Origin of the sequence: Microbispora sp. NPDC088329 (assembly GCF_040685655.1) — a bacterium.
GTDB lineage: Bacteria > Actinomycetota > Actinomycetes > Streptosporangiales > Streptosporangiaceae > Microbispora.
The window spans coordinates 335,635-389,366 of record NZ_JBFBIP010000003.1 but is presented as its reverse complement, the minus strand read 5'-3'; the positions used below and the strand labels follow the sequence as shown (position 1 = coordinate 389,366).

At 71.6% G+C, this 53,732-nt stretch carries 58 protein-coding genes and 3 pseudogenes (2 of these 61 only partly in view); 31 read left to right on the top strand and 30 right to left on the bottom strand.

Going from position 1 to position 53,732, the window contains the following annotated elements:
- On the top strand, positions 1-720 hold the 3' portion of the coding sequence (locus AB0O28_RS09185; protein WP_363637996.1) for an ATP-binding protein. 33 nt of this gene lie to the left of the window's left edge; 720 of the gene's 753 nt are visible here — the last part of the coding sequence; its start codon lies off the left edge, out of view; the stop codon is at positions 718-720.
- Positions 721-751: 31 nt separating this feature from the next.
- On the opposite strand, the gene AB0O28_RS09180 is transcribed toward AB0O28_RS09185, so the two are convergent.
- Positions 752-1,201, bottom strand: coding sequence for a universal stress protein (locus AB0O28_RS09180; protein WP_363637994.1), 450 nt, complete (start codon positions 1,199-1,201; stop codon positions 752-754).
- 91 nt (positions 1,202-1,292) lie between these two features.
- Between AB0O28_RS09180 and AB0O28_RS09175 the strand changes: the two genes are divergently transcribed.
- The 4 genes from AB0O28_RS09175 (at position 1,293) to AB0O28_RS09160 (ending at position 4,211) form a co-directional block, all read left to right on the top strand.
- Positions 1,293-1,598 (top strand): hypothetical protein, encoded by a 306-nt coding sequence (locus AB0O28_RS09175; RefSeq protein WP_363637992.1) that lies wholly within the window; start codon positions 1,293-1,295, stop codon positions 1,596-1,598.
- A 102-nt stretch (positions 1,599-1,700) separates the two neighbouring features.
- Positions 1,701-2,636 (top strand): ABC transporter ATP-binding protein, encoded by a 936-nt coding sequence (locus tag AB0O28_RS09170; RefSeq protein ID WP_363637990.1) that lies wholly within the window; start codon positions 1,701-1,703, stop codon positions 2,634-2,636.
- A gap of 1 nt (position 2,637) precedes the next feature.
- Positions 2,638-3,411 (top strand): ABC transporter permease, encoded by a 774-nt coding sequence (locus tag AB0O28_RS09165; protein ID WP_363637988.1) that lies wholly within the window; start codon positions 2,638-2,640, stop codon positions 3,409-3,411.
- On the top strand, positions 3,411-4,211 hold the full coding sequence (locus AB0O28_RS09160) for an ABC transporter permease (protein ID WP_363637986.1): 801 nt from the start codon (positions 3,411-3,413) through the stop codon (positions 4,209-4,211). Before AB0O28_RS09165 ends, AB0O28_RS09160 begins: the two co-directional genes overlap by 1 nt.
- Positions 4,212-4,292: 81 nt before the next feature.
- Here AB0O28_RS09160 and AB0O28_RS09155 read toward each other — a convergent pair whose 3' ends face one another.
- Positions 4,293-4,841: a GNAT family N-acetyltransferase gene (locus AB0O28_RS09155; RefSeq protein ID WP_363637984.1), complete on the bottom strand. Its 549-nt coding sequence runs from the start codon at positions 4,839-4,841 to the stop codon at positions 4,293-4,295.
- 150 nt (positions 4,842-4,991) lie between these two features.
- On the opposite strand from AB0O28_RS09155, the gene AB0O28_RS09150 reads away from it, so the two are divergent.
- Positions 4,992-5,975, top strand: coding sequence for a YafY family protein (locus AB0O28_RS09150; RefSeq protein WP_363637982.1), 984 nt, complete (start codon positions 4,992-4,994; stop codon positions 5,973-5,975).
- Here AB0O28_RS09150 and AB0O28_RS09145 read toward each other — a convergent pair.
- Positions 5,966-6,880 carry an SDR family oxidoreductase gene (locus AB0O28_RS09145; RefSeq protein ID WP_363637980.1) on the bottom strand — a complete coding sequence of 305 codons (915 nt, stop codon included), beginning with the start codon at positions 6,878-6,880 and terminating at the stop codon, positions 5,966-5,968. The genes AB0O28_RS09150 and AB0O28_RS09145 overlap by 10 nt on opposite strands.
- Positions 6,881-7,088: 208 nt before the next feature.
- Here AB0O28_RS09145 and AB0O28_RS09140 point away from each other — a divergent pair, with 208 nt between their 5' ends.
- Genes AB0O28_RS09140 through AB0O28_RS09130 form a run of 3 tightly spaced genes read left to right on the top strand, consistent with a single transcriptional unit; the run spans position 7,089 to position 9,329 of the window.
- Entirely contained in the window at positions 7,089-8,018 is a 930-nt protein-coding gene (locus tag AB0O28_RS09140) for an alpha/beta fold hydrolase (protein ID WP_363637978.1), read from the top strand.
- A 33-nt stretch (positions 8,019-8,051) separates the two neighbouring features.
- The gene (locus tag AB0O28_RS09135; protein ID WP_363637976.1) at positions 8,052-8,507 is read left to right on the top strand and encodes a transcriptional regulator; all 456 of its coding nucleotides are present in this window, start codon (positions 8,052-8,054) and stop codon (positions 8,505-8,507) included.
- A 9-nt stretch (positions 8,508-8,516) separates the two neighbouring features.
- Entirely contained in the window at positions 8,517-9,329 is an 813-nt protein-coding gene (locus AB0O28_RS09130) for a class I SAM-dependent methyltransferase (RefSeq protein ID WP_363637974.1), read from the top strand.
- Between the two features lie 117 nt (positions 9,330-9,446).
- On the opposite strand, the gene AB0O28_RS09125 is transcribed toward AB0O28_RS09130, so the two are convergent.
- From AB0O28_RS09125 to AB0O28_RS09115, 3 genes are all read right to left on the bottom strand, one after another.
- Positions 9,447-10,604, bottom strand: coding sequence for a winged helix DNA-binding domain-containing protein (locus AB0O28_RS09125; protein WP_363637972.1), 1,158 nt, complete (start codon positions 10,602-10,604; stop codon positions 9,447-9,449).
- A 4-nt stretch (positions 10,605-10,608) separates the two neighbouring features.
- On the bottom strand, positions 10,609-11,640 hold the full coding sequence (locus AB0O28_RS09120; RefSeq protein WP_363637970.1) for an aldo/keto reductase: 1,032 nt from the start codon (positions 11,638-11,640) through the stop codon (positions 10,609-10,611).
- Positions 11,641-11,809: 169 nt separating this feature from the next.
- A complete protein-coding gene (locus AB0O28_RS09115; protein ID WP_363637968.1) occupies positions 11,810-12,232 on the bottom strand; it encodes a VOC family protein in 423 nt (140 codons plus the stop codon).
- A gap of 273 nt (positions 12,233-12,505) precedes the next feature.
- Between AB0O28_RS09115 and AB0O28_RS09110 the strand changes: the two genes are divergently transcribed.
- Positions 12,506-13,546, top strand: a complete 1,041-nt coding sequence (locus AB0O28_RS09110) for a WYL domain-containing protein (RefSeq protein WP_363637966.1) — start codon at positions 12,506-12,508, stop codon at positions 13,544-13,546.
- Between the two features lie 106 nt (positions 13,547-13,652).
- Here the strand turns inward: AB0O28_RS09110 and AB0O28_RS09105 are convergent, their stop codons facing one another.
- On the bottom strand, positions 13,653-14,402 hold the full coding sequence (locus AB0O28_RS09105; RefSeq protein ID WP_363637964.1) for a TetR/AcrR family transcriptional regulator: 750 nt from the start codon (positions 14,400-14,402) through the stop codon (positions 13,653-13,655).
- Between the two features lie 105 nt (positions 14,403-14,507).
- Between AB0O28_RS09105 and AB0O28_RS09100 the strand changes: the two genes are divergently transcribed.
- A complete protein-coding gene (locus tag AB0O28_RS09100; protein WP_363637962.1) occupies positions 14,508-16,193 on the top strand; it encodes an ATP-binding cassette domain-containing protein in 1,686 nt (561 codons plus the stop codon).
- Between the two features lie 46 nt (positions 16,194-16,239).
- On the opposite strand, the gene AB0O28_RS09095 is transcribed toward AB0O28_RS09100, so the two are convergent.
- Complete coding sequence (locus tag AB0O28_RS09095) at positions 16,240-16,485, bottom strand: VOC family protein (protein WP_363637960.1); 246 nt, start codon at positions 16,483-16,485, stop codon at positions 16,240-16,242.
- A gap of 20 nt (positions 16,486-16,505) precedes the next feature.
- On the opposite strand from AB0O28_RS09095, the gene AB0O28_RS09090 reads away from it, so the two are divergent.
- The 3 genes from AB0O28_RS09090 (at position 16,506) to AB0O28_RS09080 (ending at position 18,563) form a co-directional block, all read left to right on the top strand.
- A complete protein-coding gene (locus AB0O28_RS09090) occupies positions 16,506-17,000 on the top strand; it encodes a GNAT family N-acetyltransferase (RefSeq protein ID WP_363637958.1) in 495 nt (164 codons plus the stop codon).
- Positions 17,001-17,329: 329 nt separating this feature from the next.
- Complete coding sequence (locus tag AB0O28_RS09085; RefSeq protein WP_363637956.1) at positions 17,330-17,848, top strand: CGNR zinc finger domain-containing protein; 519 nt, start codon at positions 17,330-17,332, stop codon at positions 17,846-17,848.
- Positions 17,849-17,855: 7 nt separating this feature from the next.
- Positions 17,856-18,563: a helix-turn-helix transcriptional regulator gene (locus tag AB0O28_RS09080; RefSeq protein WP_363637954.1), complete on the top strand. Its 708-nt coding sequence runs from the start codon at positions 17,856-17,858 to the stop codon at positions 18,561-18,563.
- Positions 18,564-18,613: 50 nt separating this feature from the next.
- Here AB0O28_RS09080 and AB0O28_RS09075 read toward each other — a convergent pair whose 3' ends face one another.
- Together AB0O28_RS09075 and AB0O28_RS09070 are read right to left on the bottom strand one after the other, a co-directional pair.
- Positions 18,614-19,219 (bottom strand): YdeI/OmpD-associated family protein, encoded by a 606-nt coding sequence (locus AB0O28_RS09075; RefSeq protein ID WP_363637952.1) that lies wholly within the window; start codon positions 19,217-19,219, stop codon positions 18,614-18,616.
- A gap of 36 nt (positions 19,220-19,255) precedes the next feature.
- Entirely contained in the window at positions 19,256-19,705 is a 450-nt protein-coding gene (locus tag AB0O28_RS09070) for a carboxymuconolactone decarboxylase family protein (protein WP_363637950.1), read from the bottom strand.
- 175 nt (positions 19,706-19,880) lie between these two features.
- Here AB0O28_RS09070 and AB0O28_RS09065 point away from each other — a divergent pair, with 175 nt between their 5' ends.
- Positions 19,881-20,831, top strand: coding sequence for a YafY family protein (locus AB0O28_RS09065; protein ID WP_363637948.1), 951 nt, complete (start codon positions 19,881-19,883; stop codon positions 20,829-20,831).
- Between the two features lie 161 nt (positions 20,832-20,992).
- Here the strand turns inward: AB0O28_RS09065 and AB0O28_RS09060 are convergent, their stop codons facing one another.
- The 5 genes from AB0O28_RS09060 to AB0O28_RS09040 form a co-directional block, all read right to left on the bottom strand.
- Complete coding sequence (locus AB0O28_RS09060; protein WP_363637946.1) at positions 20,993-21,391, bottom strand: VOC family protein; 399 nt, start codon at positions 21,389-21,391, stop codon at positions 20,993-20,995.
- A gap of 108 nt (positions 21,392-21,499) precedes the next feature.
- Positions 21,500-22,483 carry a DUF952 domain-containing protein gene (locus AB0O28_RS09055; RefSeq protein WP_363637944.1) on the bottom strand — a complete coding sequence of 328 codons (984 nt, stop codon included), beginning with the start codon at positions 22,481-22,483 and terminating at the stop codon, positions 21,500-21,502.
- 130 nt (positions 22,484-22,613) lie between these two features.
- Positions 22,614-23,312 carry a TioE family transcriptional regulator gene (locus AB0O28_RS09050; RefSeq protein ID WP_363637942.1) on the bottom strand — a complete coding sequence of 233 codons (699 nt, stop codon included), beginning with the start codon at positions 23,310-23,312 and terminating at the stop codon, positions 22,614-22,616.
- 193 nt (positions 23,313-23,505) lie between these two features.
- Positions 23,506-24,168 carry an alpha/beta hydrolase gene (locus tag AB0O28_RS09045; protein WP_363637940.1) on the bottom strand — a complete coding sequence of 221 codons (663 nt, stop codon included), beginning with the start codon at positions 24,166-24,168 and terminating at the stop codon, positions 23,506-23,508.
- A complete protein-coding gene (locus AB0O28_RS09040) occupies positions 24,153-25,019 on the bottom strand; it encodes an alpha/beta fold hydrolase (RefSeq protein ID WP_363637938.1) in 867 nt (288 codons plus the stop codon). The genes AB0O28_RS09045 and AB0O28_RS09040 overlap by 16 nt, the downstream gene beginning before the upstream one ends.
- 103 nt (positions 25,020-25,122) lie before the next feature.
- Between AB0O28_RS09040 and AB0O28_RS09035 the strand changes: the two are divergent.
- A pseudogene (locus tag AB0O28_RS09035) lies at positions 25,123-25,593 on the top strand (histidine kinase); the annotation flags it as partial.
- A pseudogene (locus AB0O28_RS09030) lies at positions 25,582-26,180 on the top strand (response regulator transcription factor). The pseudogenes AB0O28_RS09035 and AB0O28_RS09030, both read left to right, overlap by 12 nt.
- A gap of 96 nt (positions 26,181-26,276) precedes the next feature.
- On the opposite strand, the gene AB0O28_RS09025 reads toward AB0O28_RS09030, so the two are convergent.
- Together AB0O28_RS09025 and AB0O28_RS09020 are read right to left on the bottom strand one after the other, a co-directional pair.
- Complete coding sequence (locus tag AB0O28_RS09025) at positions 26,277-26,600, bottom strand: multidrug efflux SMR transporter (protein ID WP_363637936.1); 324 nt, start codon at positions 26,598-26,600, stop codon at positions 26,277-26,279.
- A gap of 128 nt (positions 26,601-26,728) precedes the next feature.
- Positions 26,729-27,319: a TetR/AcrR family transcriptional regulator gene (locus tag AB0O28_RS09020; RefSeq protein WP_363637934.1), complete on the bottom strand. Its 591-nt coding sequence runs from the start codon at positions 27,317-27,319 to the stop codon at positions 26,729-26,731.
- A gap of 78 nt (positions 27,320-27,397) precedes the next feature.
- On the opposite strand from AB0O28_RS09020, the gene AB0O28_RS09015 reads away from it, so the two are divergent.
- On the top strand, positions 27,398-28,405 hold the full coding sequence (locus AB0O28_RS09015; protein ID WP_363637932.1) for a hypothetical protein: 1,008 nt from the start codon (positions 27,398-27,400) through the stop codon (positions 28,403-28,405).
- A 147-nt stretch (positions 28,406-28,552) separates the two neighbouring features.
- On the opposite strand, the gene AB0O28_RS09010 is transcribed toward AB0O28_RS09015, so the two are convergent.
- The 3 genes from AB0O28_RS09010 to AB0O28_RS09000 form a co-directional block, all read right to left on the bottom strand.
- The gene (locus AB0O28_RS09010) at positions 28,553-28,987 is read right to left on the bottom strand and encodes a CU044_5270 family protein (protein WP_363638402.1); all 435 of its coding nucleotides are present in this window, start codon (positions 28,985-28,987) and stop codon (positions 28,553-28,555) included.
- 201 nt (positions 28,988-29,188) lie between these two features.
- On the bottom strand, positions 29,189-29,641 hold the full coding sequence (locus AB0O28_RS09005) for an RNA polymerase sigma factor (RefSeq protein WP_363637930.1): 453 nt from the start codon (positions 29,639-29,641) through the stop codon (positions 29,189-29,191).
- A 246-nt stretch (positions 29,642-29,887) separates the two neighbouring features.
- The gene (locus tag AB0O28_RS09000) at positions 29,888-31,084 is read right to left on the bottom strand and encodes a cytochrome P450 (RefSeq protein ID WP_363638400.1); all 1,197 of its coding nucleotides are present in this window, start codon (positions 31,082-31,084) and stop codon (positions 29,888-29,890) included.
- Between the two features lie 104 nt (positions 31,085-31,188).
- On the opposite strand from AB0O28_RS09000, the gene AB0O28_RS08995 reads away from it, so the two are divergent.
- From AB0O28_RS08995 to AB0O28_RS08985, 3 genes are all read left to right on the top strand, one after another.
- Positions 31,189-32,328 carry a helix-turn-helix domain-containing protein gene (locus AB0O28_RS08995; protein WP_363637928.1) on the top strand — a complete coding sequence of 380 codons (1,140 nt, stop codon included), beginning with the start codon at positions 31,189-31,191 and terminating at the stop codon, positions 32,326-32,328.
- 97 nt (positions 32,329-32,425) lie between these two features.
- A complete protein-coding gene (locus tag AB0O28_RS08990; RefSeq protein WP_363637926.1) occupies positions 32,426-33,547 on the top strand; it encodes a radical SAM protein in 1,122 nt (373 codons plus the stop codon).
- A gap of 142 nt (positions 33,548-33,689) precedes the next feature.
- Positions 33,690-33,956 (top strand): hypothetical protein, encoded by a 267-nt coding sequence (locus AB0O28_RS08985; protein ID WP_363637924.1) that lies wholly within the window; start codon positions 33,690-33,692, stop codon positions 33,954-33,956.
- A 23-nt stretch (positions 33,957-33,979) separates the two neighbouring features.
- On the opposite strand, the pseudogene AB0O28_RS08980 reads toward AB0O28_RS08985, so the two are convergent.
- Positions 33,980-34,935, bottom strand: a pseudogene (locus tag AB0O28_RS08980) (YafY family protein).
- 62 nt (positions 34,936-34,997) lie between these two features.
- On the opposite strand from AB0O28_RS08980, the gene AB0O28_RS08975 reads away from it, so the two are divergent.
- Positions 34,998-36,146, top strand: a complete 1,149-nt coding sequence (locus AB0O28_RS08975; RefSeq protein ID WP_363637922.1) for an epoxide hydrolase family protein — start codon at positions 34,998-35,000, stop codon at positions 36,144-36,146.
- Positions 36,147-36,217: 71 nt separating this feature from the next.
- Here the strand turns inward: AB0O28_RS08975 and AB0O28_RS08970 are convergent, their stop codons facing one another.
- Entirely contained in the window at positions 36,218-37,096 is an 879-nt protein-coding gene (locus AB0O28_RS08970; protein ID WP_363637920.1) for a sigma-70 family RNA polymerase sigma factor, read from the bottom strand.
- 82 nt (positions 37,097-37,178) lie between these two features.
- Here AB0O28_RS08970 and AB0O28_RS08965 point away from each other — a divergent pair, with 82 nt between their 5' ends.
- Both AB0O28_RS08965 and AB0O28_RS08960 read left to right on the top strand, forming a co-directional pair.
- Positions 37,179-37,628: a carboxymuconolactone decarboxylase family protein gene (locus AB0O28_RS08965; protein WP_363637918.1), complete on the top strand. Its 450-nt coding sequence runs from the start codon at positions 37,179-37,181 to the stop codon at positions 37,626-37,628.
- Between the two features lie 117 nt (positions 37,629-37,745).
- The gene (locus AB0O28_RS08960; protein WP_363637916.1) at positions 37,746-38,507 is read left to right on the top strand and encodes a phytanoyl-CoA dioxygenase family protein; all 762 of its coding nucleotides are present in this window, start codon (positions 37,746-37,748) and stop codon (positions 38,505-38,507) included.
- 27 nt (positions 38,508-38,534) lie between these two features.
- On the opposite strand, the gene AB0O28_RS08955 is transcribed toward AB0O28_RS08960, so the two are convergent.
- A complete protein-coding gene (locus AB0O28_RS08955; RefSeq protein ID WP_363637914.1) occupies positions 38,535-39,344 on the bottom strand; it encodes a metalloregulator ArsR/SmtB family transcription factor in 810 nt (269 codons plus the stop codon).
- A gap of 87 nt (positions 39,345-39,431) precedes the next feature.
- On the opposite strand from AB0O28_RS08955, the gene AB0O28_RS08950 reads away from it, so the two are divergent.
- The 4 genes from AB0O28_RS08950 (at position 39,432) to AB0O28_RS08935 (ending at position 43,131) form a co-directional block, all read left to right on the top strand.
- Complete coding sequence (locus AB0O28_RS08950) at positions 39,432-40,565, top strand: histidine kinase (RefSeq protein ID WP_363637912.1); 1,134 nt, start codon at positions 39,432-39,434, stop codon at positions 40,563-40,565.
- Positions 40,562-41,221, top strand: a complete 660-nt coding sequence (locus tag AB0O28_RS08945; protein ID WP_363637910.1) for a response regulator transcription factor — start codon at positions 40,562-40,564, stop codon at positions 41,219-41,221. The genes AB0O28_RS08950 and AB0O28_RS08945 overlap by 4 nt, the downstream gene beginning before the upstream one ends.
- Positions 41,222-41,329: 108 nt before the next feature.
- Positions 41,330-42,775: an alpha/beta fold hydrolase gene (locus AB0O28_RS08940; protein WP_363637908.1), complete on the top strand. Its 1,446-nt coding sequence runs from the start codon at positions 41,330-41,332 to the stop codon at positions 42,773-42,775.
- Positions 42,776-42,951: 176 nt separating this feature from the next.
- Entirely contained in the window at positions 42,952-43,131 is a 180-nt protein-coding gene (locus AB0O28_RS08935; protein WP_363637906.1) for a hypothetical protein, read from the top strand.
- Between the two features lie 15 nt (positions 43,132-43,146).
- Here the strand turns inward: AB0O28_RS08935 and AB0O28_RS08930 are convergent, their stop codons facing one another.
- From AB0O28_RS08930 to AB0O28_RS08910, 5 genes are all read right to left on the bottom strand, one after another.
- On the bottom strand, positions 43,147-44,064 hold the full coding sequence (locus AB0O28_RS08930; RefSeq protein WP_363637904.1) for a TIGR03620 family F420-dependent LLM class oxidoreductase: 918 nt from the start codon (positions 44,062-44,064) through the stop codon (positions 43,147-43,149).
- Between the two features lie 103 nt (positions 44,065-44,167).
- Complete coding sequence (locus AB0O28_RS08925) at positions 44,168-44,500, bottom strand: metalloregulator ArsR/SmtB family transcription factor (protein ID WP_363637902.1); 333 nt, start codon at positions 44,498-44,500, stop codon at positions 44,168-44,170.
- 58 nt (positions 44,501-44,558) lie between these two features.
- The gene (locus tag AB0O28_RS08920; protein ID WP_363637900.1) at positions 44,559-45,761 is read right to left on the bottom strand and encodes an Ig-like domain-containing protein; all 1,203 of its coding nucleotides are present in this window, start codon (positions 45,759-45,761) and stop codon (positions 44,559-44,561) included.
- Positions 45,762-45,900: 139 nt separating this feature from the next.
- On the bottom strand, positions 45,901-46,743 hold the full coding sequence (locus tag AB0O28_RS08915; RefSeq protein ID WP_363638398.1) for an isocitrate lyase/phosphoenolpyruvate mutase family protein: 843 nt from the start codon (positions 46,741-46,743) through the stop codon (positions 45,901-45,903).
- Positions 46,744-46,778: 35 nt separating this feature from the next.
- The gene (locus AB0O28_RS08910; protein WP_363637898.1) at positions 46,779-47,897 is read right to left on the bottom strand and encodes a cytochrome P450; all 1,119 of its coding nucleotides are present in this window, start codon (positions 47,895-47,897) and stop codon (positions 46,779-46,781) included.
- 365 nt (positions 47,898-48,262) lie between these two features.
- Here AB0O28_RS08910 and AB0O28_RS08905 point away from each other — a divergent pair, with 365 nt between their 5' ends.
- Positions 48,263-49,309, top strand: coding sequence for a hypothetical protein (locus AB0O28_RS08905; protein WP_363637896.1), 1,047 nt, complete (start codon positions 48,263-48,265; stop codon positions 49,307-49,309).
- A gap of 39 nt (positions 49,310-49,348) precedes the next feature.
- On the opposite strand, the gene AB0O28_RS08900 is transcribed toward AB0O28_RS08905, so the two are convergent.
- Positions 49,349-51,610 (bottom strand): ATP-dependent RecD-like DNA helicase, encoded by a 2,262-nt coding sequence (locus tag AB0O28_RS08900; RefSeq protein WP_363637894.1) that lies wholly within the window; start codon positions 51,608-51,610, stop codon positions 49,349-49,351.
- A gap of 127 nt (positions 51,611-51,737) precedes the next feature.
- Positions 51,738-52,328, bottom strand: coding sequence for a helix-turn-helix domain-containing protein (locus AB0O28_RS08895; RefSeq protein WP_363637892.1), 591 nt, complete (start codon positions 52,326-52,328; stop codon positions 51,738-51,740).
- A gap of 182 nt (positions 52,329-52,510) precedes the next feature.
- On the opposite strand from AB0O28_RS08895, the gene AB0O28_RS08890 reads away from it, so the two are divergent.
- Entirely contained in the window at positions 52,511-53,098 is a 588-nt protein-coding gene (locus tag AB0O28_RS08890; RefSeq protein ID WP_363637890.1) for a hypothetical protein, read from the top strand.
- On the top strand, positions 53,098-53,732 hold the 5' portion of the coding sequence (locus AB0O28_RS08885; RefSeq protein WP_363637888.1) for a chlorophyllase. It continues 310 nt past the right edge of the window; the window shows 635 of its 945 coding nt (coding positions 1-635); it begins with the start codon at positions 53,098-53,100; its stop codon lies off the right edge, out of view. Before AB0O28_RS08890 ends, AB0O28_RS08885 begins: the two co-directional genes overlap by 1 nt.

The following is a 53,732-nucleotide window of genomic DNA, read 5'->3' as shown; positions in this document are numbered from 1 at the left end:
CGCAGCAGCGCGTACAGGGCGTTCGGGTCGGGCGCGACCGCCCCGCGCCGGGCGCGCGCGTTCGTACGGTGCCAGTTGCGGGGGTGGGAGCTCGCGCATCTGGCCGAGACGGCGGAGCTGGTGGTCTCGGAGCTGGTGACGAACGCGGTGCGGGCGACGGACGCCGTCGTCAGTCCGCCGATGGCCTCGTCGATGTTCCCGGTGGCCCTGCGTACGGTGGCGCTGCGGGTCCGGGTGGCGCCGGGGCGAGGCAGCCTGTTCATCGAGGTGTGGGACGTCAGCGACGGCGAACCGGTGTCGCTCGGCGCGGCGGAGGGCGATGTGGACGGTGAGGCGGGGGTCGAGCTGGGCGAGAGCGGCCGAGGGCTCGCGCTGGTCGGCAGCCTGGCCCGGAGCTGGGGCCACTACTCGGCGCCGGACCGGGGGAAGATCGTGTGGTGTGAGCTGGCCATCGTGCCGGTGGAGGCGGCGCTGCCGTCCTCGGCGGGGGGCGCCGCGGACGCCGGTGACGGGCCGCGGGTGCGGCCGGGGGCGTTGACGGCGCAGCGGCGGGAGCCGGTGACCGCGGGGACGTCTTCGGAAGCGTCTTCGGGGACGCTGCCGCGGCGGGCCCGGCGGCATCCGGTGGCCGCGCGGGCGGACGGCCCGGACGAGGCGACGTTGCTGCGGGTGCTGGAGGGTCTGCGGGCGCTGGACGTGTCCGGGCCGGAGCGCCGCTGAGCCGGTCCGCGGTCCGGCTACGCGGGGCGGATCAGGGGACGACGGTGACCGGCCAGCGGCCGGCGCGGACCAGGCGCAACGCGACCGAGCCGATGAAGCGGTGGCCGGCCTGGGTAGAGGCTCCCACCACGACGGCGTCCGCTCTGATCTCGTCGGCGATCTTCGCGAGGGCGCCGGCGGCGTCGCCGTACTCGGTGCGGAAGGTGTAGTCGACACGCGAGTGGGTGGTCTGGGCGAAGCGTTCCACTTGCCGGCGGAGGTCCGCGGCGACCTCCTCCCCCGCCTCGATCACCGAGGCCGACGCGGCCGGCATCATCGTGCTGATCGCTCCGGGATTGGTGACGTAGACGAGGACGACGTGCGAGCCCTGGCGGCGGGCGAGCCCCCAGGCGTAGGCGGCGGCGCGCAGGGAGGTCTCCGAGCCGTCGATGCCGACGAGGATCACTCGCGGGCCGTCGGTGCCCAGCTCGAACGTGTTCACGCAAGTCAGCGTACGGCCATCGGAGGGTGCCCGGATATGGGCCCCGCGCCGGGGCGCGGAGCCGCCGGCGGGGCTGGCTACGGTGTGTGCCATGGCGGACTTCGTACTGGTGGCCGGAGCGCGGCTGGGGGCGTGGGCGGAGGTGGCGCCGCATCCGGGCGCCACGCTGGTCGAACCGGCGGTGCTCGTGCGGCCGCTCGACGAGCTGCCCGCGACGTACGTCGGGTGCCGGTACGACGATGGAGGGCCCGATGACCTGGATGACGCGGATGACGTGGTGCGGCGTCTGCTGGCGGGCGGGCGCTGGCGGCTGGTGGAGATGGACACCGGGCACTGGCCGATGTTCTCCCGGCCGCGGGAGCTGGCGCGGATTCTGCTGGATGAGGTGGCGGTCTGACGGTTTCCGCGTGGTCGGCGTGGAGGCGGGGCAGGACCCCGCGCCGGGGGCGCGGATAACCTGTTGCGGAAATGTCGGGGCCGTTGGTTAGGGTCTCGGATCGTGGCTGATCAACCGTTGATCTACGCGCGTGGCCTGGTCAAACGCTTCGGGGAGTTCACCGCCGTCGCCGGGATCGACCTCGAGGTGGCGCCGGGAGAGGCGTTCGGTTTTCTCGGGCCCAACGGGGCCGGCAAGTCCTCCACCATGCGGATGATCGGCTGCGTGTCCACGCCGACCGCCGGGGAGCTGCGGATTTTGGGCATGGACGCCGTGCACGACGGGCCGCGGATCCGGGCGCGGCTGGGGGTGTGTCCTCAGCTGGACAACCTCGATCCCGACCTGACGGTGCGGGAGAATCTGGTGACCTACGCCCGGTATTTCGGGCTGTCGCGGGCGGAGAGCCGCAGGCGGGCCGATGAGTTGCTGGAGTTCGTGCAGCTTTCCGACCGTGCGAGTGGGAAGGTGGAGCCGCTGTCGGGTGGCATGAAGCGGCGGCTGACGATCGCGCGGGCGATGGTCAACGAGCCCGATCTCGTGCTGCTTGACGAGCCGACGACGGGGCTGGACCCGCAGGCTCGTCACCTGTTGTGGGAGCGGCTGTTCCGGCTCAAGCAGCGGGGCACGACGCTGGTGCTGACGACGCATTACATGGACGAGGCCGAGCAGTTGTGCGACCGGCTGGTCGTGATGGACGGGGGCAGGATCGTGGCGGAGGGGTCGCCGCGGTCGCTGATCGAGACCTATTCGACGGCCGAGGTCGTGGAGTTGCGTTTTCCCGGCATGCCCGAGGCGGGGTCGCGGTATGCGGCGGCGTTGGAGGGGGTGGGCAAGCGGGTCGATCCGCTGCCGGATCGGGTGCTGGTGTACGTGGACGACGGCGACGCCGCGCTGGCCGAGATGCATCGGCGGGGGGTGGAGCCGTCGAGCGTGCTGGTGCGGCGGTCGACGCTGGAGGATGTGTTCCTCCATCTGACGGGCCGGACGTTGGTGGAGTGAGATGGCTGTGGCCCATGGGGTGCGTCCGACACTGGCGGTGCTGGAGCGGCATCTGACGTTGTACCGGCGGTTGTGGCAGGCGTCGGTGTTCTCCTCGTTCGTGCTTCCGGTGCTGTTCCTGCTGAGCATCGGGATCGGCGTGGGTGGTTATGTCGGCAGGGTGCAGGGGGTCGATTACCTGTCGTGGATCGTGCCGGGGGTGCTCGCGTCGACGGCCTTCCAGATCGCGATCGGCGAGTCGACCTATTCGGTGCTGGGTGACTTCAAGTGGGTCCGGGCTTATCACGCGATGCGGGCCACGCCCGTGGAGCCGGTGGACATGGTCCGGGGCCACGTGCTCTACCTGGTCTTCCGGGTGACGATCGCGGTCGTGGCGTTCCTGGTGGTGGTGGTGTTCTTCGGTGGGCTGCATTCGCCGTGGGCGCTGGTCACTCCCGTGGTGTGCGCGGTGCTCACGGTGTCGGTGTCGGCGCCGGTGATCGCGTTCGCCGCCACGATCGATCATGACAGTTACTTTTCGATACTGTTCCGCTTCGTCGTGCTTCCCTCGACGTTGTTCGCCGGGGTGTTCTTCCCGGTTGAGCAGCTCACGGCGGTGTTGCGCCCGCTGGCGTACGCCTCGCCGTTGTGGCATGCGGTGGAGTTGTGCCGGGCGGCGACGCTCGGCAGGGCCCCGGCCTGGCCGGTCGTGGTGCATGCCGGGTATCTGCTGGTGTGGGCGGCGGCGGGTCTTTTCCTGGCGGTGCGGGCGTTCCGCAGGAGGCTGGAGGACTGATGGTGACGACGTTGGTGGCGTCCCGGGTCTCCCCCGGCCGGGTGGGCGCCGTGATCGGCCGGAACGTGGGGGCGCTGCGGTCCGGGCCGTCGTACTGGATCGTGCTGGTGTCGGGTTTCTTCGAGCCGCTGCTGTATCTGCTGTCGATCGGTGTCGGCGTCGGTGCGCTGGTCGGTGATCTGACGGTGGACGGGCGGACCATGTCGTACGCGTCGTTCGTCGCGCCGGCGATGCTGGCGGTGTCGGCGATGTCGGGGGCGTTGGCGGAGACGACGTTCAACTTTTTCTTCAAGTTGAAGTACATGAAGACGTTCGAGGCGGTGCTGGCGACGCCGGTGCGGCCCGTTGAGATCGCGGTGGGTGAGCTGGTCTGGTCGATCGTCCGGGGCTCTCTCTACACCGCGATCTTCCTGGTGGTGATGGTGGTGATGGGGCTGGCGGAGCCCGCGTGGGCGGTGGCGGCGTTTCCGGCGACCGTGCTGGTGGGGCTGGCCTTCGGCGGTCTGGGGATGGCGGTCAGCACGCTGATGCGCGGCTGGCAGGATTTCGACCTGATGGGCACGGGGCAGTTCGCGTTGTTCCTGTTTTCGGGGACGTTCTCCCCCGTGCGGGATTATCCGGTCGGGGTCGAGGTGCTGATCCAGCTCACGCCGCTCTATCACGCGGTGGAGTTGGTGCGCGGTCTGTGCATGGGAGTGCTGGAATGGGGGCTGCTGGGTCACGCGGCCTATCTGGTGGTGCTGGCCGGGGCGGGGGTCTGGTTCGCGTCCCGGCGCCTGACCCGGGCCCTGTGTGACTGACGGCCCTGTGTGACTGAGCGCGGCACCCCGCGCGACAGCTCGTGCACTGGACCGGCGCCTCACCCTTTTCGGAGCACGAGCTCAGCCAGACGGTGTGACCGAGGACCACACGCCGAACCACTGCTCGGCGCCGTACTCCTCAAACCGCTCCACCTCGGTGAACCCCAGTTTCGCCGCGAGGCGCATCGAGCGGTGGTTGGCGGTCTGGGTGCAGAGCACCACCGGCTCGGCGGGAAGCACGCCGGCGAACCAGTCGAGTGCCGCCGCGCACGCCTCGGCGGCGTACCCACATCCCCACGCCTCCGGCAGGAACATGTAGCCGAGCTCGGCCTCACCGGCATCCGGACGGACGTGACCCGGACGCTCCGCGTCGCGCCGGTCGAGTGTGACGATGCCGATCATCGCTCCGTCGAGATCGACCACGAAAAGCCCAGGGCGCCGCCTGGGCGTCTCAGGCACCGTACGCGCGAACTCATCACGCGGTCGAGGGCCACCAAGGTAGAGGCCCACCTCTGGCGAGGTGAACAGCTCGATGATCGCCGCGCGGTCGCGGGCCTCGGGTTCACGGAGCAGGAGCCGCTGGGTCCGTATCGGGGCAGGTGGCCAGTCGACGGGTCCGAGCTCGGTCATGGCGGGCAACCTATCGCACGCCCGCCGGGCCACACGTGCTCTGGCAACTCACGAACGAGGAGCGGCCCGGCAGGTCACCGCCTTCTGCGCGGCTGCCGGTCCAGCCGGCCCGGACGAGTAGCGGACACGCTCATCTCACAAGATGAGGGGATGCGTGTATCTCGGCTGATCTCCTTGGTGTTGCTGCTCCAATCTCGTGAGGTGATGACGGCCGCGGAACTCGCGCGTGAGTTGGAAGTGTCCGAGCGGACGGTGTATCGGGACGTGCTGGCACTCTCGGCGGCGGGCGTACCCGTCTACGCCGAGCAGGGGCGAAATGGCGGTTACCGCCTGATCGGCGGCTACCGGACCCGGTTGACCGGGCTGAGCCGCGCGGAGGCCGAGGCGCTGTTCCTTTCCGGACTGCCGGGTCCGGCCCGGGAGATGGGGCTGGCCGATGCCGTCGCCGGTGCGCGGCTGAAGGTGATCGCGGCGCTGCCGGCCGCGTTGCACGACGCCCCGGCGCGGGCCGGGCAACGGTTTCATCTGGACGTTCCCGGCTGGTTCGCCGCCGCCGATCCGCCGCCGCTGCTGGCCGGTCTGGCGCAGGCCGTCTGGGGGGACCAGGCCGTCGAGCTGCGCTACCGCCGGGGCCGGGAGGACGGTCAGGAGGTGTCTCGTGGGGTGCATCCATACGGGCTCGTGCTCAAGGCGGGTGTCTGGTATCTCGTGGGCCGGGTGCGGGGGGACTATCGGATTTACCGTGTGGACCGGATCGTTGCCGTCGAGCCGGCTCAGACATCGTTCGACCGTGATGAGTCCTTCGATCTCCCTGGGTTCTGGGCGGAGCACACCGCACAGTTCGTCGCCTCGTTGCTGGCTGAGCACGTCACCGTTCGGTTGAGTCCGAGGGGGATGCGAGCGTTGCGGTTCGCCGTCGAGCCACCCGCCTTCGAACAGGCGCACAAAGCCGCCGGGAGGCCCGACGGGCAGGGACGGGTGACGACGTCGCTGCCCGTCGAATCCCTCGACGTCGCCTATGACGTGCTGCTACGGCTCGGCCCGGAGGTGGAGGTGCTCCACCCTCCGCAACTGCGCACCCGCATGGCGGAGGCGGCGGACCGGCTCGCCCGGATGTACCGCGGTCAGCGGTAACCCGTCGCGTCGGCAGGCTTGCCGGCGTCCTGGACCTCGACGGCGTAGCGCCACGCGTCGGGCCGGCTTCCGTCCACGTCGGTGAAGCCGTAGACACCGGCGAGCTGCCCGCTGGACAGCGACTGCCCGTTCCACCGCGCGACCTCGGGGTCGGCCGCGAGTGCCGCGACCGCACGCCCCACATAGGCAGGCGTTTCCGAGATGACGAAATGCGGTTCTCTGTCCAGCGCGTCGCGCCAGGTCGCCTCCGTGACGCCGTACACATCCAGCATGATCTCCGAGCGCATCCAGCCCGGTGTCAGGGAAACGGCGGTCACCCCGTACGGCGCCAGCTCCTTCGACTGCGCGAACGCCAAGCGGTTCACCGAGGTCTTGGCCAGGTCGTAGAACACGGAGATGCGGTAGTTCTCCGCGTTGTAGGCGGTGGTGCCGTCGGTGACCTCGACGACCAGGCCGCCCGGCTCCCGGATCATCAGCGGCAGAGCGTAGTGGCTGGTGATGATGTGGGTGTCGATCGCGAGGCGCAGGACGCGCAGGCCCTTGTCGAGCGAGTGCTCCCACACCTTCTCGTTCCACCCGAAGAGCAGTTCGCCGCCCCAGATGTTGTTGACGAGGATGTCCAGCCGCCCGTGCTTGCGGTCGATCTGCTGGATGAGGGACTCCACCTGGTCCTTCTGCAGGTGATCCACCTGGATGGCGATCCCCTGACCGCCGGCAGCGGTCACGAGATCGGCGGTCTCCTCGATCGTCTCCACCCGGTCCATCTCCGAGCGGTGCTCTCGCGTACTGCGCCCCGTCACGTAGACCGTGGCCCCCGCTGTGCCCAGCTCGACGGCGATGCCCCGGCCCGCGCCCCGTGTCGCCCCCGCGACCAGGGCAACCTTCCCTCTCAGCGTTTTCTCCATGGCAGGAATGCTCACAGAAATACCTGACAAAGAACGTCAGGCTTTTCCGGGACCGAGCCGCCCGAAGACGAGTTCCCCAACGCTTCGTGGACGCCCCGAGGTGACCGGCGGCGGGCAACCCTCTTCCGTAGATGCGGCCTCTAAGATTGACATTGCTAGCTATTTCAGTCATGGTTGAAATAACTAGCCAACAAGTACGGAGCAAGCCGTGGAACACGTGACCTTCAACAGCCTCGGCACCCGCTGCGCGGGCGATCTCTACCTGCCCGAGACGAGCGACCCGGTCCCCGGGCTGGTGCTCGGGCACAGCGGGGTGATGGTCAAAGAGGCGCTGGCGTTCTTCGCGCCCTACTTCGTCAAGGCCGGCTTCGCGGTGCTGGCCATCGACTACCGCACGGTCGGCTCCAGCGAAGGCGAGCCGCGCGGCCTGGACTACCCGGAGCGGCAGGTGGAGGACTTCCGCAGCGCCGTGTCCTACCTGCAGACCCGTTCCGAAGTGCGGCCAGAGCGGATCGGGGTGTGGGGGGTGAGCATCGGCGGCTCGGTGGCGGCCCAGGCCGCCGTGCTCGATCGGCGCATCAAGTGCGTCGTCGTGCAGAGCCCCAGCGTGTGGAACGGATGGCGATACATGGAACGCCTCCTGGGCCGTGCCGGTGTCCACGCGCTGCGCGACCGACTGCAGCAGGACTGGCAGCGGCGCTACGAAGGCGGGCAGAGCGCTCGCGTGCCGCACCTGACGCTGGAGGGCGACAGCGTGAAGGACACCCCGGACATGTCGACTCGCCTGTTTCCCACCTACCGCAACGAGAAGACCCTCGACTCAGCCGAGCACCTGCTCACCTTCGCACCGGAGAACCTCATCCACCGGCTCGCTCCGACGCCGCTGCTGATGATCGCCAACGGCGGCTGGGACCCGTACCACATGCTCGAGGAGGCGCAAAGCGCCTTCGCCAGGGCGGGCGAGCCCAAGCGGCTCGCGGTGCTGCCCTACGACGTGCTCGGCCTCTACACCGGCCCGGGCCTGGAGGAGGCGATGGCGCTCGCGATCGACTGGTTCGACCTTCACCTGCGCAGGACCCGGCTCGCGGCCATCACCCCGGCACCCACCTACGAGTCGGTGGCCGCCATGACACAGTGAACCGGCACGCGATCGACAAGGGAGGACGCGACGATGAGCAGTGAGGAACAGCAGGACCGGCTGCTGCGCTGGGTGGAGCGGGTGGCCGCCTTCTGCGTGGAGGAGTGGGGGCTGCCGCCCATCACCGGACGCATCCTCGGCTGGCTCATGATCTGCGATCCGGCCGAGCAGTCCGCCGGGCAGATCGCGGAGGTCATCCAGGCCAGCCGGGCCTCGCTCACCTCGAACATGCGGTTTCTCACGGCCATCGGCCTGGTCAAGAAGGTGAGAAGGCCCGGCGATCGCGTCTCCTACTACCGCATCGAAGACGACGCCTGGCAGAAGGTCATCCAGCGCAAGCTCGAAAGCCTGAGCGCGTTCGGCGAGATCGCCGACGAAGGGCTCGACATCGCGGGCAGCGACGGGCACCGTACCGAGCGCATCAAGGCCGCCCACGACTCCCTGACGTGGCTGCAGAACCTCGCGGCCCGTCATCCGCTACGCCGTTAAGGAATTCCCATGCACCGCCGGCAACCCAAGCTCGGGCTGATCCAGGAAACGCTGCTGCTCACTCTCTACGCCAGAGCCCTGGACGCCGGGCGGCCCAGCCCGATCCTCGGCGACACCCTCTCCGCCGACCTGGCCGGCACCATCGATTACGACTTCGGCAAGCTGCAGGTCAAGCCGAACCTCGTCCTCACCACGGCACTGCGCGCCAACAAGCTCGACGGTGTCGTCCGCGCCTTCATGGCCACTCACCCCGGATGCGTGGTGCTCGACCTGGGCTGCGGCCTGGACACCAGGGTGTTCCGCTGTGATCCCCCGCCCGGCGTCGACTGGTACGACATCGACTTCCCGGACGTGGTGCACCTGCGGGCCGAATGCCTGCCCGGCCGTTCCCACCTGGTCGGAGCCGACCTCACCCGCTCCGACTGGCTCACAGCCATCCCCGGTCACCGCCCGGCGATGATCGTCGCCGAGGGGCTGCTCCCCTTCATGCCCGGCGACTCCTTCCAGGCGATGACCCGCGCGCTGGCCGGCCATTTCCCTTCGGGCGAGCTCGCGCTCAACGGCTACACCCGCTTCGCCGCCTGGGCCATGAAGTATCACCCGACCATCAAGGCGCTCGGCATCAAAGCCGCCCAGGGCTTCGACGACCCCCACGAACCGGAGTCCTGGGACGCCGGCCTCGAACTGATCGAGGAGCAGATCCTCGCCCGCGCACCGGAGGTGGCCCGGTTCCCGCAACCGCTTCGCGCGCTCACCCGTCTCACCGCCCGCAGTACGGCCTTGTCGCGGCAAGGGGCCCGCATCCTCCGCTACCGGTTCTGACCGGCCCCCGCCCGCGGCAGACGTCGTCCTTCACTCGTGAACGCGCCGCCGAAGGCGGCTGGGGCGGTGGACCGGAAACCGGCGCGAGCGCCCCCGCTCGACCAAGAGCGCGCACTGTCAGCGAGCCCGGCGAACGAGCCTTGGCGTACGTTCCCGTTCCTCCACACTCCGAGGGCCGGCTCCCGGCGGCGACAGCCGTACGCGGTCGCTGTCGCCCTCGGACAGGAACGACGCCAATGCCTGGCCCTCTTCGGCCACCGTGTCGCGCTCGGCGCGGGAGAAGGAGCGCAGCGGGGTGACGATCACGGTGTCGTCCTCGACGGTCCAGGTCGCGGCGACCCGGCCGTCGACAAGGACCATGCGGGCACCGGCGACCGACAGGCCGCGGTCGGTGTCGTCGATGATCCGGCCGCGGTCGTGGTAGCCGAGGATCGTGTTGTCGAACGCCGGCAGGAATCTCACCGGGGCGGGTGTGTCCGGGTCGGGGCGGGGCGCGCCGGGGAGGTCGAGCAGTTCCCGGCCCCGCTCGTCGCGGAAGGAGACCAGCTCTCCGCGGATCGAGGCCACCGCGGCCGGCAGTCCGGCCAGGCCGCACCAGGCGCGCAGGTCGGCCACGGCGGCGGGGCCGAACGCGGCGAGGTACCGCCGGACCAGCGTCTCCCCCACCGGATCGGTGCCGTCCGCGGCCGGCGGGTCGATCTCTCGCCCCAGCCATGAGGAGAGCGTGACGTTACGCACCCCCGCTTTCGTGCGCCACAGCCCGCGCGGCGGCAGCTGCGCCATCGGGACGAGGGCGGCGACAAGCATCTCTCCCAGCGCCCGCGGTCCCGGTTCCGGCCAGCGGCCGGCCAGGGCCCGCGCGAGTTCGCCCATCGAGCGCGGCTCGCCGTCGGCCATCACCGCCCGGCCCGCCGCCGCGAGCTCGTCGAGGTCCACCCCGGCGAGCTCGCGGCGGTAGGTGCCGAGCACCCGCTGGCGCAGCATGAGGTCGTGGCGGGCCCGCCAGGCGATGGCGTCGCCGGCGGCGAGGAGGTGGACGGTGCGGCGCATGAGATGGGTGCGCACCACGTCTCGTCCGGTCAGCAGAGCGTCCAAGGCCGCGGGGCGGAAGGCTCGCGCCCGCGACCACAGCCCGACGAACGGCTCCTGCGGCTCCTGCGCCTGCAGGCCGCACACGTGCGCGACGACGTCGAGGACCGGTAGGTCGGCGCGGTCGAGCAGGAACTGCCGGGCGAGCGTGGCGCGGTTGAGAGCGCGGCTGTCGAGGACCGTCATGGTGTCAGGCCGCGGCCCGGTCGCCGGCCGGGCGCCTGCGCAGCGCCGGATGCGTGATGGCCGGCGGGTCGTGGGCGATGTCGAGGGGGCCGATGTCGGTCCCGGGCGGGACGATCTCGTCGATCTTGTCGAGGATGTCGTCGCCGAGTGTGATGGCGGCGCCGGCCAGCAGATCCTCGAGCTGTTCCACGGTGCGGGGGCCGATGATGGCTGCGCTGATGTCGGGGTGGGTGGTGGCGAAGGCCATCGCCATGTGGGTCAGGGACATGCCGGCTTCTTCGGCCACGGTGATGAGCTGTTCGACGGCGTCGAGCTTGCGCTCGTCGGTCAGGTGCTTGGGCACCCAGTGCATCCTGGCGTTGTCCGCCCGGGGTACGCCCTTGCGGTAGCGGCCGGTCAGCAGGCCCGACGACAGGGGGCCCCACACCAGCACGCCCAGGCCGTAGCTCCGGCAGACGGGCAGGACCTCTCGTTCGATTCCGCGGTTGAGGATGGAGTATGTCGGCTGCTCGGTGCGCAGCCGGTGCAGAGCACGCCGTTCGGACACCCACTGCGCCTGAACGATCTCGGAGGGGGGCAGGTTGGAGGAGCCGATGGCGCGGACCTTGCCGCTGCGCACCAGGTCGGTCAGCGCGGACAGGGTCTCCTCGATGTCGGTGCGGGGGTCGGGGTGATGGATCTGGTAGAGGTCGATGTAGTCGGTCTGCAGGCGTCGCAGCGAGTGCTCGACCTCGGCGATGATCCAGCGCCGTGAGCTGCCGTGGCGGTTGGGGCCCTCGCCCATCCGACCGTTGACCTTGGTGGCCAGCACGACGTCGTCACGCCGGCCTTTGAGGGCCTTGCCGACGATCTCCTCGGTCTCGCTGTAGCCGTACACGTCGGCGGTGTCGACGAAGTTGATGCCGGCGTCCAGCGCCCGGTGGGTCATGCGGACGCAGTCGTCGCGGTCGGGGTTGCCCACTGGGCCGAACATCATGGTGCCCAGGCAGTAGGCGCTGACCTCGATGCCGGTTCGCCCCAGCTCTCGCGTTCTCACAGTGATCCGATTCCTCTTCGATTCGATGGGGCCGCTCGGTGGGGTCTCGCGGCCTCGCCGGCGGTCCCGTTCCCGGCGCACGGGCAGGAGCGGGATGGAAAGGCGGAGGGGTGCGGCAGGCAGGCGGATGCCCGCCGCCCCCCTCTGCGGGGGAGGTCGGTCGTTGTGCTCAGCCGTTGTAGGGTGCCGCGACGTCCAGAACCCAGACGACGCCGAAGCGGTCCTTGAGCATGCCGTAGAGAGGCGCCCACTGCGCGGGCTCCAGCGGCCGCACGATCGTCGAGCCGGCGGTCAGCTTGTCCCAGAGGGCGGTGATCTCGTCGGTGTCGTCGCCGCGTACGGAGACGAAGACGGCGTTCTCGCCGGGGTTCCAGGGGGTGTGGGAGGGCACGTCGTAGGCCATGATGTGAAAGCCGTTGTCGGCGATCACCTGGCCCCACATCACCCAGTCCGCCTCGTCCGGAGTCTGCGCGTTGCCCGCGTCCTTGTAGGTGACGGCGACGACGTGTCCGCCGAAAACGGAGTGGTAGAAGTCGAGCGCGGCGCGGGCGTCGCCGCGGAAGTTCAAGTGGGTCGTGGTGGTGATGGACATGATGACTCCTGGCATTCGATGGGTCGGACAGGCGCCGGACGAGTTCGGGGGCGGAAGCAGCCGGGCATGCGTCGCGGCGGCGGTTGCCCGCCCCGGCGATGGGCGTTCCAGCGATCCCACGGGTCACCGTCTCCGCCGTAGCGGGCAGACGCTCTTCATGGGTGGTGACCTGTGGTGATCGTGCTTCTGTCCGGCCTCGGCCGGCGTCGGTGACCTCACGCTCCCATGGGTAGCGGACAGGATGTGTCCTCTACTGGGGGCAGGATGAGTCTCATGCCGAAGACGTCCGCGCGGCTGCTCGCGCTTCTCTCGCTGCTGCAGACCCGTCGTCACCGGTCGGGCGAGGACCTGGCCGCGCGGCTGGACGTCAGTGCGCGCACGGTCCGGCGTGACGTCGACCGTCTCCGCGAGCTCGGTTACCCGATCACGACGTTCAAGGGGCCCGAGGGCGGATACCGGCTCGATGCCGGTTCGCAGATGCCGCCGCTGCTGTTCGACGACGATCAGGTCGTCGCCCTCGCGGTGGCTCTCCAGACAGCCACCGCGACCGGCGCCGGCATCGAGGAGGCCGCAGCGCGTGCGCTGAACACCGTCCGGCAGGTCATGCCCGGGCGGCTGCGCCACCGGATCGACACCCTCCAGGTCACCGCTGTCGAGCGGCCCGCGACGCGGCCGGGCGCACAGGTTGACAGCAGCGTGCTCATGGCGCTCAGCGCCGCCGTTCACGCCGGTGAGGTGCTGCGCTTCGGCTACGCGGCCGCGTCCCGGGAGGAAGCGGACGACGGCGTGCTGACGCCGCCGCGCCGGGTGGAGCCTCATCATCTGGTCACCTGGGGCGGGCGCTGGTATCTCGTCGCCTGGGACCTCGACCGCGAGGATTGGCGTACCTTCCGTGTCGACCGGATCAGCCCGCGCTCCCCTACGGGGCCGCGTTTCACCTCGCGCAAGTTGCCCGGAGGTGATGTGGCCGCCTTCGTGGCCGGCCGATTCCGGGGCTTCGAGGGCTCCGGCGACTGGCCCTGCCGCGGTGAGGTGATCCTTGGCCTGCCCGCCGCCGCCGTGTCCCGCTACACCCGCGATGGGATCGTGGAGGAGCTCGGCCCGGACCGCTGCCGGCTCGTCCTGGGCTCGTGGTCGTGGCCCGGCCTGGCCGCCGCCATCGGCAGGTTCGACGCCGACATCGAGGTCGTCGGCCCGGCCGAGCTCAGGGAGGCCTTCGCGCATCTGGCCCGCCGCTACACCAGGGCGGCGAGCGGCGCACCCGCCACCCCGCCACCGCCGCCCAACGACCTCGATCCGGTCCGGCCGCGGTGACGGTGAAGGCGAAGGCCAGGCCGCCCGGGGTCGGCGCGGGCGGCGGACGAGCCGTCGGCGACGCCGCGCCTGACCGGGGTCGGCGCGCAGGCGGCGATCGCCTCGGCTACCGGCTCCGGGACGCGGACGCCTCACCGGCGGCGGCCGTGCCTGCCTGGATGCCTGCCTGGATGCCGTCCAGGAGCCACCGGAGGCCGAGGGTGAAGCTGGCGTCCCAGTCGCCGTCCGCGACGAGGGGTCCGTGGGTGGCGAGGACGGGATACCGGTCGCCCGTGGCGCGCAGGTGCTCCCGGGCGGCCTGTGCCGTGGCTTGTCCCGCGGCCTGCTCTGCCCTGGCCGTCCAGGTCGCCTGCATCAGCGCGGACCCGATGACGTAGTTGGACAGCCCGTACGCCGCGGCGGTCAGGCAGGGTTCGGCGACCCCGGCCCCAACGAGGGTGGCGTACAGAAACTCGCTGCGGGCGAGCACGTTGGGACCGAGCATCGGGCGGCCCAGCAGCGCCGCCGACCAGGGGTGGTCCAGGAGGACGGCGCGCCACCCGGTGATCAGTGCGGTGATGGCGGCGCGCCAGTCGCCGACGTCGTCCCCCGGGATCTCGACCGCCGCGAAGATCGCGTCGAGGGCGAGGTCGAGGACGTCGTCCTTGGTCTTCAGGTGCCAGTACAAGGTGGTCGACCCGGTGCCGAGGCGCTCGGCGAGCCGGCGCATGGTCAGCCGGTCGGCGCCTTCCTCGTCGAGGAGGGCGACGGCCTCCTCGACGATCCGGTCCCGGCTGAGCGGTGGCGACTCGCGCGCCGCCCGCGCGGGTGGCCGCAGCCACACGTCGCCGGCCGATCCCGGGCCTTTCCCCGCCATTCGCGTCCTCCTCGTCGTCCGGGAGCGAGTCTAGTATGGTGATCGACCGCCGGATCATTGATCCGGTCACTAGTACGTCGGTCCAGACGACGGGGAGGGACGGCGGTGGCGGGACACGTGGAGGTGGACGGGCTCACCTACGTGCTGCCGGATGGGCGGCTGCTGCTGCACGAGGTGTCCTTCCGCGTCGGCGACGGCGTCAAGGCCGGGCTGGTGGGACCGAACGGCGCGGGCAAGACGACCCTGCTGCGCCTGATCGCCGGGGACCTGCGCCCGGACGACGGCCGGGTGAGCCATTCGGGCGGGCTCGCGGTGATGCGGCAGTTCATCGGCGGCGTGCGCGATGACCGGACACTGCACGACCTGCTGCTGTCGGTGGCTCCCGAGCGGGTCAGGGCCGCCGCGGCGGCCCTGACGCGGACGGAGTCGGCGCTGGCGACGCGTGACGACGAGGCGGCGCAGCTGGCCTACGCGCAGGCGATCGGGGACTACGCCGACGCCGGCGGCTATGACATGGAGGTGGTGTGGGACACCTGCGCGACGGCGGCGCTGGGCGCGCCGTACGACGTGGTGCGGCGGCGGCCGGTGGGCACGCTGTCGGGCGGGGAGCAGAAGCGGATCGTGCTGGAGGCGCTGCTGCGAGGCCCGGACCAGGTGCTGCTGCTGGACGAGCCGGACAACTACCTCGACGTGCCAGCCAAGCAGTGGCTGGAAGAGCGGCTGCGCGCGACGTCCAAGACGGTGCTGCTGGTCTCCCATGACCGCCGGTTGCTGGCCGAGGCCACCGACCGGATCGTCACGGTGGAGTCGCGCGGTGTGTGGGTGCACGGCGGGGGCTTCGCCACCTACGCGCAGGGCCGCCGTGACCGCATCGACCGTCTGGAGGAGCGGCGCCGCCGCTGGGACGAGGAGCACGCCAAGCTCAGGCGCCTGGCGCAGACTCTCCGGCAGACCGCGGCCGACAACGACGCGCTGTCGTCGGCCTACCGGGCCGCCCGCACGCGGCTGGAGCGGTTCGAGGAGGCGGGCCCGCCCGAGCGCCCGCCCCGGGAGCAGAACGTGCGGATTCGGTTGCGCGGTGGGCGGACCGGCAAACGTGCCGTCGTCTGCGAGGGCCTGGTGCTCACCGGGCTGACGCGGCCGTTCGACGTGGAGATCTGGTACGGCGAGCGCGTGGGCGTCCTCGGGTCGAACGGCTCGGGCAAGTCCCACTTCCTGCGGCTGCTGGCCGGGGCCGCGCACGGCACGGCCCTGGACACGGTGCCCTCAAGCGCCGTCACCTCCGGCGGGGTCGCCGCGGACGCGGTTCCCCCGGTGCGCCACAGCGGTTCGGTACGGCTGGGCGCGCGGGTGGTGCCCGGCCACTTCGCGCAGACCCATGCCCGGCCCGAGCTGCACGGACGCACCGTCGCCGAACTGGTGACGTCCGGGTACGCGCTCACGCTCAACGACGCGATGGCCGCGCTGGCCCGCTACGAGCTCGCGCCGGCCGCCCGGCAGCGGTTCGAGACCCTGTCCGGCGGGCAGCAGGCCCGTTTGCAGATCCTGCTGCTGGAACTGTCCGGCGCGACCCTGCTGCTGCTCGACGAGCCGACCGACAACCTCGACCTGGCCGGCGCCGAGGCCCTGCAGCAGGGGCTGGTGTCCTTCTCCGGCACGGTCCTGGCCGTCACCCACGACCGCTGGTTCGCCGCCGACTTCGACCGCTTTCTCATCTTCGGCGCCGACGGGACCGTGTATGAGAGCGCCGAGCCGGTGTGGGACGAGACCCGTGCCCGGCGTGCCCCCTGACGCCGTCCCCCTCCAGCCGGCGTCGCGCAGCGGGTCCACGGCCCGTTCAGGACACGCAGACGCAGAACTCGTTGCCTTCGGGATCCCGCCAGACCTGCCAGAGGTTCTCGTGCATCTCCCCTGCCGGGGTGGCTCCGAGCGCGGCGGCGCGCGCGACCGCACCGGCGAAGTCATCGGTGACCAGGTCGAGGTGGACCCGGTTCTTCACGGTCTTGGGTTCGGCGACCCGTTGCAGAGCCAGGTTGCCCGGGCCGGCCCGGATCTGGACCATGGCAGAAGGAGGATCTTCCAAGGAAGGGTGGGGATCGTATCGTGAGCCCGGTTGTCATACGCCGTCTCGGCGGCGGGGACTGGCGTACCTGGCGCCGTCTGCGGCTGGCGGCACTCGCCGACGCGCCCGGCATCTTTCACGGGGACCTGGAAGAGGAACGGGCCTACGACGAGGGGCGGTGGCGCGGGTGGACCGAGGAGGGTGTCAAGGTGGCCGCGTTCGACGCGGACGCGCCGGTCGGCGTGGCCGCGGGGCGTGTCCCGGCCGACCGGGCCGGGGCCGTGGAACTGTTCGGGATGTGGGTGCGTCCCGAGGCCAGGGGCGGGGGGATCGCCGAGCGTCTGGCACTGGAGGTGGTGGCCTGGGCGCGGGAGTCGGGACGTTCCCGGGTGGAGCTGTGGGTCATCTCCGGCAACAGCCCCGCGGAGCGGCTGTATCGGCGGCTCGGATTCCATGGCACGGGCGAACACGAACTCCATCCGCACGATCCGTGCCTGCGTAAATATGTCATGGCCAAGGGCATCGGCGAACGGTGAAGCGTGATCTCCCGGCTGGAGGCGGGGGGTGATGCCGGCGGCGCTGTCGCGGGGCGTCGTGCGGTTCCCGCTCGGCGCGACTGCGGGCGGAAGCGCCCGCCGGCGCCGCGCGCGTTCACCGATCCAGGGGGCCGCCCGGCCACACCGGTCGCCCACCGCCGGATTCGGTGAGGATCTGCCACAAACGGCAGGCGCAGCGCCTGTAGACGACCCATCCCTGGGATGTGCGGTGACGGGAGACCTCGGTCCAGTGGTGCACATGCTGTCCGGTCATGTCACCAGTGTGTTGTAATGCCATTGTGCATTTAAACCCTTACGGTGCCGAGGCGGTGGCACTCGCCGTCGACCTGGCCAACAGGAAGCCCGCCACCGTTGAGGAGCTGGTGCGCAGGTGCACCGAGGCCGGACTGGTCATCACGCAACCGGTTCGGGCGGAGGATCTCGTCCGGACGATCGCGATGCTGCGCGACTGGGAGCGGATCGTCGACACCGTCGAGGAGCGGGCGCGGGCCGACCTCGTCAATCGCCGGCTGGCCGCCGTGGCCGCCTACCCGCGGCTGAGCGATCACGCCGGTGACGGCTGGCACCTGCACTATCGCGACGATGACGCGTCCTTCATCACGATGCTCAAGGCGGTCATCTTCGTCGGGACGGCGCTGCATCTGGCCGGTCGTGGGATGCACCGCCTCGGGAGGTGCGGGCTGACCGGCTGCGACGCCGTCTACGCCGACACCTCCCGTGGCGGCACGCAGCGTTATTGTTCGCCGCGCTGCGCGAACCGCGACGCGGTCCGCAGGCACCGTGCGAGAGCACGTCCGGCTCCTGACGCGTCCGTGCGCGGGGGATAATGCCCGCGTGTACGAGGAGAGGGCCTCGCGTGTGCCGGGCGCGGTGGTGTGGTGGAGCGTCTCCCCCGGCTCCGCGACCGCCGCGCGCCGGGTGCTGCCGGACGGATGCATGGACGTGATCTGGGCGGACGGCGCGCTGCTGGTGGCGGGTCCGGACACCGCCGCGCACGTGGTGGCCGACCGGCCCGGCGCCCGGTATGTGGGGCTGCGTTTCGGCCCGGGCACCGGCCCGGCGGTCCTGGGGGTCCCCGCGCACGAGCTGCGCGACCGGCGGGTGCCGCTGGCGGAGCTGTGGCCGGGGGCGGAGGCGCGGCGGCTGGCGGAGCGGGCGGGCGAGGCCGCCGAGCTGGGAAGGTCGGTGGGTGCGGTGCTGGAGGAGGCGGCGGGGCTCCGGCCGGGCGCGGCGCCGGGCCCCGTCGACGCCGTTGTCGTCACCGCCGTCGTGAACGGCGTGCGCGCGGGGCTGCCGGTGGCGCGCATCGCGGCCGACGCGGGGGTCGGCGAACGGCGGCTGCACCGCCGGTGCCTGGACGTCTTCGGGTACGGGCCGCGGACGCTCGGTCGCATCCTGCGGATGAACCGGGCGGTTGACCTGGCCCGCGGGGGCGCGCCGTTCGCCACGGTGGCCGCCGTCGCCGGGTACGCCGACCAGGCTCATCTGTCCCGTGAGGTGAGGTCGCTGACCGGGGTGACGCTCGGCACGCTGGTCCGCTGACCTCCCCGCTCCTCCTGCGCCTTGCAGCGGGGAGAGGAATGGGCCGGCATTCAACTGCCGAGGGCGCGCTTTTGCGGGTGGATCGTTTCGCCGCGGGCAAGCATGTCAACGAACTGGCTGATACGACGGGCTCGGGTCTCGGCGCGTTTGGCGTTCGTGATCCGATAGAGAATGGCATAGCGGTTTTGTGAGGTGAGAATGTCGAACATCGCTTGTGCCCGGGGTTCCGCGGCCAAGGCGGCGGTCAGGTCGGCCGGTACCTCGATGCCGGCTTGTCCCGCGTAGGCCGCCTCCCAGCGGCCGTCGGCCTTGGCGCGTTCGACCTCGGTCATTCCGGCCGGATGCATCCGGCCCTCGCTGATCAGACGGGTGACGATGGAAACGTTCCGCGCTGACCAGGGACTCTGTTTTCCGCGAGGGGTGAAGCGCCGGCAGAAGGTGATCTCATCCCGCCGTCGTAGCCGACCATCGATCCAGCCGTGGCACAGGGCTTCGTCGAGCGCCTGGTCATAGGTCAGGCTGGTGGGCCGGGTCGTGTTCTGCTTGGCGAGGACCAGCCACACCCCTGCCGAGCTGTCGTGGTGCCTGCTGAGCCACTCCCGCCAGGCCCGGGCGTCGGCAACGGTCAGTTCCGGTAGTTCGTCGCTCATCGTCATGTGTCCCTGATGATCATCGCAGACGCCCGCCCGCCTTCACCAGGCCTTGCCGGCCTGCTCCCGGGTCGTGTGGTTGATCCGGTTGAAGAAGTTGGTGATTGCGATGTTGAGGGTGATCGCGGACATCTGCTTCTCGTCGAAGTGGGCGGCGGCGGCCTCCCAGATCTCGTCGGTCACGCCCGGCGCGCCGTCCTGGATCCGGGTGGCGGCCTCGGTCAACGCGAGCGCCGCCCGCTCCGCCTCGGTGAAGAACGGCGTCTCGCGCCACGTCACCACGTTGTGCAGCCGCTCGTCGGTCTCCCCGTGCTTCTTGGCCGACGCGACCCCGGCGAACACACACGGGCTGCAGCCGTTGATCTGGCTGGCGCGCAGGTGAACCAGCTCGAGGACGCGCGGGTCGACGCCACCGGCGTGAATCGCCTTCTGGAGATGCGTGATCCCTGTGATCACGTCGGGATTCGCCACGCTCTTCACGCGTGCTTCCATGGGTCCTGCCTCTCATCGGTCACGTGCGCCCGTCCGGGCCCGTCATCCAACGCACCTTGGCGTAGGTCATCGTCGTCGTAATGGGCTTTTCTGCCGAGGAGTTCTCGGTCGTGCCGGGAACGTTACGGTATGACCCGGTCAGAAACGGTCCTGGTTATCGAGCAGACTGTCAGCCATGGTCAACACCTCGGCGCGGCTGCTGCAGTTGCTGTCTTTGCTGTCAACGCGGCAGTCCTGGACGTGCGCTGATCTGGCCGCCCAGCTGGAGATCACCGAACGGACGGTTCGCCGGGACATCGCCCGGCTCCGTGAACTCGGCTACGGCATCGAATCGGAGATGGGCCCATGGGGCGGCTACCACCTCGGGCCCGGAACCAGCATTCCGCCACTGATCCTTGACGAGGAGGAGGCCCTCGCGGTCGCTGTCGGGCTGCGCACCGCCGCCTTCAGCGGAGTCTCCGGCAGCGAGCAGGCAGCCCTGTCGGCGCTGCTGAAACTACGCCAGGTGCTGCCGGCCAGGATCGCGGGCCGGCTCGGCGAACTGGACGCCGCGTTCACCCACACCGTACGGCCCGACGACAGCCAGATCTCCCCCGCGCTGCTGCTCGACCTGGCCACCGCGTGCCGGCGAGGCGAACGCACCCGGTTGACCTACCGCGACGATGCCGGAACGACGTCCACCCGACGTGTAGACCCCTACCGGCTCATCTACACAGGCCGCCGCTGGTACCTTCTCGCCTACGATCTGACGCGGCAGGACTGGCGCACCTTCCGTACCGATCGCATCATCGATGCCACAACCACCGGGCAGGCCACTGCCCTGCCCGACCCGCCGGATCCGGCACAGATGGTCAGCACGGGCATCGCGCTGAGGCCCTACCCGGTGCGGGTGACCATCCGCCTGGCCGCACCCGCCGATGAGGCCCGCAGGCTGGTGCCGCCGACGGTCGGCGTCCACCACCCGGACGGCGATGACGCCACGATCATCGACATCGGCGGGCCGGACGCCGACGGCCTGGCCCGCTACCTGCTCAGCCTCGGCCGGCCACTCCGGATACTGCACCCAGAAGAGGTCCGCCAGGCATTCCTCGCCCGCACACGACAACTCCTTCAGGACAACCGGTAACACGAACACCCGCCGAGCGCCGGCACGGCTACCTGCGGTGACGGATGTCGCCTGTCACCACGAAGTGCGACTGCGATCGTGCGGCCGCGCCGTTCCCGGTCGTCATCCGCCCAGTGGACCGGCCCCGATCGCCGTCGTCCTGAGCGGAGCCGGCGGGCGGATCAGGTGGTGGGCAGTGCGGCGAACAGGTCCACGCCGTTGCCGTCCGGGTCGTGCACCACCGCGTAGCGCTGCCCCCAGAACGCGTCCCACGGTTTCAGGTGTCCCTCGTAGCCGGCCTCGGTGAGGTCCGCGTACAGACGGTCGACCTCCTCGGGGCTGTCGCAGCGGAAGGCGAGCCCCATGCGGCCCCCGCCGCTCCCGGGCGACCAGGAAGGGTCGAACGATTGGACGGTCGCGTCGGTGTCCCAGGCGAGGCGCAGCCCGCCGGGAAGGGTCACCTCGACGTGGGGCTCGGTGTCGGCCGAGGACGGGATGTCCAGCCCGAGCCGGCGGTAGAAGGACAAAGAGGCGGCCATGTCGGTCACGACCAGGCCGATGAGATCGAACGCAGGTGCCATGACGGCCACGTTAGGAGGCGGGCGGGCCGGCCGTCTTGAACGTATCGGACACCCGGCACCGGACACTCGGCACCGGGCACTCAGTACTGGGCACTCAGTACTGGGCACTCAGCGGGAGAAGGGCGTGACGGCCGTGACGGCGGCCACCGGGATCGGCCCGTAGATGTGGGGGAAGGCCTCATCCGCCCCCGCGGGGACCTCCAGCCTGACGGGGCAGCCGAGCCGGTCCTCGTCGATCTCCAGCAGCACCAGGGGCTCGGTGACGTGGCCGTAGTAGCGCCCCGCCACGCCGCGCGCCTGAGCCACATCGGCCGAGGCGTGGATGTACCCCTCCTCCTCCAAGGTCCGGCCGAGGGTCGAGACGCGGTACTCGCCCGCCGTCACGGCCGCGTCCCAGTCGGCGGCCAGCGCGAGATGGAAGATCATGGTCCGATTCTGGCGGGGCGGACCGAGCGCCGCCAGCGCGCGGGTCACCGACTCCCGGGCCCGGTCCCTGGAGTCGGGGCGGGCCTCGACGACGTCTTCCACCCACAGGCCCGACAGCAGGCCGGCGACGAAGCGGACCTCCGCGGACCCGCAGGGGTAGCCGGCACGCTCCAGCACGCCGGCGACGACCTCGTCGCAGCCGTCGGTCCAGGCCCGGGCGATGGCCTGCAGCGCCGGGTCGCGGCCCGCCTGCAGATACAGCTCCCACAGGCCGAGCTGGCGCAGCCGGTCGGAGGCGTACACGCCGGTGAGGGTTTCGGCGACCTCGTGCGGCCTACGGCTCGCGAGGTTGTCCACCGACTCCCGCATGCGGGCGAGTTCGCGCGCGACAAGCAGGGCGAACGCCTCGGCGAGCAGCTGGTCGCGGCTGGTGAAGTAGTAGGAGGTGGCGGCGAGAGGCAGACCGGCCCGGCGGGCGACGGCGCGGTGGGTCACGGCGGCGAAGCCGCCGTCGCCGAGCAGGTCGACGGCCGCGTCGAGCAGCGCCTCCCTGCGGCGCACGGCACGCTCTTGCGGACGCCGCGGCCGGGGCGTGACCGCCCGTACGGCCACCCCGCGTGCGGGGGCCGCCGCCGGGACGGGTACGGGCCGGTCCTGATCGGGCACGCCGTGATCCTCCCTGGATCGTCGCAGGCTTCACGGCCGGCCGGTGAGCCGCCCGGATCGCCCTCAGATCGTTCCTGACAAATCATGCCCTGCCAGAGGTGGCCCAGGCGGCCGCGCCACGGGCAGGTGGTCAGGTGGTCTCGGCCGCGAGTGCGGTGGCGCACAGGTAGGCGTCCAGGGCGGCGGCGCCCTTGAGCATGGCGCGGCCCCGGGCGGACAGGCGGGCCTGCCAGTCGCGCAGGGTCGACTCCAGCGGCGCGACGCCTCCGGCGGAGCGGACCTGTGCGATCAGCGGGGCGATCTGCTCCAGCAGGTAACCGCCCCGCCTGAGCTGGTGGGCCAGCCGGACGTCCCGTACGTCGGCCGGGCTGTAGATCCGGTAGCCCGTCCGCGGGTCGCGGCGCGGCCGGACCAGCCCGGCGTTCTCCCATTTGCGCAGTGTGGCCGGGCGGATGCCGAGCCTCCTGGCCAGAGGGCCGACGAACGTGTCGCCGCGCTCCTGCGGCACGGGCGCCAGATCGCGGAGCGCGGCCTCGACGGCCTGGAGGGTGCGGCGGTCGTCGAGGAGCTGGCCGTGGCTTTCGTCGATGAGCCGCAGCGCGTCCTCGGCGGCGCCCCGGTTGACCGCCTGCATGATCGCGGTCGCCGTCTGGTGACCGTGCCCCGGGACGAGGGCGAGGAACGCGCGCAGGGCGTGCGCGTGCAGCGGCGTGTAGGTGCGGTAGCCGTGGACGGTGCGTTCGGCGGCGGGCAGGATGCCGGCGTCCTCGTAATTCCTGATCGCCTGCGTGGACAGGCCGTGCTCGCGCGCCAGGTCGACCGGCCTCATGGATGCATCACCGATTGAAGGTTCATAGCGGCCAAAGCGGCATTTTCCCGAAAAAGTTCACACCAGACGGCCAACGATACCGTCGAACCTCTGCCGCCACCACCGACGCCACCAGGGCCCGGTCGGCCATACCGGGCCAGGTGACCTGGCTCCCCGGCTCTCACCGGAGACGATCAACGAGGTGACGGGCGGATCAGGGATGGCAGATCGGGTCGGCGGCGGGGAGGGCGCCGGTGGCCAGGTAGGCGTTGACCGTGGCGTCCACGCAGGCGTTGCCGTACTCGCCGTAGATCCCGTGGGCGGTGACGCCGCGCAGGGTGAGCAGACGGGAGCCGGTCAGCGCACGGTGCATGGCCTTGCCGCCCTCGTAGGTGGTGGCGGTGTCGCCGGTGGCGGACACGATCAGCGCGGGGGTGGGGTTGGCGACATGCGTGGGGCGCTCGCGCGGGGGGTTGGGCCAGAAGGCGCAGGGCCAGATGTTGTTCCTGAGCGGGCCGAACAGGGGGTGGCGCGCACGGCTGCGCTGGACGTCGTTCCAGTAGACGTCGGGGTCGCGTGGCGCGGCGCGGTCGCCGCAGATGATCGCGGCGGCGGGGCCGGCGAGCGGGGACCCGGCGCTGGTCAGGACGAAGGTGAGGAATCCGTCGAGTTCGGTGCCGGGGTCGGCCGGGCGGCCGTGCGCGGCCTCGTTCAGGGTCCGCACGGTGGAGGAGAACTCGGCGCGGGCCGCGGGGCGGTCGTCTCCGGAGCCGATGGACAGGATGTACGGGACCGCCTGGTCGTCCACCTCGTACGGTCCGACGCGCAGCGGGCGGTCCTGCGCGGCGGCGACGATCGCGTTCACGGTGGCGAGCACGCGGGCGGGGGTGGCGCCGAGGCCATAGGTGCCGTGGCGTTCGGCGGCCCAGGCCGCCCAGCCGCGCAGTGCGCGTTCCGCCTCGTCCTCGGTGCCCTGCGTCGCTTGGGGCACCACTCGTTCGGGGCGCCCGCGCTGTCGAGGACCACGCGGTCGGTGCGGCCGGGGAACATCTGGGTGTAGACCGCGCCCAGATAGCTGCCGTAGGAGTAGCCGAGGAAGGAGATCCGGCGCTCCCCGAGGACGCGTCGTACGAGGTCGATGTCGCGGGCCGTGTCGCGCGTGTTGGCGTACGGGAGCACGTCGGCGTGGCGCCGGGCGCAGCGCTCGGCCAGGTCCTTTGCCACCTTCACCTGGTGATCGAACCGGGCGCGGGTCGGACCGGCCGAGCGGAGCCACAGGCCGATGGGCCGGCCGCAGTCGAGCGACGTGCTGCGCCCGACGAAGCGCGGGTCCAGGCCGACGAGGTCGTAACGGGCGGCGACGTCCTTCATGGCCGCGCGCGTCTGCAGGGGCATGCCCAGCGCGCTCTCGCCGGGGCCGCCGTTGTTGAGGACCATGGTGCCGATGCGGTGGGCGCGGTCGGTGGCGGGCAGGCGGGACAGCGCGAGTGTGATGGTGCGGCCGCCGGGCTTGGAGTGGTCGAGCGGGACGGTGAGCTCCGCGCACCGTGCGCCCGCCCGGTCGAGCTCCCCGCCGAGGGCGTCGTCGGAGCCCTGGGCGCAGGGCTTCCAGTCGAGCGGTGAGGACGGGCCCCCGTCGGCTCTGGCCGGGGACGCGACGGCGGCGGACAGGGCGATCAGGGCGAGGGCCGGGACCAGGTGCTTGCGGATTCGACGTGTCGGCTTCATGGTCGGGGACGCTATTTCGGCCGGATGCCCGGCACGATACAGCCGGCCGCACGCGCGGTGGTACAGCCTGCTGTAGTGCCCGGCCGGGGATCGGTGGCCGTCGGTGCTCCCGATGCTGGCGCGAGTCCACGCGCGGCTGTGCCTGGCGGTGCTGGCGCCATCGGCCCGCGAACGGCTCACCGAGCGGGTCGACGTGCTGACCCGGAGCCGGGTCGGCGTGGTCGACGCCCACGGCGCCGAGCTCCAGCGGATCGAACGCGATCTGCACGACGGGACGCAGGCGCGCCTGGTGGCCATCGCCATGCAGCTGGGCATGGCCAGGGAGTCGCTCGCCGACGATCCGGACACGGTCGCGGTGCTGCTTAGGCAGGCGCACGAGACGGTGGAGGAGGCGATGGTCGAGCTGCGCGCGGTGCTCCAGACGATCTACCCGCCGATCCTCGCCGACCGCGGGCTCGACGGGGCGCTGACGGCGCTGGCCGCCCGGTCGAGCGTGCCGGTCCGCATCGAGCTCGCCGATCTGGGCGCGCTCCCGGCGACCGTGGAGGCGGTGGCCTACTACGTGATCGCCGAGGACAACGTCCTGCTGTCCGGCGGCCTCGAGCTGCTGCTGGCGGCGAAGGGCCATCGTCGACGTGCGGCTGCCGCCGTCGTTCCGCGACGAGGGGATCCACGCCGCGCTGCGGGCCCGCAGCGAGCACGGCGCGCTGCCGATCCTGGTGCTCTCGCAGTACGTCGAGCGCGAGTACGCCGGCGAGCTTCTCTCCGACGGCCACGGCGGCATCGGTTACCTTCTCAAGGACCGCATCGGCCGGGTGGCCGAATTCGTCGACGCCCTGCGCCGCGTCGCGGCCGGCGGCACCGCCATGGACCCCAAGGTGGTCGCCCAGCTCCTCGCCCGCCGCGCCGGTGATCCCCTGGACACCCTCACCTCCCGCGAGCGGGAGTCGCTCGCCCTCATGGCGCAGGGCCACGACAACGCCACCATCGCCGAGCGGATGCGCATCTCCCGACAACGCCGTCCACAAGCACATCGGCAACATATTCGCCAAGCTCGGCCTGGCACCGGACGACTCCGGCCACCGCCGCGTACGCGCGGTGCTCACCTACCTGGACGGCACGTCGCGGCCGGACCCCGGCCGCTTCCCCGGGGCAGGGTGAGCGCCCTGTCGGGAAGCGTCTGATCCCGGCACCGCGGTTTGTTGTGGTGGGTGGAGCGCCGGCTCGCTCAGTACCCGCTGCGGCGAGGGGCGGCCCTCAGTGCGCGCCGGAGAGGTTGAGCACGGCGACCCCGACGATGATCAGCGCGATGCCGGCACCTTTGACGAGGTTCATGTGCTCGCCGAGGAACAGCGCGCCGATCAGCGCGATCGCGGCGGTCCCCGTGCCCGCCCACACGGCGTACGCGATGCCGACGGGCATGCGGAGCTTGAGCGCCCAGGCCAGCAGGATGAACGAGGCGATGTACCCGACGGCGACCACGATGGTCCAGCCCCAGCGGGTCAGGCCGTCGCTGAGTTTGAGCGCGGATGTGGCCAGGACCTCCGAGGCGATCGCGCCGACGAGCAGGAGCCAGGCCATGGAAACCTCTTCGATAAAAACAGTACGCTTGTCCCAATTTACTTTGCGTGGGCCGCCAAGGCCATGGGCAGGTCAACCAGGTGCTCCAGCCTTGTGATCAGGCTCGTGAGACGGTCATGCAAACAGTGTCAGTCCCGGGCTCCGGCGTCGATGCCGCCGAGGATCAGGTCGGTCAGCGCCGCGATGGCCTCGGCGACGACGGTCCGCCCCCGGTTCAGCTCCGCGGCGATCGCCTCAGCTGCGCCCAGCGCGCCGACGCAGCGCAGCCGGAGGGCTTCCTGGGTGAGCCCGGAGTACGGCCGCAGGGCGGTGGCCATCAGGTCCGTATAGCCGTCGAGCGACTCGCGCTCGATCGCCTCCATCTCCTGGTTGCCCTTCAGCGCGGCCGAGATGGCGGTCCACTCCGGCATGTCGGTGGCGCAGGCGAAGTAGGCGGCGCTCAGGACGCGGGCGATCTCGCGGGGGACGGCCGGGGCGTCGCGCAGGGCCTCCTCCAGGGCGGCCCGGTGCCGCTCGTCGAGCCGCCGGTAGAGCGCGATCAGCAGGCCGGGGCGGGTGCCGAAGTGGTCGTAGACGATCGGCCTGCTCACTCCGGCGGCCTCCGCCAGGCTGAGCAGCGTGAGGCTGTCGGTGCCGTGAGCGCGCACGATCGCCATGGCGGTGTCGAGCAGTTGCTCCCGTCTGGCCGGCCTGGACAGGCGAGTCGATCCCGTGGTCATCGTCCTCCCTTGCTTCACCTCCCAGCATAAGCTACAAAATGTAACTTACAGAATGTAGGTTAACGAGAGGACATCACTGTGGAGCGCTCCGTACTGATCATGGGCGGGTCCGGCCAGGTGGGCGCGGAGACCGCGGCCCTCCTGCGCCGGTGGTACCCGGAGCTGCCGTTGACGATCGCGGCCCGCGATCTCGGCCGCGCCAGGCGGGTCGCCGACGAGCTCGGCGGCGCGACCGCCGTGACCATCGATGTGCGGCGGGACGGCCTCGGCCTCCAGCCGACCGACGGCTACTCGGCGGTCGTGGCGGCGGTGTGGGACAGCCACCTGAACGGACTGCGTTACGCACAAGACCGCGGCCTGCCGTACGTCAGCATCTCCAACGGCCTGGTCGACATCGGACCCGAGGTCGTCGCCGCCGGCCTGCGAGCCGGTGCGGCGCCGATCCTGCTGGCCAGCCACTGGTACGCGGGAATCGTCGTCCTCGCGGTGCTCAACCTCGCCCGGGAGTTCGACCGGCTCGACACCATCGAGGTCAGCGGCGTGCTGGACGAACAGGACGGCGGCGGGCCCGCGGCCGTGGCGGACGTGGCACGCCTGCTGGCCGCCACTTCGGCGGGGCCCGTCCGCCGCGACGGCGTCTTCGACTGGGTCAGCGGCCCCGACGCGCAGGTGGAGGTCACCAGCGTCGACGGCGCCGTGCTGCCCGGCCAGATCGTCCCCATCCTCGACGTGCCGAGCCTGGCCGTCGCGACAGGCGCGGCCAACGTCCGCGTCGCGTTCGCGATCGGTGAATCGGCAGGCAGGCGGCGCGGCGGGCCCGCGTCCGCGGAGGTCAGGATCGACCTTGAAGGCGTGGATCGCGCTGGCGCACCCCTCAGGACGAGCCGCTACCTCCTCCACCCGGAGGGGCAGAGCCCTCTGACGGCGCTCGGCGTCGCCCTCGGCGTCGAGCGGCTGCTCGGCCTGCGCGGCGCCCCCGTGCAGCCCGGTCTCCACACCCCCGAGGCGTTGATCGACCCCGGCTACGCGGCCGAGCGGTTGGCGGAGATCGGCGCCACCTTCACCGGCGCCCACGGCGGTCACTGACTCCGCCGATCGAGAGTCGCGGGCGGCGCATCCGTGAGAGATGACCTGGCTCATGATGGCTCTGTCAGGCACGGACCGCGCCGCCGAGCTCGAGGGCACGGACATCATGTGACGCGCGTTCATCCAGCCCCAGCCCCCTCGCGCCGTCTACCTCACGATCGGCGCGCTGTCGGCGACGCTCACCTTCAACTGCGCGCTCGACGGCACCACGCTCCCGACCGGAGCATCGGCCAGCCTCGCGTCCACGACCACACCCCGGCGGCCGAGATAGTCGTAGGTCTTCCGGTCGAAGATGTACTCCTCCCGGATGCCGTTGGGCGACACCATCGCCGCGGCTATGCCCTTGCGCCCCGCGGCGTCCTGCGCCTCCTTCACCGTCACCACCTTGGGGATCGTGGCCGCCGCGCGGAAGAGCGCGGCCCGCTGCGCGGCGGGCAGATAGGACTCCTCCAGCAGCCCGCCGACCCGGTTCCACGCCTCGTAGTCCCGCAACCCGTCGTTGGGCAGCTGCGTGTAGAGGTGCTTGCGCATGCCCTCGGTGTCGGCCGGCAGCTTGCTGACGTAGGCGTAGTCGTTGCGCAGGAACTCGGCGCGGTCATCGAAGTCGGCCGCCCGATCCGGACACCGCGACCGTGCGGATCATCGGCGGAGGCGGCGCCGGGGCGGTCGGGCTCTGGACGACGAACACCGCCGCTGCCACCGCGGCCGCCGGCCCCCCTGCCAGAGCGGCGCGCACCGCGAGGCGGCGAAAGCCGGGGCAGGCGGGGGCCGACATGCCGGCCATCAGCTGAGGCCGCCCCACGTCACCAGGAGCAGCACGTCTCGGTGCCCGGCGGGCAGCGCGGCAAGCGCGGCGGCCAGACGCCGCTGTACGGCCTGAGCGCTCATCCGCTCGTCACTGCGCGAGGTGAAGGGTTCGGTGACCGGGTCCACACCGGTGCGGACCAGCATGTTCAGCTTCCTGGCCTCGGTGCGCTTGTGGCGGCCGATGAAGTTGGTCGCGATGCCGTACAACCAGGGCAGGGCGTTGTGCCTGGCCAGGTCGTAGCGGCCGCGCTGGCGAAAGGCGGCGAGAAAGGTCTCCGCCACCACGTCCTCGGCGACGTCGGGCCCGAGGCGGCGGACGACGAATCTCTTGATCTCAGGCGCGTGTCTGCGGAAGATCTCCGCGAACACCTCGGGCTCCTGCCGGGACCGCGCGATGACGGCGGAATCGGCGGGGCTCGTCTCTGACATGCTCTGGCCTCTCGGCTCACGGACTGAAACATCCCTACTTGCCCGCCCGCAGCCGACCGGTTCCCGCCATCAAGTCCAGACCTGGCCCGACAGACCCCTTCGACGACGACGTCGATGCCTTGCACGGCGCGGATCGTGGTGCGTTTCGCCCCGCGCCCACTCCCCCGCGCCCACTCCTCCTCGGTCAGGATGAGGTGACAGCTCCTGAGCGGAGAACGCCCGCGCGAATCTTGGGTGAGCCGTGTTTCACAGGGTCACCGGCAGCGCGGACAGCCGCCAGGTGCCCGGATCGGGGGCGCGCAGATCGTCGGCCGGGGCGGCCATGGCCAGGCCGGGGAAGCGGCGCAGCAGCGCGGTGAGCGCGACCTGGGTCTGCACGCGGGCGAGGGAGGCGCCGAGGCAGAAGTGCGGGCCGTGGGCGAACCCCAGGTGGCCGGCGCCGGGCGTGCGGGTCACGTCCAGCCGGTCGGGGTCTGCGAACACCCGCGGGTCGCGGTTGGCCGCGGCGACCAGGGCGGTGACCTTGGCGCCCTTGGGCACGGTCGCGCCGTACAGGCCGACGTCCTGGCGGGCGTGGCGCGGGATCGCCAGCAGTGTGGGGCCGCACCAGCGGATGAGCTCCTCGACGGCCCCCGGCATCAGGGCGGGGTCGGAGCGTACGGCGGCGAGCTGGGCGGGGTGGGACAGCAGAGCGGCCACGGCGTTGGCGATGAGAGTGGTCGGCGTCTGCCCGGCGAGGACCAGGTGCCAGACAAGGGTGACGATCTCGGTGTCGCTCAGCCGGTCGCCGTCCTCGGCCTGGACGCGCACCAACTCGCCCAGCACGCCCCCGGGCTCGCCGGAATCATCGGCACGGGCGGCGGCGACGGCGTCCCTGGCGCCCGCCATGATGCCCGGAATGGCCCGCGCGAAGTCCTGGCCCGCCCCGGCGGCGACGGTGGCGCCCCATTCCCGCCAGCGCGAGCGGTCCTGCTCGGGGATGCCGACCAGCGCGCAGATGACGTCCATCGGCAGCGGCCGGGCGAAGTGCCGCAGCAGGTCGGCCCGCCCACCGTCCGCCCGGGCGGGCAGGTCGTCGAGCAGCGCGTCGACGATGGCCTCGATCCGGGGCCGGAACTCGGCGGCCCGCCGGGGAGTGAAGGCCGGGGCGACCAGCTTGCGCAGCCGCCCGTGCTCGGTGCCGCTCATCTCGCTCATGGTCCGCATGTACGGCAGGCAGTCATCGGGGACCTGCGGACGCATGAAGCTGTCGGCGGAAATTTCGAAACGGGCGTCGCCGAGCATCGCCCGAGCACCGTCGTGCCTGGTGAGGGCCCATATCGGGCCGAGGCCGGGGATCAGCAGCCGGGCGAGCGGCGAGCGTTCGCGCGCCCGTCCGTAGGCGGTGAAGGGGTCGCGCAGGACCTCGGGGTCGGTGAGGTCCACCTCGGGCAGGGCGATCACGGGCAACTCCAGATGTTATTCGCAGATGTTCTTATCATCTGAGTGGTGACGGTATCTTGGGGTCCGCCCGTACGGCAAGCGGGCGTACGCGGACGAGGAGAGGGATGGGACGCCTCACCAGGGCCGAGCTTCAGGCACGCAACCGGGCCAGGGTGCTGGCCGCCGCCCGCGACGAGTTCGCCGAGCGAGGGTTCCGCGACGCCAAGGTGGACGCGATCGCCGACCGGGCCGGGCTCACCCGCGGCGCGGTCTACTCCAACTTCCCCGGCAAACGGGCCCTGTACTTCTCTGTGCTGGCGGACCTGGCCGAGCGGGAGGCCGGGCCGGACGGTTCGCGGCGGCTCTCCCCCGCGTCCGGCGAGAGGCTCGCCACCGACACAGCCGACGCCGGCACAGCCACCACCGGGACACCGGCTGCGGCCACGGCCCGGGAGGCGCTCGCGGCGTTCGCCCGCGCCTGGGTCTCCCGGCTTCCGCTGGCCACCGACGGTCCGGCCAGGCTCGGCACGGACCTCATGCCCGAGGTGCTCGCCGACCAGCGGGTCCGCCGGCCGTTCGCGCAGCTCATGAAGCTGAACGCGCTCGTGCTCGGGCTCGTGCTCGAGCGGGTTGACGGGCACGCCTCCACGCGGCGACGGGTGCGGATCGCGGAGACGGCCCTGACCACCCTCCACGGCGCGAGCCAGATGGCCGACGCGGCGCCCGGGTTCGCCGAGCCGTTCGACATCGTCGCGGCGTGCGCCGCGCTGGCGGACCTCGATCTCGGTGACCGGTGGGACCCTCCTCACCTGCCCTTCGTGCCACGCGCGCGCCCCGCCGACGAGCCCTGGTCGCCGCCGCTCGCGGTGGACGCGGTGCGGGGCGAGCCGATCCCGCTCACGCGTGACGGCGTGGTGGCGGTCCTCGGGCTGCACCGTCTGGAGGCCGTGGAGGAGGCCGTGCGGGCCACGCCGCCCGGCGGCGAGGTCACCGCGGTCCTGGTCACCGGCGATCCCGGCGAGCTGGGGCCGCTCGCCCGGCTGACCCTCGCCGACCTGCGCGCCTGCCTGCGGCAGGTGTTGCCCGCGCCGGCCTGGCCGCGCCTGCGGGTGGTGCACGACGACGAGGGGGCCGTGGCGGCGGCGGCCGGGGTGACCGCCGTGAGCGACGGGACCGAGGCGGCCGTCCGAGTGCGGGCGGGCCGTGTGGTCGCGCGTGCCGACGGGTACGGCGCCTGTCACGCCGCCGCCTCCGCCGAGCTCTGACCGCCGCGCCGCGCCGGCCGCCGGTGGCCGAGCGCGGGCGGCGCGCGCGGGCGTGGACACTTGGCGCGAGGGTCGAATGCGTGTTCTACTGAACCTCATGCGTCGCGACGCCACTTCCCGCGCGGAGGACCAGCCCGTTGCGCGGCCCCGCGGGCAGCAGCAGACGGTGCGGCAGCCCGGAAAAACGGTGCAGGCCGGAAAGACGGTGCAGGCCGGAAAGACGGTGCAGCAGCCGGGACCGTCTGTGCAGCAGTCGCTCGTCGGTGAGGGGCCCGCCCGTCCGCGCATCGAGCGGCAGGCCGTCACCCGCGTCTTCGACGGCATCACCTGCTACGAGGTGCCGGCCCGCGCGGCGCTCGAGCGGGTGCCCGAGGCCGCCGAGCTGCCCTTCGCATGGGGCGCGAGCCCCTATCGCGGCTGCGAGTCGGGCTGCGGCTACTGCACCGCCCGGCGCGGCCACCGCTACCTCGGCCTGGATCCGGGCCGCGACTTCTCCACGAAGATCGTCGTCAAGACCGACCTGGCCCGCCGCCTGCGGCGCGAGCTGGACTCCCCCCGCTGGAGCGGCGAGCCGGTCGCGCTGGGTCTCACCGGCGACTGCTACCAGCCCGCCGAGGAGATCTACCGCCTGATGCCCGGCGTCATCCGGGCGCTCGCCGAGGCGGCCAACCCGTTCACGGTGCTCACCAAGAGCCCCCTCGTCCTGCGTGATCTCGACCTGTTACGCGAGGCCGCGAAGGTGACCCAGGTCGGCGCCCTGGTATCGGTCGGCTTCGTCGACGACCGGCTGCGGCGCGCCGTCGAGCCGGGGGCCGCGACCCCGCAGCGGCGTCTGGAGATCTGCGCGACGCTGAACGAGGCCGGCATTCCCTGCGGTGTGCTGATGGCGCCGATCCTGCCGCTCATCACCGACTCCACCGATCACCTGCTGGCGACCGTACGGCGCGCGGCCGAGGCGGGCGCGGTCAGCGTGACGCCCGTCGTGCTGCGCCTGCCCGCCGGTGCCCGGGAGTGGTACATGGGGTGGCTGGAGCGCGAGCATCCCGGTCTCGTGCCGCGCTACCAGGCGCTGTACGGCAGGGGCCAGGTCGCCGAGGACGGTTACCGGCGGCGGATCGCCGAGCAGGTGCGCGGCCTCGCCGAGACCTACGGCATCGGCAGGGACACCCGGCGGTGGCGGCGGCGCCGCTCCCCCACCCGCCAGCTCGCTCTCGTGTGACCGAAGCCGCCACCGGTCCCGTACCGTCCGGGCCGTGGAAGGCCGGGTCGTGGAAGGCCGGGTCGTTCAGCCGGCGGGGCGGACGGCACAGTAGCCACCAAGGGAGGGTTCCAGGAGGCCGAAGGCGGCGTCGACGTAGCCGGTGAGAGCCGTCGCGCGCGTCGTCCTGCCCCGCGATGACGCCGCGGAGCGTCTCGTCGAACAGCAGCCGGTGGACGCCGCCGAGCTGGGCGGCGGCCACCCGGGGCAGAGTGTCGCCGGGGGCCGGCGCCGGTCTCCGCGGGTATACGGCATGCCCACATCCGGGTGCGAGCCGTACGGCATCGCCCTCGGCCCGGACGGCGCGCTGTGGACGGCGCTGGAAATCGGCGCGCTGGCCCGCGTCGCTCCGGCCCGCGACGAGGTCTGAAACAGAAGATCATCCAAAGCCCGTCATCGACGCCGTTCGGCCGCACTGGCGAAGCGGTCGGACAGCTTGCGAAGGTGCCCGGCGAGTTCCGGGGGCGACTCGACGTCGAAGTCGGCGTCGAGCGTGCCCGCCACGAGCGCGACCAGGTCGAGTGAGTCGGAGGCCAGTTCGAGCAGGCAGGTGTCGTCGTCGATGGGGGTGACGACGCCGTCGACGCGTCCGGCGATCCGCGAAGCGGGGGCGTGCACGCGCAGCCGGGAGCGGTACGGCCAGATGTCGCGGCCGATCGTCCGGCGAAGGTAGGCCGCCACGTCGCCGCCGGGTGGCTCGCGGTGGGTGAAGCGGGGCCCGTTGGGCGTGCGCAGCGACATCCGGTCGGCTCGGAAGGTGCGCCAGTCGCCCCTGCCGACGTCCCAGGCGATCAGGTACCACCTGCGGCCCCAGGAGACCACACGGTGGGGTTCGGCGGTTCGGGCCGACCGCACCCCGTGATGACCGACGTAGTCGAAGCGGAGCGTCTCGGCGTGGCGAATCGCGGCGGATACAGCGGTGAGGACGGCCGCGTCCACCGTGGGCCCACCGCGCGGCGGGATCGTGACCATCGCGTTTTCCAGGGTTTCGACCCGCTGGCGTAGCCGCGACGGCAGGACGTGCTCGACCTTGGTCAGCGCACGCAGCGACGCTTCCTCGATCCCGCTGACACCGCTCGCCGCGCCGGTGCGCAGCCCGACGGTCACCGCCACCGCCTCGTCGTCGTCCAGCAGGAGCGGGGGCAGCGAGGTGCCGGCCCCGAGCCGGTAACCACCCGCGGGGCCCATGGTGGCGTGCACCGGATATCCGAGCCGCGCAGCCTTTCGACGTCGCGCCGCACGGTCCTGGTGGTGACGTGCAGGCGTTCGGCGAGTTCGGTGCCCGACCAGTCGCGGTGGGTTCGCAGCAACGACAGCAAACGGAGCAGGCGGGCCGAGGTGTCCAACATTCGTCCATGGTGATGGATGTGTAGGAGCGTAGCTGTCCTACACAGACGGGAGGCTGACTGCCATGAGCACGCCACAACCGTTTCGCATCGACATCCCGCAGGCCGATCTCGACGATCTGGCCCTCCGTCTGGCCCGCACCCGCTGGCCGGACGAGCTTCCGGGCGTCGGCTGGGCGTACGGGGTGAGCAAGGACTACCTCATGGATCTGGTCGAGCACTGGCGCACCGGCTACGACTGGCGCGAGCACGAGGCACGCCTCAACAAGGTTCCGCAGTTCACCACCGAGATCGACGGCCAGACCATCCACTTCCTGCACGTACGCTCCCCCGAGCCCGACGCCACCCCGCTGATCATCACCCACGGCTGGCCGAGTACGGTGTACGACTTCCTGGACGTCCTCGGGCCGCTGACCGATCCCCGGGCGCACGGCGGGAACCCGGCGGACGCCTTCCATGTCGTCGCGCCCTCGGTGCCGGGCTTCGCGTTCTCCGGCCCGACCCGCGAGACCGGCTGGGGGGCCGGCCGCGTCGCGCGGGCCTGGGCCGAGCTCATGCGGCGCCTGGGGTATGAGCGTTTCGGCGCTCAGGGGGGCGACTTCGGCAGCATCGTCTCGCCGGAGCTCGGCCGGTTCGCGCCGGAGCGCGTGATCGGCGTCCATGTCAACGCGCTGGCCACCGCCTCGACACCGGTCGACCCCGGCGAGCTGGACGGGCTCTCCGACGACGAGCGCGAACAGGCCAGGCGGAACAAGTCGTGGTGGTACGCCCACTCCGGCTACGCCACCCAGATGTCCACCCGGCCGCAGACCCTGGCGTACGCGCTCAACGACTCCCCGGCCGGCCAGCTCGGGTGGAACCTGGAGTGGTTCGTGGACTGGGACCCCACCCGTACCAAGCGAACCCCCGTCGACCGCGACGCCGTTCTGACCAACGTCACGATCTTCTGGCTGACCGGGACGGCGGGATCGGCCGCGCGGCTGTACCTGGAGAGCGGATCGGAGGCGTGGGGCCGGCGCCCCGCGCCCTCGCCCGTGCCGACGGGGGTGGCGAACTTCCTCGGCGACCGGGCGATCCGCGGGCTGGCGGAGCTGTCGAACACCGTCGTCCACTGGTCGCGCTTCCCCCGTGGTGGGCACTTCGCCTCGCTGCAGGCTCCTGACCTCCTGGTCGCCGACATCCGGGACTTCTTCCGCAAGCTGAGAGCCCAGTAGGGGCGCGGCCGCCCGAGCGCGAGGGTGCCTGAAGAGCGCGGACCGGACGCGGAGCCGGTTTCCGCGGTGACTCACCCCGGATCCGGCAGGTCCATCGCCGCGAGCCTGACCGGGTCGGCCACGACCGCGATGCCGGTGATCCGGCCGTCGGCGACGGTGAACGCGACGACCGAGAGCGGGGTGCCGTCATCGCGCCAGGACACGATTCCGGGAAGGCCGTTGACGAGCACCGCCCGCGTCCGTACGGCCAGGCCGCCGCCCAGCCGTGCGCCGGCGGCGACCGCGGTGGCGCCCAGGGTGACGACCATGCCGCCGGGGGTGTCGGCGGTCAGCTTCACCTCGGGGTCGAGCACGCGCAGCAGCCCTTCGAAGTCGCCGCGGTGTGCCGCCGCCAGGAAGGCCTGGACCACCTCGCGCTGCTCCCGTCCGGCGGCCGCCGGGCGCTCGGTCGCCCGCACCTTCCTGCGGGCGCGGCTGGCGAGCATCTTCGTGGCGTCCGCGGATCTGCCGAGGATCCGGCCGATCTCGGCGAACGGCACGGCGAACAGGTCGTGCAGCACGAACGCCAGCCGCTCGCTCGGCCCGAGCGAGTCGAGGACGACCAGGAGCGCGAGCCCGACCGAGTCGGCGAGCACCACGTCGTCCTCCGGCGCGGGGCCGTTGTCGACCGTCACCACCAGCTCGGGCAGCCGGTCGTCGTAGGACGCCTCGGGGCGGGCCTGCCGCGATCGCAGGACGTCGAGGCTGATCCGGCCGACCACGGTGGTCAGCCAGCCGGCGAGGTTGTCGATGGTCGCCGTGTCCTGGCGGGAGACGCGCAGCCAGGCCTCCTGGACCACGTCCTCGGCGTCGGCGTGCGATCCGAGCATGCGGTAGGCGACCGCGCGCAGGCGGTCGCGCTGGGCCTCGAACGCCTCGGCCACCGGGTCGGTCGGGCTGGTGCCGGACATGTTGTTACCTTCCTCGAATCCGCTCCGTCATGGGGATGACGGGCCCGGACGGGCCGAGGTAACCGATGAAGGAGCACCACCGATGGAAGCACGTATGAAGAGCCCGGCGAATCCCGACGTGATCGCGGCGATCCAGCAGCTCACCAAGGCTGTGTACGCGGCGGGAGCCGACCCGCTCGTGCTCGAGCTGGTTCACCTGCGCGCCAGCCAGATCAACGGATGCGCCCCGTGCGTGTTCGCGGGGGTCGCGTCGGCGAAGAAGCGCGGGGAGACCGACGAGCGGCTGCACAACGTGGTCGCGTGGCGGGAGACGCCGTTCTTCACCGAGGCGGAGCGGGCGGCGCTCGCGCTGGCCGAGGCCGCCACCCGGATCCAGGACGGCGCGCCGGGCGTGACCGACGAGATCTGGGACGCCGCAGCCACCCACTTCGACGAGAAGCAGATGTCCGCGATCACCCTCAACATCGCAATCACCAACTTCTTCAACCGGATCAACCACACGGTCCGGGAGCAGGCCGGCAAGACCTGGTGAGCCGGGCGGGGCGCCGGCCGCCGTCGCCCTTCCCCGCCGGGGTGGTCGTGGGCGATGACCAGGAGGCGCCGGGTAAATCGATCGACACCCGGCGCCGGAGATCGCTACCGTCCGGCCATGGCTGCAATCACCGATGCCGAACTCGACCGCTTCGTCACCGAGGGCTTCCTCAAGGTGGAGGAGGCGTTCCCGCGCGAGACCGGCGACCGCATCAGGGATCAGCTGTGGCGGCAGATCGAGTTGTCTCCCGACCGGCCGGAGGACTGGACGCAGCCGGTGGTGTGGGCGGTCCCCGACCCGACGGGGCAGGGTCCGTCCGGCGAGGCGATGCGGAGCCCGCGCCTGATCGAGGCGCTGGACCTGGTCGCAGGCAAGGGCGGCTGGGTGCCGCGCGGCACGATCGGCAACACGCCGGTCCGCTTCCCCCACCCCTCCGACGCCGGGGACACCGGCTGGCACATCGACCAGAACGACCCCGGCCCGGCCGGGGCCTGGGGGATCGTCACGCTCAGGTCCCACACGATGCTCGTGCTGGTCCTGCTGTCCGAGGTCGGTCCCGACGACGCGCCGACCCGCATCAGGGCCGGCTCCCACCTCGACACCGTCCGCGTCCTGGAACCGTACGGTGAGCAGGGACTGGAGTTCTTCGCCTCCGGCCCCGTGCTGGACGAGGCGACCGCGCACCGCCCCGAGATCTACGCCACGGGACTGCCCGGCGACGTCTACCTGTGCCACCCGCACCTCGTGCACGCCGCCCAGCCCCACCACGGCACGCGGCCGCGCTTCATGTCCCAGATCCCGATCTCCCTGACCGAGCCGCTGGCCCTCGGCGACGCCACCCCTCTCGCGCGGGCCGTACGGCTCGGGCTCGGCGGCTGACCGGCCGGGGGCGCGGCAGGCGCCGGCTCAGGCGTGCTCGTGCGACATCTCCCACGGCGCCTGCGGGAGGACGTCGCCGGTCTCGAGCAGCGACTTGAGGTTGGCCAGCACGGCCGGCCATCCGTGTGAGATCGCGTCGAGCGCCGTCTGGTCGGCGAGCTTCTCGTGGGTCACGGTGAGGCGGACGATGTCCTGGTGAGGTTCGACCACGAAGGTGACGACCGAGGCTTCTCGCGTCGTTCCGGGTGCGGCGGCGTCGTCGAAGGTGATGGCCAGGCGCGTCGGGGGTGTGGCCTCGATCACCCGGCCGGCGACGTCGACGGCGCCTGACCCGTCGACGCGCCGGTGCTCCCAGGTAGAGCCCGGCCGCCAGTCCGAGACGTTGGCGTGCCCCCAGTAACGCGCTGTCAGGTCCGCGCTCGTCAGCGCCTGCCACACCTGCTCCGCGCTCGCGCGGATGTAGGTGACATAGACGTAGGTCGGCACGGACGCGGGTCCGTCGCTCATGGCGTGCTCCTCTGCCTGATTCTTGATGGCACTGATCGCATGCAGACGGGGCCTGTCGAACTCCGCGATCCATCGCTGCTCGATCTCGTGGATCGGCACGGGATTGAGGTAGTGAAGTCGTTCCCGCCCGCGCCGCACGACGGTGACGAGACTGGCCCGTTCGAGGACGTCGAGATGCTGCGTCGCCGACTGGCGCGCCATGTTCAGGCGTTCGCACAGCTCACGCAGCGTCTGACCGTTGTGCTCGCGCAGACGGTCGAGCAGCAGTCGCCGGGTGGGATCGGCCAGCGCCTTGAAGACCACATCCATCTGCGTCGCGTCGAACGTCACCCCCGAATTATGCAGGCATCTGCCTGCATAATGTCAACGGCGGGCGGAGAGGGCACGGACGTCACGCCCGTCCTCTACGATCCGATCATGGATTGTCCGGCGGTGGTGTTGCCGCGCCTCCGCAGGCAGCACCACACCGACGTTCTGCCGGTGTTGTCCGTCTGGGCGTTCCAGGCGGTGTTCGCCGTCTCCGCCGGTGTGCCCCTGCCCCTGCCCGTTATCGTGATGGCCGACACCGTCGCCTCGGGGACGCTGCTGTGGCGCCGGAAACGGCCCTGCACCGTCGCGGCGATCACGATGGCCTGCCATCTGACGACCATCGTGGCCGGTCACCCGGCCTGGGCCGCCCCGGCCGCACTGTGCGCCCTCTACGCCGCAGGCCGGTACGGCGCACCGCGCCGGGCCTGGATCACGGCGGCGGCGGCCGATCTCGCCGTCACCGTCACCGTCCAGGTGCTCGCCGCCGGCACCCGGCCGCCGGCGGGCACCTTGGGGGCCGTGGCCGCGGTCGGGCTCGGCCATCTGATGCGCTTGCGCCGGGAGTTGAGCGACCGGTCCAGGGCCGAGCAGGCTCGGGAAGCGGTACGCGCCGAGCGCCGCCGGATCGCACGCGAGATGCATGACGTGGTGGCCCATCACATCAGCACGATGAATCTGCTGGTCGGCGCGGCGCGCACGACCATGACCCGGGATCCGGAGCAGGCCGGGGACACGTTGCTGACCGCTGAGCGGACCGGTCGCGAGGCCATGGCGGAGATGCGCCGCCTGCTGCACGTGCTGCGCGCCGACGACGCTCCCGGCGAGCACTCCGCCGGGCACTCCGCCGGGCACGGCGCGGCCGCCCTGCCGGATCTGATCGCCAGAGTCCGGGACGCCGGCCTGCCGGTGGAGATGCGGGTGTGCGGCGATCCGGTGGAGTTGGAGACCGCGACCGACCATGCGCTCTACCGGATCGTGCAGGAGGCGTTGACCAACGTGCGCAAGCACGCGGGCGGTGCACGGGTGAGCGTCCTGATCGCCTACACGTCCGGGCAGGTGGAGGTGACCGTACGCGACGACGGTCACGGCGCGGCCACCGCAGGAGACGGTTCCGGGCTGGCCGGCATGGCTGAGCGGGCGGCGGCCTGCGGCGGGCGGCTGCGGGCCGCACCCCGGCCTGAAGGAGGTTTCGAGGTGCACGCGTCCCTTCCCGCCCCCGCCACGCCGAGGGAGAAGGCATGATCACGACGTTGGTCGTCGACGACCACGCGCTGGTCCGCGCGGGTCTGCGCATGATCCTGGACGCCCAGGACGACATGATCGTGGCGGGCGAGGCCGGCGACGGCCGGGAAGCGGTGCGCCGTGCCCGCGAGTTGCGGCCGGACGTGGTGCTGATGGACCTGCACATGCCGGAAGCCGACGGCATCACCGCCACCAGGACGATCACCACCGAGCTGCCCGGAGTCCGGGTGCTGGCGCTGAGCACCTTCGACCTGGACGAGTACGTCGTCGACGCGCTGCGGGCCGGGGCCTCGGGCTTCCTGGCCAAGGACGCCTCCGCGGAGGACCTGGCCGGAGGCGTCCGCGTGGTGCACCGGGGTGAGGCGGTGGTCGCGCCGCGGCTGCTGACCCGGCTGATCGGCACGTTCGTCCGCGCCGAGCGCCCGCGTTTCGCGACGGCGCCCGGACGGCTGCCCGCCCTGACCGAGCGGGAGCGCCAGGTGCTGGTCCTGATCGCCCGGGGTTGCTCCAACACCGAGATCGGCGACATGCTCGGCGTGACGCCCTCGACCGTGAAGAACCACGTCACCGGCCTGTTCTCCAAGATCGGCGCCCGTGATCGGGCTCAGGCCGTGATCACCGCCTACGAGAGCGGGCTCGTCACTCCCGGCGGTTGACGCCTGGGAGCAGGCTCCCAGACGGGCGCGCCTGCGGACCGCACTCCCAGAACGAAGGGCGTTCCCACGCAGGAGGAACCGGGCGTTTTCGCGGGTCAGGCTGATGGCATGCAGATCACGATGCTCCGCAGATCACCGGCCGGGTGCCTGGCGCTGGTCGCCGTGGCGGGGATGTCCCCGCCGGTCCCGGCACACGCCGCAGCCCCGGCGGCATGGAGGACCTGCCGGGGAGACGACATCCCGCCGGGCATGCAGTGCGCCACGACCACGGTGCCGGTCGACTGGCGGCGCCCGGCCGGACCGGCGATCACACTGAACCTGGCCCGGCTCCCGGCCACCACCCCGGCCCGCCGCATCGGCACCGTGCTCATCGTCCCCGGCGGCCCCGGCGAGGACGGGATCCCGGTGCTCAAGGAATCCACCACCTCGTTCGCGGCCCTGCGCCGGCGGTTCGACGTCGTCGCCTACGACCCGCGGTCCGGCAACGCGATGCGCTCCATCCTGCCGCCGTCGTGCGTACGGCCCGGCCTGAAGGCCGTCTCGGCCGTACGGACCCGCACGCGATACCGCGCCCAGGCCGGCGCCCTGGACGAGGCGGTGCGGCGGTGCCGCGCCGACGACACCACCGGCCTGGTGGACCACCTGGACTCCTTGTCGGTCGCCCGGGACATGGATGCCGTCCGCGAATTCGCGGGCGAGGAGAAGCTGAGCCTGCTGGGCTGGTCCTACGGCGGGGTTCCGGCCACGGCCTACGCCCGGCTGTATCCCCGGCGCGTGCGAGCCATGGTCCTGGACGGCGTGGTCGACCACAGCGGTGGACCGTTCGCGCTGGAACGCTCGATGCTCCCACCCGTGGACCAGTCGCTCACCCGGTTCACCGCCTGGTGCGCGTCCGACAAAGCGTGTGCCCTGCACGGGCGAGACGTCCGCGGGCTCTGGCGCCGGCTCGTCAAAGCCGTCAGCCGGCGTCCGGTCACCGTCACCTCTCCCGGGCTCGGCACGATCACCATGGACGACACGCACCTGAAAATGTTCGGCGGCACCGTGACGCAGCCCGCGGCGTGGCCGGCCCTGGCCGGCGCCCTCGCCAAGGCGGCCGGAGGCGATTTCACCTGGTTCGGCGAGCAGGCGCTGCACAACTCCCAGGCCTGGACGATGCCGGCTTTCATGGCCGCCCGCTGCTCCGACGCCCTGGGCTACCAGGGCTACGACGAGCTCGTCCGCGGACGCCGCCACGCGATGCGGATCTCCGCGGACTTCGGTGGCGGCTCCCTGTGGGAGTCTCTGGTCTGCTCCGGCTGGAAGCAGCCGGTCGCCAACCCGCCTCGCCCGCTGCCGGTCGCGGGGCTGCCGCCGCTGCTCGGCCTGGGCAGTTACACCGACTTCGCCACGACCGAGGCGCTGACCCGCAAGATCCCCGGATCGGTCTCCGTCCGCTACGACGGCCCCGGCCATGTCATGTATCTGGCGGGTCACCGGTGCATGACCGAGCACGCCGACCGCTACCTCACCGACCTGACGCTGCCCCCGGCCGGCAGCGTCTGCCGATCATGACCGCATGACGGTTCGTCCCCGCCTCCCGGCTCCCGGGGGACATCCGGGCTCTCGCGGCGCCCATCAGCGTGGTGCCCGGCGTCGTCATCTCGCCGGGGGCGATGGCGCCGATCCACGCGGGGCCGGAAGCCTCGACATGGCGGTGGCGCGAGCGACGCGGGCGGTAATGTGCGTGCATGTTCCACCGCAAACCCATCGAAGAGCGCATCGCCGAGCGCGTCGCCAAGCGCCCTCCGCTGAAGGAGGGCAAGCACTTCGAGCACCGCCCCGCGCTGATCGTGTTCTGCGTGATCATCGCGCTCGTCGCGCTGAAGATCGTGGGCGCCTTCGCCCTCATGAAGTGGGGCGTCCAGTAGGACCGCAGCCTCTCCTCACGCGGTGGGCCGGACGACGGCTCCCCGGCGCGCGTCACCGGGCAGCAGCGCGTCGCCCAGCAGCCGCCAGTACGGCATCGCGGACCGCCCCGGCTCGATCCCGATGACCTGGATCGCGACGTGGTCGGCGCCGGCGTCGAGGTGGGCGCGGAGCTTGGCCACGATGGTGTCGAGGTCGCCCCAGAACACCAGGTCGTCGACGAGGCGGTCGCTGCCGCCGCCCGTGATCTCCTCGTCCGTGTAACCCAGCCGCCGGAACTTCGCGATGTTGTACGGCGTGTTCAGGTAGGGGTGAAGGTGCTCGCGGGCGGCCGCACGGGCCCTCGCGGGGTCGGCCTCGAACAGCACCGCGTGCTCGACGCCCAGGAACGCGCCGGGCCCGAGGATCTCCCGCGCTCCTGCGGTGTGCGCCACGGTGACGTGATAGGTGAGGGCGCCGGCGGAGCGGTCTCGGGCCAGTTCGAGCATCTTGGGCCCGTACGCCGCGAGAATGCGGCGCAGGGGCGTCTGCGGCAGCGGGTTTGACGTCGTCAGCCCGTCCATCTCGTCGAGGTAGCCGGCCATCGCCGCCAGCGGCGTGACCCCCGGTCGAGGCACGCCGCCGAATCCCAGGCCGACCACGTGCCGCCCGGGGTAGGCGTCGGCCAGGAGCAGCGCGGCGCCGTACGCCCAGGGGGCCTCGCGCGGCCAGATCTGCGCGATGCCGTTGACGACGGTGATCCGCCGCGTGGAGGAGAGCAGGTAGCCGGCGTGCGTGAACGCCTCACGCCCCGCCAGCTCGGGGATCCAGAACGCCGGCCATCCCCGCTCGTCCAGTTCCTGTATCGACTCGCGCATCCGCGCGGCCGGCTGGTGCTCGAAGTCGAAGGTGTAGATCCCGAACCTGCCCAGGTCCAGGCCGTCGAGGTCGCCCATCGGTGATCTCCTCGCGCTCGTCTCCGCTCTGCTCATATCGAACTATCGCAGATTTTCGATATGACGCGCAACGCGAGATCGGCCGACATGGGACGTCGTGGTTCTAGAGCGTCTCTCCCAGAGTGGCGACGAGCTGGGCGATGCGCTGCTCGTCGCGCCTGTAGTGGGTCCACTTGCCCACCCGCGTGGCCTTCACCAGGCCCGCCCGTTGCAGCTCGGCCATATACGCCGACACCGTCGACTGCGCGAGGCCCGCCCTGGCCTGGATGTGGCTCACGCACACGCCGACCTCCGCCGGATCCGCGATCGCCTCCTCCAAGGGGAAGTGACGCTCGGGCTCACGCAGCCACATCAGCAGCTGCAACCGCACCGGGTTCGACAGCGCACGCAACGCGTCGACCAGCCCGGGATCCGGTGAGGTCACGGTCTCCGCCATGAGCCCAGGCTACAGCTCCCCCGCCGATGTTTCGGAATTCCTCGATGCGATCGAGGGATCACGATTCCAGGGCGCTGCCCTGCTTCCACTTGCTGAACGGCATCTGCCAGAAGCCCCAGCCGTTGTCCCACTCCAGGATCCGGCTGGTACCGACGATCTTGACGATGTCGCCCCGGTGGAAGTTGTCGTAGAACCACTTGGCCTGGGAGGGGCTGGCGTTGACGCACCCGTGGCTCACGTTGGCCCGGCCCTGGGACCCGACCGACCACGGCGCGCTGTGGACGTACTCCCCGCTGTTGGAGATGCGCACCGCGTGGTTGACGACCTCCTTGTAGTACCCGGGGTCGCCCTCCTTCTTGCCCGGCGAGATCATCGTGACCGGGTTGCCTCGTTCCATGGTCAGGTGGATGCCGCTGGTGGTGGTGTACTCGCGGGTGTCCCCCTTGCCGGCGCTGATCTTCATGGTCTGCACGACCTTGCCGTCCCGCCGGACCACCATCATGTGGGTCCTGGTGCTGACCGAGCTGATCCAGGCCGCGCCGATCTTGATAGTCGTGCTGTGGTCCTCGAGGCCGTAGGTGTTCGGCCCGGCCTTCACGCCGGTAAGGTGCGCGGTGAACTTCACCTTCTGGTGCGCGGGCCAGTACTTGGCCGTCCGGTAGATCACGTATTTGTCGTCGACCCACCGCCAGGCGCCCTTGACCGGCTTCTCCGCGTCCACCTCCAGGGCCTGCTCCACGGCGGCCTTGTCCTGCACCGGCGCGTTGAACCGCACCATGATCGGCATGCCGATGCCGACCGTCTCGCCCTTGATCCCGGGGGTGACGTCCACGACCTCCAGTCCGACCTTTGGCTTGAGCGTGGTGAAGCTGCTGGTCGCGGTCGCCGGGCCGCCCTTGCCGGTGGCCTTGGCCGACACGGTGTACTTGGCGGAGGGCTTGAGCGGCTCCTTGGAGGTCCACTTGGTGTGGGTGGGGTCGAACTCGCCCTCGACCTTCTTGCCGCCCGCCTGGACGGTGACCTCCTCCAGCTCGCCGTCGGCGGCCGTGACGATCACGGTCTTGTCGGGACGCACCTTCGCGCTGCCCGTCGCCGGGCTGATCGCGATCTTGGGGGCCGGGACGGCGGGCGCGGCGTCACCGGAACCCCCGCCCGCCGAACCTGGCGCGTCCGACCCGCCGGAGCATGCCGACAGAGCCGCGGTCAGCACCACGGCGACTCCGGCGATCGGCCACCTCGAACGACTTCCAGTGCTCAGCACAACTACTCCCCCATGAGCGCGAAGGGCACCATAAGACCTTATTCGGGGTTGCCTCTTATGTTGGCATTTTCTCCTGTGCTTAGGTCACATTTCGGTCGCTTCTCCGGTGGACTCGTCTGAGAAGACGGTAAGGTGCAGGTCAAGACTGATCAAGCACCGAGTCAGCGTCCGCCGCGACGAGGGCCTGCACATCCGCGTACGACGGAAGGCCGGCGGGGATCTCTTCGCCCGCGGCGACCGCCCGGGCGGTCTGTGTCACCGCGTGCAGGGCGGCCCGCAGCAGCAGCGACCCGGTGCTGATCCGGCGGACGCCGAGCGCGGCCAGACCGGCGACCGTGTGGCGGCCGGGCAGGAAAAGCACGTTGAGCGGCAGGTCGACCGCGTCCACCAGCGCCCGCACGTCGTCGGCCTCGGCGACGCCCGGGACGAACACCCCGTCGGCTCCGGCCTCGGCGAAGGCCCGCAGCCGGGCGAGGGTCGCATCCCGATCCCCTGCGCCCAGCCAGTAGGTGTCGGTGCGGGCGTTGACGAACAGGCCGGGCGCCCTCGACTTGACGGCCGCGATCGTCTCGCACCGCTCGCCGAGGTCGGCGAGCGTCCCGTCCGGCCGGCCGTCCTCGACGTTGACGCCGGCCACGCCCATGCGGGCCAGTTCGGCGGCGATCTCCGCCACCCCCTGCGGCGTGTCCGCGAAGCCGCCCTCGATGTCCACCGACACCAGGCACGGCAGCCCGGTCAGCCGCCGGGCCAGCGCCAGCGTCTCCGCCGCGGTGTCGCCGGTCGCGTCGGGCTTGCCCGCCGCCGCGGCGACACCGAGGCTCGTGGTGCCGATCGCGGCGAACCCGGCGGCGGCCAGGACGGCCGCCGAGGCGTGATCCCACGCGTTGGGCAGCACCAGAGGGCGCTGGGCATAGTGCAGAGCACGAAAATCGGCAGCGTGCGGAGCGCGGGAGTCGGCAGCGTGCGGAGCACGGGAATCCACGGGGTGCGGAGCAGGGAACGTCTCGGCGTGTGTGCTCATCGAGGTCCTTCCGCACTCTCGCGGGTCCTGCAGTTCGTTGGGGCCTGCAGTCTCTCGGGGTCCTGCAGGCAGAGCCGGGCGGGCACGCGCAGGTTCGGCGACGGCTCGTACGGGATCTCGGGGTCGGCGAGCCGGTGGCCGAGAGCGGCCTCCACGATTCCCGCCGCGAGGGCGAGCGCGGCCCGCTCTCCCGGGCAGGGCCTGAGCCCGTCGCCGAAGCCCAGGTGGCCGCCGCCTCCGCCGCGGCCCTGCCGGAAGCGGGCAGGGTCGAAACGCGAAGGGTCGAAACGGTGCGGGTCGGGGAAGACCTCGGGATCCCGCTTGGCCGCCGCCAGGTCCAGCACGAGGACGGCCCCCGCGGGCACGGGAACCGTTCCGGCCATGGCGTCCTCGGCGGCCACGCGGCGCGTGAGCCGTACGGGCGGGTCCCACCGCAGGGTCTCGGCCAGCAGCACCTCGACCGGCCACCGCAGGGCCGGGTCGGCGGGCATGCGGGTCACGGCGGCGAGGGCGTTGCCCACCAGGCCGGCGGTGGCGTCGCACGCCTGGATCAGCACCCCGGCGACGGCGGCCAGCAGGCCGGGCTCGGGCGCTTCCCCTTCGCCCAGCGCGACTCCCAGGGCGGCCCCCAGCACGCCCACCGCCGCGTCGGCGGCGTCCCCGGTGGGCGAGGCGTCGGCGGCGAGTGGGAGGTGATAGGCGGCGGCCATGGCCGTCACCGCGGCGACCACCTCCTCCCTCCACTCTTCGGGGACGCCGAGCCGTGTGGCGAGGACGCCGACCGGGACGCGGCGGGCGATCCTCGTCATCACCTCGACGCGCGCCTGGCCCGCCAGTTCGGCGCGCGTCCTGTCATACGCTTCGCGGCGCAGCCGTGCGGGGTCGAGGGCGTCGAGCAGCCCCACGGCACGTGCGCGGCGGCGGGTGTGCTCGGCGCCGTTGCTGAACCTGCTGACCGCTCCGCGTAGCCAGGCCATCCCCGTTCCCGGTCGTACGGCGACCGGCTGGGCGGCGGGGGCGGCCGGGACGAGGAAGCGGGGATCGGCGAGCACGGCGCGCACATCCGCGTGCCGCGTGAGCCGCCGGTCCTGCCCGGCAGGCGGATCTGCTGTCATCGGTGGCCGGGGGCGCGTGAAGGCGGCCCCGTTCCTCCCTTCCGTGGTGGTCGCCGTCTCCCCGGCACGCTAGGGCCTCGACCTTTCGGTTCCGGTCAAATCATGAACGTTTCAGGCTTATGCGTCCGGTGCGCGGCCTGTGGGTGTTTGGGCCTTTTCAACGATCGCCGGGCGGGTTATCACAGGGCGAGAGGGCGAATGTGATCTCCTGCCTTCCGAGCGTGATCCACGGCTCCACCGACGTACGGGTTCCACGCGCCGGGTCACCGGCGTCGACATCTGCACGCCCGCTGGGCACCACTGCGATGGAGGACGGCATGCGCCTGTTACGAACCGTGGTCACTCGATTACTACTGTTGTGTGCGATGGTCGCCGCAGGCGCCACCGCCGGGGTGGGGGCCGCGAACGCGGCGGTTCCCGATGTGTGGGGCTTCGCCTACGTCGACGTCACCTCCGGGGTGCCGAACCTGGCCTACCAGGCGGGCAGCTGGGCGCCCGGGCCGACGGTCAGCGTCTCGCCCGGCGGCACGGGCGAGGTCTTCGTGCGGTTCCCGAAGATCGGCATCCCCAAGGGGGGGATCGCGCACGTGACCGCGATCTCGCAGTCGGCCGAGTGGTGCCAGATCGAGAAGTGGGGGCAGGCCGGCTCCGACGAGATCGTGGCGGTGCGCTGCTACAAGTACGGCGGAACCCCCGTCTACGCGCGCTTCTCGATCGTCTTCGCCAGCAGCAGCGGGGCGCTGGCCTCGGCGACGCAGGCGTACGGCTACGTCTACTGGGACGGTGCGTCCATCGCCTCCGACTACAACTCCGCGCTCGGCGTGAACGCCGTCTTCCCCAACACCACCGGAGACTGGACCGTCTGGCTGCCCGGGCTCGGCTCCGCCGTGCAGGCCGGGAACATCCAGGTCACCGCGGTCGACTCGGGCAAGCCGGCGCGGTGCAAGGTGGGCGCCTGGAGCTGGGCGGCGTCGGGGCAGAAGATCCAGGTGCTCTGCCATGACGTGGCCGACAAGCCGTACGACACCGGCTGGACCCTCACCTACCAGCGCGAGCGGGCGATCACCGGGGCCTTCGCGCCGCCGAAGCTGTTCGCCTACACCTTCGACAACACCCCGGCCAACCCCGGGCCGTACGCGCCGGTGCCTCCCGGGATCAACTACAACTCCCAGAGTGGGGTCAACACGGTGCGGACGGCCGGGACCGGCATGCGCCTGGTGTACTTCCCCAGGGTCGGGTCGCCGCCCAACAACGTGCAGGTGACGGCGTACGGTCCCGGGCCGGAGTACTGCAACCTGCTCACGCTGTGGACGACCTCCGGCGCCGACGTCTACGTGCGTGACGTCGTCTGCTACAAGGGCACCACCCAGGTCGACCAGCCGTCGTTCGTGACCTACGTCTCCAAGTACTGACGCGGGCCGGGGCGGGCGCGCCGGCCAGGGCACGAAAGTTCAGGGCACGCGGAGGCGGTGGGTCAGCCCCGTGTGGCGGCGGCCCGCCCCTCTCGTGCGCACCGCCTGGCCGAGCGCCCGCCGTGATCCGACGATGACCACGAGCTTCTTGGCCCGGGTGATGGCGGTGTAGAGCAGGTTGCGCTGCAGCATCATCCAGGCGCTGGTGGCCAGCGGGATGACCACGGCCGGATACTCGCTGCCCTGGGAGCGGTGGATGCTGACCGCGTAGGCGTGGGCGAGTTCGTCGAGCTCGTCGAAGGAGTAGTCGATGTTCTCGTCCTCGTCGGTCAGCACGGTCAGCTTGCTCTCCTCGGGGGTGATGGCGGTGACCACGCCGACCGTGCCGTTGAACACCCCCGCGGCGCCCTTGTCGTAGTTGTTGCGCAGCTGGGTGACCTTGTCTCCGACGCGGAAGACCCGGCCGCCGTACCGTCGCTCCGGCATGCCCTCGCGGGCGGGGGTCAGCGCCTCCTGCAGGGCGGTGTTGAGCGCGCCGGCGCCGGCCGCGCCGCGGTGCATGGGCGCGAGCACCTGCACGTCCCTGCGCGGGTTGAGCCCGAACTTGCTCGGGATGCGCCGGGCCACCACGTCCACGGTCAGGGCGGCGATCTCCTCGGGTTCCTCGCAGGGGAACAGGAAGAAGTCGGGGAACTCCCGCACCAGGGGGTGCTGCCCGGTGTTGACGCGGTGGGCGTTGACGACCACGCCCGACTCCTGCGCCTGGCGGAAGATCTGCGTCAGGCGCACCCGGGGGATGTCGGGGGCGGCCAGCAGGTCGCGCAGCACCTCTCCGGCTCCGACCGAGGGAAGCTGGTCGACGTCGCCGACGAACAGCAGGTGCGCTCCCGGGGCCACGGCCTTGGCGAGCTTGTTGGCCAGCAGCAGGTCGAGCATGGACGCCTCGTCCACCACGACCAGGTCGGCGTCGAGGGGGTTGTCGCGGTCGAAGGTGGCGTCACCGCCGGGGCGCAGCTGGAGCAGCCGGTGCACGGTGGTGGCCTCGTGGCCGGTCAGCTCCGCCAGCCGCTTGGCCGCCCGGCCGGTCGGGGCGGCGAGGATGACCTTGGCCCGCTTCGCGCGGGCGAGGGTCACCACCGAGCGCACGGTGAAGCTCTTGCCGCAGCCGGGACCGCCGGTGAGCACGGCGACCTTTTCGGTCAGCGCGAGCCGTACGGCCTGGGCCTGCTCGGGCGCGAGCTCGGCGCCGGTCCGGCCGCGCAGCCAGTCGAGGGCGGCGGGCCAGTCCACGTCGGTGAACGCCCCGAGCCGGTCGCGGCCGGAGGTCAGCAGAGTGCGCAGCGTGCCGGCCAGCGACAGCTCGGCGCGGTGGAAGGGGACGAGGTAGATCGCGGGTACGGTGCCCTCGTTCGCGCTGTCGTCGCCGTTCTGCGCGCCGTTTCCCCTGGCCGGGACCTCCTCGCGGACCACGCCCTCCTCGGCGACCAGTTCCTCCAGGCACGAGCTGGTCAGGTCGGGCGGCACCTCCAGGATCTTGACGGCGTCGGCGACCAGGTTGGGAGCGGGCAGGAAGCAGTGGCCGTCGTCGGCGGCCTGCGACAGCGTGTAGCGAAGCCCGGCCTTGACCCGCTCGGGGCTGTCATGCGGGATGCCGACGGCCTGCGCGATGGTGTCGGCGGTCTTGAACCCGATGCCCCACACGTCGTCGGCGAGGCGGTAGGGCTCCTTGCGGACCACGTCGATGGATTCCTCGCCGTACTGCTTGAAGATGCGTACGGCGATCGAGGTGGACACGCCCACGCCCTGAAGGAAGATCATCACCTCTTTGATGATCTTCTGTTCCTCCCAGGCGGCGGCGATCATCTTGGTCCGTTTGGGGCCGAGTCCGGGGACCTCGACCAAGCGCTTGGGCTCCTCCTCGATCACCCGCAGGGTGTCGGTGCCGAAATGGTCCACGATCCGCTCGGCCATCTTCGGGCCGATGCCCTTGATGAGACCGGAGCCGAGGTAGCGCTGGATGCCCTGGATCGTCGCCGGCAGGACCGTGGTGTACGACCAGACCTCGAACTGCCTGCCGTACTTGGGGTGGGAGCCCCAGCGGCCGGTGAGCCGCAGCGACTCCCCCACCTGCGCCCCGAGCAGCGGCCCGACGACGGTCAGCAGCTCGGTGCCCGACCGTTCGGTGGCGACCCTTGCGATGGTGTAGCCGGTCTCCTCGTTGGCGTAGGTGATCCGCTCGAGCACGGCGTCCAGCTGCACGCCGGGCGGCCTGCCCGCGGCGCCTTCGGGAGCATTGGTCATGGACCGCATTGTCCCCCACACGACGGCACGCGCCCGCCGCCCGGCACCGCCGTCGCCTCGTACGCGGCGGCGGGCATGCGACGCCGGGCGGCAGGCACGGCGCGGGATCTCGCCGCACCGCGGCGGACTACCGCGGCACGCGCAGTCCCGCGATGAGGAGCCCGACCATCCGGCGCGCGTCATAGCGGGGATCGCTGTCCGCGCCGATGCAGAGGTTCCCGACGCCGCGCATGAGCTCGATGGCCTCGATGCCGGAGCGGATCTCCCCCGAACCGGCCGCGGCGTCGAGCAGCCGGGCGCACACGGGCACGAGCCGGTCGAGGAAGTAGGCGTGCAGCGTGTCGAAACCGGCACTGTCGGAGCGGAGCGCGGCCGCCAGTCCGTGCTTGGTGACCAGGAAGTCGACGAACAGGTCGATCCATTGCCGTAGCGCGGTGTAGGGGGTCGCGCCGGCCGTAAGCAGGGCCGGCCCGGCCTCGGCGCAGGCCTCGACCTGGTGCCTGTAGACGGCGATGATGAGGTCCGCCCTCGTCGGGAAGTGGCGATAGATCGTGGCCGTCCCGACGCCGGCCTTGGCCGCGATGTCGCGCACCGGCGCGTCGACGCCCGAGGTGACGAAGACCGCGGCGGCCGCGTCGAGCAGGGCCTTCTCGTTGCGCCGGGCGTCCGCCCGTTTGGGCCGGACCGCGTCCCCGGTGCGCCGGTCGCTGTCGTTCATCGCGTCGTTCCCTCCGTCGCCGGACTTGCTAAACGGGACATGGTTCCGTATGTTCAAACGGGACACCGTCCCGATTTCTTATCCTGCCAGATCAGCGGGCCGGCCACCAGGCCATGTGGCACCGTTCCCGCCCCGGCGCACCTCCCCCGGCACTCCGGCACGGAAAGGACCGACGCCCCCCGATGCCCACCACCACATCCCCGCCCCGCTTCGGGATCATGACCGCTCCGCAACAGGTCGGCTACCACGACGTCCTGCGCGTCTGGCGCGAAGCGGACACGATCCCCGAAATCGAGCACGCGTGGCTGTTCGATCACCTCATGCCGATCGCCGGCGACCTCGACGGGCCCGTCCACGAAGGCTGGACTCTGCCGGCGGCCCTCGCTGCGCGGACCCGGCGGTTGCGCCTCGGCGTGCTCGTGACCAGCAACCGCTTCCGGCCGCCCGCCGGCCCGACGCTGCGCGTGGCCGCCGAGCACGCCGACCTCTGGAACATCCCCGGTGGCGACATCGACGACGTCGTCAGCCGCAGCGCGCTGCTGGACCGCTACTGCGCCGAGATCGGCCGCGACCCCGCCTCCGTCACCCGCTCGATCCACCTGCCCGTCTCCTACGACCGGCCCGGCCCGGTGCGTGACGCGATCGGCGAAGCGATCGACGCCGGCTTCCGGCACATCGTCCTTGGACTTCCGGCGCCCTACCCCGCCGGCGTGGCGCGGTGGATCGCCGACGAACTCATCCTCCGAACAGTTGAAAGGAAGGCCCCTTGATGAACGAGCCCGCCATGACGATCAGGGACGTGGCCGCCGGCGCGCCCACTCCGGTCATCTCGGTGAAACCGGTGGTGCTGCCGGCCCCGGGCCGCGGCGATGACCTGCACGTACGGGTGTCCGCCCCGGCGACAGGACGGGACCTGCCGGTCATCGTCTTCTCACACGGCTTCGGCGAGTCGTCGAACGGCTACGCCCCCCTGGTCGACTTCTGGGCCGCTCACGGCTTCGTGGTGATCCAGCCCACCCACCTCGACTCGCGGACGCTGGACCTCCCTCCCGACGATCCCCGGACGCCGTCGATCTGGCGGTCGCGGGTCGAGGACCTCAAGCGCGTACTCGACCGGCTCGACCTCGCGGAAGACGCCGTTCCCGGCCTGAACGGGCGTCTCGACCGCGGCCGCATCGCCGTGGCCGGGCACTCCTGGGGCGCCCAGACGGCGAGCATGCTGCTGGGCGCGCGGGTCCTCGGTCCCGACGGCGAGGCGGGACAGGACATGTCCGACTCGCGGATCAAGGCGGGTGTGCTGCTCGCCGTGCCCGGCAGGGGCGGTGCGGACCTGACCCCGTTCGCCGCCGAGCATTTCCCGTTCATGAACCCGGGCTTCACGGAGATGACCACCCCGGCCCTCGT

What these genes read in the sequence shown, in the direction of transcription:
- AB0O28_RS09175 (WP_363637992.1), top strand. Translation starts at nt 1,293, where the DNA reads ATGGCGGACTTCGTACTGGTGGCCGGAGCGCGGCTGGGGGCGTGGGCG.
- AB0O28_RS09165 (WP_363637988.1), top strand. Translation starts at nt 2,638, where the DNA reads ATGGCTGTGGCCCATGGGGTGCGTCCGACACTGGCGGTGCTGGAGCGG.
- AB0O28_RS09160 (WP_363637986.1), top strand. Translation starts at nt 3,411, where the DNA reads ATGGTGACGACGTTGGTGGCGTCCCGGGTCTCCCCCGGCCGGGTGGGC.
- AB0O28_RS09155 (WP_363637984.1), bottom strand. Translation starts at nt 4,841, where the DNA reads ATGACCGAGCTCGGACCCGTCGACTGGCCACCTGCCCCGATACGGACC.
- AB0O28_RS09150 (WP_363637982.1), top strand. Translation starts at nt 4,992, where the DNA reads ATGCGTGTATCTCGGCTGATCTCCTTGGTGTTGCTGCTCCAATCTCGT.
- AB0O28_RS09145 (WP_363637980.1), bottom strand. Translation starts at nt 6,880, where the DNA reads ATGGAGAAAACGCTGAGAGGGAAGGTTGCCCTGGTCGCGGGGGCGACA.
- AB0O28_RS09135 (WP_363637976.1), top strand. Translation starts at nt 8,052, where the DNA reads ATGAGCAGTGAGGAACAGCAGGACCGGCTGCTGCGCTGGGTGGAGCGG.
- AB0O28_RS09130 (WP_363637974.1), top strand. Translation starts at nt 8,517, where the DNA reads ATGCACCGCCGGCAACCCAAGCTCGGGCTGATCCAGGAAACGCTGCTG.
- AB0O28_RS09125 (WP_363637972.1), bottom strand. Translation starts at nt 10,604, where the DNA reads ATGACGGTCCTCGACAGCCGCGCTCTCAACCGCGCCACGCTCGCCCGG.
- AB0O28_RS09115 (WP_363637968.1), bottom strand. Translation starts at nt 12,232, where the DNA reads ATGTCCATCACCACCACGACCCACTTGAACTTCCGCGGCGACGCCCGC.
- AB0O28_RS09110 (WP_363637966.1), top strand. Translation starts at nt 12,506, where the DNA reads ATGCCGAAGACGTCCGCGCGGCTGCTCGCGCTTCTCTCGCTGCTGCAG.
- AB0O28_RS09105 (WP_363637964.1), bottom strand. Translation starts at nt 14,402, where the DNA reads ATGGCGGGGAAAGGCCCGGGATCGGCCGGCGACGTGTGGCTGCGGCCA.
- AB0O28_RS09075 (WP_363637952.1), bottom strand. Translation starts at nt 19,219, where the DNA reads ATGACGATGAGCGACGAACTACCGGAACTGACCGTTGCCGACGCCCGG.
- AB0O28_RS09070 (WP_363637950.1), bottom strand. Translation starts at nt 19,705, where the DNA reads ATGGAAGCACGCGTGAAGAGCGTGGCGAATCCCGACGTGATCACAGGG.
- AB0O28_RS09065 (WP_363637948.1), top strand. Translation starts at nt 19,881, where the DNA reads ATGGTCAACACCTCGGCGCGGCTGCTGCAGTTGCTGTCTTTGCTGTCA.
- AB0O28_RS09060 (WP_363637946.1), bottom strand. Translation starts at nt 21,391, where the DNA reads ATGGCACCTGCGTTCGATCTCATCGGCCTGGTCGTGACCGACATGGCC.
- AB0O28_RS09050 (WP_363637942.1), bottom strand. Translation starts at nt 23,312, where the DNA reads ATGAGGCCGGTCGACCTGGCGCGCGAGCACGGCCTGTCCACGCAGGCG.
- AB0O28_RS09040 (WP_363637938.1), bottom strand. Translation starts at nt 25,019, where the DNA reads ATGAAGCCGACACGTCGAATCCGCAAGCACCTGGTCCCGGCCCTCGCC.
- AB0O28_RS09025 (WP_363637936.1), bottom strand. Translation starts at nt 26,600, where the DNA reads ATGGCCTGGCTCCTGCTCGTCGGCGCGATCGCCTCGGAGGTCCTGGCC.
- AB0O28_RS09020 (WP_363637934.1), bottom strand. Translation starts at nt 27,319, where the DNA reads ATGACCACGGGATCGACTCGCCTGTCCAGGCCGGCCAGACGGGAGCAA.
- AB0O28_RS09005 (WP_363637930.1), bottom strand. Translation starts at nt 29,641, where the DNA reads ATGTCAGAGACGAGCCCCGCCGATTCCGCCGTCATCGCGCGGTCCCGG.
- AB0O28_RS08995 (WP_363637928.1), top strand. Translation starts at nt 31,189, where the DNA reads ATGGGACGCCTCACCAGGGCCGAGCTTCAGGCACGCAACCGGGCCAGG.
- AB0O28_RS08990 (WP_363637926.1), top strand. Translation starts at nt 32,426, where the DNA reads ATGCGTCGCGACGCCACTTCCCGCGCGGAGGACCAGCCCGTTGCGCGG.
- AB0O28_RS08975 (WP_363637922.1), top strand. Translation starts at nt 34,998, where the DNA reads ATGAGCACGCCACAACCGTTTCGCATCGACATCCCGCAGGCCGATCTC.
- AB0O28_RS08970 (WP_363637920.1), bottom strand. Translation starts at nt 37,096, where the DNA reads ATGTCCGGCACCAGCCCGACCGACCCGGTGGCCGAGGCGTTCGAGGCC.
- AB0O28_RS08965 (WP_363637918.1), top strand. Translation starts at nt 37,179, where the DNA reads ATGGAAGCACGTATGAAGAGCCCGGCGAATCCCGACGTGATCGCGGCG.
- AB0O28_RS08960 (WP_363637916.1), top strand. Translation starts at nt 37,746, where the DNA reads ATGGCTGCAATCACCGATGCCGAACTCGACCGCTTCGTCACCGAGGGC.
- AB0O28_RS08950 (WP_363637912.1), top strand. Translation starts at nt 39,432, where the DNA reads ATGGATTGTCCGGCGGTGGTGTTGCCGCGCCTCCGCAGGCAGCACCAC.
- AB0O28_RS08945 (WP_363637910.1), top strand. Translation starts at nt 40,562, where the DNA reads ATGATCACGACGTTGGTCGTCGACGACCACGCGCTGGTCCGCGCGGGT.
- AB0O28_RS08940 (WP_363637908.1), top strand. Translation starts at nt 41,330, where the DNA reads ATGCAGATCACGATGCTCCGCAGATCACCGGCCGGGTGCCTGGCGCTG.
- AB0O28_RS08935 (WP_363637906.1), top strand. Translation starts at nt 42,952, where the DNA reads ATGTTCCACCGCAAACCCATCGAAGAGCGCATCGCCGAGCGCGTCGCC.
- AB0O28_RS08930 (WP_363637904.1), bottom strand. Translation starts at nt 44,064, where the DNA reads ATGGGCGACCTCGACGGCCTGGACCTGGGCAGGTTCGGGATCTACACC.
- AB0O28_RS08925 (WP_363637902.1), bottom strand. Translation starts at nt 44,500, where the DNA reads ATGGCGGAGACCGTGACCTCACCGGATCCCGGGCTGGTCGACGCGTTG.
- AB0O28_RS08910 (WP_363637898.1), bottom strand. Translation starts at nt 47,897, where the DNA reads ATGACAGCAGATCCGCCTGCCGGGCAGGACCGGCGGCTCACGCGGCAC.
- AB0O28_RS08905 (WP_363637896.1), top strand. Translation starts at nt 48,263, where the DNA reads ATGGTCGCCGCAGGCGCCACCGCCGGGGTGGGGGCCGCGAACGCGGCG.
- AB0O28_RS08900 (WP_363637894.1), bottom strand. Translation starts at nt 51,610, where the DNA reads ATGACCAATGCTCCCGAAGGCGCCGCGGGCAGGCCGCCCGGCGTGCAG.
- AB0O28_RS08895 (WP_363637892.1), bottom strand. Translation starts at nt 52,328, where the DNA reads ATGAACGACAGCGACCGGCGCACCGGGGACGCGGTCCGGCCCAAACGG.
- AB0O28_RS08890 (WP_363637890.1), top strand. Translation starts at nt 52,511, where the DNA reads ATGCCCACCACCACATCCCCGCCCCGCTTCGGGATCATGACCGCTCCG.